This is a genomic window from Streptomyces sp. NPDC001922, from assembly GCF_042891165.1.
In the GTDB taxonomy this organism is placed as follows: Bacteria; Actinomycetota; Actinomycetes; order Streptomycetales; family Streptomycetaceae; genus Streptomyces.
Genome location: NZ_JBIASV010000009.1, coordinates 292,786 through 349,434, shown reverse-complemented (window position 1 = coordinate 349,434; position 56,649 = coordinate 292,786). Strand labels below are relative to the sequence as shown.

Below are 56,649 nucleotides of genomic sequence, written 5' to 3'. Positions count from 1 at the left end.
GATCCAGGTCAGCGGGTCGGTCTCCACGACGTTCGGCGGGGTGCCGCGGGTGTGCCGCGGGCCCTCGACGCACTGCACCACCGCGAACGGCGGGATCCGCACCTCCACCGCGCCGCCGGGCGCCCGGGCCGCCAGCGCGTCGGCGAGCAGCCGCGTCACGGCGGCGAGCGCCCGGCGGTCCGTCGGGATCTCCGTGCCGAGCGCGTCCGCCAGGTCGTCGCCGTGCACCACGAGTTCCACACACCGGGTGACCAGGTAGTCGCCCAGCAGCATCCCGCCGGAGGGGACGGCGAGCAGCCGGTCGTCCGGGGCCTCCGGGAGGAGCCGCTCCAGCCGGTCCGCGGCGGCCGCCAGCAGCTCCTCCGGCCGGCCGGCCGGGGCCGCGGCGCGGGTGCTGCGGTCGACGTGCCCGGCGAACCCCGCGGTCACGAACGGCCAGTCGGTGAGCGTCACTTCCCGGTCGGGCGGCGCGGGCAGTTCCAGCAGGGTCCCGACGCTGTCCACGGCGCGGGCGAGGTGGACGAGGAGGTGGCGCACGGTCCAGTCGCCGAGCCGGGTGGGGCGTGCGAGCTGTTCGTCGGTGAGCCCCGCCGCGGCGTCCCGCACCTGCCGCAGCTGCGCGGTGACGGCAGCTCTCACCTTCGCGGAGTCGTAGGTCCGGGTCCGGGGTCGGCGCGTACGGGGCGGCATGACGGCGAGCCTATGCGGTGCGCGGGCCGGACCGCCCCGGGACCCGTGGACACCCCTCCGGCCCGGGCCGATGATGGAAAGACGGGAATATCGGGAGAGAAAGGTGTGAATCATCATGGCTGAGCACCCGGACTGTGCCCTGGTGCGCCGGGGCTACGAAGCCTTCAGCAACGGCGACATGGACACGCTGTCCGCGCTGATGACATCGGACGTCACCCACCACGTGCCGGGTGACCACATGCTCTCGGGGCACCACAAGGGCCGCGAGGCCGTTCTGCAGATGTACCGCCGCATCGCCGAGGAGACCAACGGCACGTTCCGGGTCGAACTCGAGCACCTCTTCGCCGACGGGCGTGGGCACGTCATGTCCGTCCACCGGAGCTACGCGGACCGCAAGGACCGCGGCGTCGAAATGCCCGGCGGACTCATCTTCACCATCGTCGGCGGGAAGATCACCGACCTCGACGAGTGCGTCGAGGACCTCGACGTCGAGAACGACTTCTGGCGCTGAGCGGCGGGATCCGTCCGGCGGACGGGCGCGGACGGCGTCCGGCGGCCCGCCCGGAGCCTCCCCGCAGCAGGCGCAGCGGAACGCGCTCGGTCACCGTACGGAACGCGCGTGGCCCCCGCCCGGAGACGGGCGGGGGCCACGGCGCGGAATGCCGGACGTGCGGAATGCCGGACGTGCGGAATGCCGCGTGCGGGGTGCCGGACGTGCGGAACGTCAGACCAGGAGCCCCGGAATGGTCGCCTCGTGCGACTCCCGGAGTTCGGCCAGCGGGATGGTGAACTGGCCCTGGACGTCGAGCGCGTCCCCGTCCACCACACCGATGCGGGTGGCCGGGAGGCCGCGGGCGCCGCACATGTCGGTGAACCGGAGCTCCTCGCTGCGCGGGACGGCGACGACCGCGCGGCCCGCCGACTCCGAGAAGAGCAGGACGAACGGGTCCAGCTCCTCCGGGACGACGATCCGGGCGCCGTTGCCGCCGCGCAGACAGGACTCGACGAGCGCCTGCACCAGACCGCCGTCGGACAGGTCGTGCGCGGCGTCGATCATCCCGTCCCGGGAACCGGAGATCAGGATCTCGGCGAGCAGCTGCTCCCGGCCCAGGTCCACGGCCGGCGGGAGGCCGCCGAGGTGGTCGTGGATCACCTGGGACCAGGCCGAACCGCCCAGCTCCTCCTTGGTGTCACCGAGGAGGTACAGCAGCTGCCCCTCCTCCGCGAAACCGATCGGCGTGCGGCGGTTGACGTCGTCGATGACGCCGAGGACCGCGACCACCGGGGTCGGGTGGATGGCGCTCTCGCCGGTCTGGTTGTAGAGCGAGACGTTGCCGCCGGTCACCGGGGTGCCCAGCTCCAGGCAGCCGTCCGCCAGACCGCGGGTGGCCTCGGCGAACTGCCACATCACCGCCGGGTCCTCCGGCGAACCGAAGTTCAGGCAGTTGGAGATGGCGAGCGGCTTCGCGCCGGACGCGGCCACGTTCCGGTACGACTCGGCCAGCGCCAGCTGCGCTCCGGTGTACGGGTCGAGCTTGGCGTAGCGGCCGTTGCCGTCCGTGGCGACGGCGACACCGAGGCCGGTCTCCTCGTCGACACGGACCATGCCGGAGTCCTCCGGCTGCGCCAGCACCGTGTTGCCCTGCACGATGCGGTCGTACTGGTCGGTGACCCAGGACTTGGACGCCTGGTTCGGCGAGGCCACCAGCTTCAGGACCTGCTCGCGCAGCTCCGCGCCGTCTCCGGGCCGGGCCAGCGCGTTCGCGTGGTCCGCCTGGAGGGCGTCCTGCCACTCCGGGCGGGCGAACGGCCGCTGGTAGACCGGGCCTTCGTGGGCGACGGTCCGCGGCGGCACGTCCACGATCTGCTCGCCGTGCCAGAAGATCTCCAGCCGCTCGCCGTCCGTCACCTCACCGATGACGGTGGCGATGACGTCCCACTTCTCGCAGATCTCCAGGAAGCGGTCGACCTTGCCCGGCTCGACGATCGCGCACATGCGCTCCTGCGACTCGCTCATGAGGATTTCCTCGGGCGAGAGGGAGGAGTCGCGCAGCGGCACGGTGTCGAGTTCGACCCGCATGCCGCCGGAGCCGGCCGACGCCAGCTCGCTGGTGGCGCAGGACAGGCCCGCGCCGCCGAGGTCCTGGATGCCGGTGACCAGGTCCTCCTTGAAGATCTCCAGGGTGCACTCGATGAGCAGCTTCTCCTGGAACGGGTCGCCGACCTGGACGGCCGGGCGCTTGGCCGGGCCGGTGGAGTCGAAGGTCTCGGAGGCGAGCACGGAGACGCCGCCGATGCCGTCGCCGCCGGTGCGGGCGCCGTAGAGGATGACCTTGTTGCCCCGGCCGCTGGCCTTGGCGAGGTGGATGTCCTCGTGCTTCATCACGCCCACGCACAGGGCGTTGACCAGCGGGTTGCCCTGGTAGCAGGGGTCGAAGACGACCTCGCCGCCGATGTTCGGCAGCCCGAGGCAGTTGCCGTAGCCGCCGATGCCCGCGACGACGCCGGGCAGCACGCGCCGGGTGTCCGGGTGGTCGGCCGCACCGAACCGCAGCGGGTCCATCACGGCGACCGGGCGGGCGCCCATGGCGAGGATGTCGCGCACGATGCCGCCGACGCCGGTGGCCGCGCCCTGGTAGGGCTCGATGTACGAGGGGTGGTTGTGCGACTCGACCTTGAAGGTGACGGCGTAGCCCTGGCCGACGTCGACGACGCCCGCGTTCTCCCCGATGCCGACGAGCAGCGCGTCGTTCTCCGGGGCCTTCTCGCCGAACTGCTTCAGATGGACCTTGCTCGACTTGTACGAGCAGTGCTCGGACCACATCACCGAGTACATGGCGAGCTCGGCGCCGGTCGGGCGGCGGCCCAGGATCTCGCGGATGCGCTCGTACTCGTCCGGCTTGAGCCCCAGTTCGGCCCAGGGCTGGTCGGTGTCCGGGCTCTCGGCCGCGTGCTTGACGGTGTCGAGGGTCACGCTCGGTCGCTCCTTCGCGCGGAGTGGTGCATGCGTCGCGTGCCGGGGCGCCCGATGGCTCCCGCGGCGGTTCCGGCGGCCGGCCTCATGCGTTGACCAGCTTCTTGAGGATCGAGGTGAAGAACCCGAGGCCGTCGGTGCCACCGGTGCCGACCAACGGCTCGACGGCGTGCTCGGGGTGGGGCATCAGACCGACGACGTTGCCCGCCTCATTGGTGATGCCGGCGATGTCGCGGAGCGAGCCGTTGGGGTTGCCGTCGAGGTAGCGGAACGCCACCCGGCCCTCCGCCTCCAGCATGTCCAGGGTGCGCTCGTCGGCGACGTAGCGGCCGTCCATGTTCTTCAGCGGGACGTGGATCTCCTGGCCCGCGGTGTAGTCGGCGGTCCACGCCGTCTCCGCGTTCTCCACCCGGAGTTTCTGCTCGCGGCAGATGAAGTGGAGGTGGTCGTTGCCGAGCATCGCGCCGGGCAGCAGATGGGCCTCGGTGAGCACCTGGAATCCGTTGCAGATACCGAGGACCGGAAGTCCGGCCCGGGCCTGCTCGATGACGGTCTCCATCACCGGCGAGAAGCGGGAGATGGCGCCCGCCCGCAAATAGTCCCCGTAACTGAAGCCGCCGGGGAGGACGACGGCGTCGACCTGGTGCAGGTCGGTGTCGCGGTGCCAGAGGGCCACCGGTTCGGCGCCGGCCCGGGTCACCGCACGCCGGGTGTCCCGGTCGTCGAGGCTGCCGGGAAAGGTGACGACACCGATGCGGGCGGTCACGATTCCACCTTCACGGTGAAGTCCTCGATCACGGTGTTGGCCAGGAAGGTCCCGGCCATCTCGTGGATACGGGCGAGTGCGGCGTCGTCGACCGGCCCCTCGACCTCGAGTTCAAAACGCTTTCCCTGGCGGACGTCCGCGATTCCGTCGAAGCCGAGGCGGGGCAGTGCACGCTGCACCGCCTGGCCCTGGGGGTCGAGGATCTCCGGCTTGAGCATGACGTCGACTACGACGCGTGCCACTGGCACTCCCGATGGTGTGGTGCGTAAGGCGGTGACCTCAGCGTACCCCGTTCGAAAATCTACGCGAGTAGATATGCTGGCCCGGGTCACGTTCACGTATCGACCGCCGCAACCGCCGAGGAAAATCCGGGGAAAAACGTGCAGCCCCGATTGCCCGGAGACACGCGGACGGAATTAACTGGGCTTCGCAATACAATGCCTGCGGCTGTACAAATGAAAAAGAACCGACAACAGACATCTCGGCACTCCGCATCCGTGCACGTCATTGCGGTGGTGTCGGACGAAAGGACCGATATCCGTGGCTCAGCGCGTAGTGGTCACACTCTCCGACGACATCGACGGCGGGGAAGCGGCGGAGACGGTCAACTTCGGGCTCGACGGGAAGTCGTACGAGATCGACCTCACCGAGGCCAATGCGGAGAAACTGCGCGGCGCCCTCGCCCCCTACGTGGAGGCGGGCCGAAAGCGTGCCAAGTCCGGCAAGGCGTACCACCGCACCTCCGTCGCCCCCGACCCGTCGGCGGTCCGCGCGTGGGCCCGGTCCCACGGCATGGAGGTCCCGCCGCGCGGCCGCATCCCCAAGAAGGTCTACGAGGCGTTCAACGCCGCCCGTTGAACCGACTTGCATGACACCCGGGGTGATCAGCTAAAGTCTGGAGCACGCCGAGGGGCGAGGCCGAAGGGCCGGACCTCACGGAGTCACGCGGGTGTAGCTCAGTAGTAGAGCGCCCCCTTTCCAAGGGGGAGGCGCAGTGTGCGATCCCTGTCACCCGCTCTGATCACTTTCCGACCACTCCGGTGGATCGGGTACAGTAGTGGTCGCGCCGGACGGCAGCTCCTTTTCGAAGGGCTGAAGTTCGGAGGCATGCGGACGTGGCTCAGTTGGTAGAGCATCACCTTGCCAAGGTGAGGGTCGCGAGTTCGAATCTCGTCGTCCGCTCAGAAGAAGAAGGCCCCGGTCATCACGACCGGGGCCTTCTTCGTGTTGCTGCAGTGCCCTTCGCGTGGGGGCTGCACGTTCCGGCGGCCCGGCTTCCGCGTGTTCCCGGTGAGACATCGTGGCCCTCTTCGCCGCACATCCCATTCAGGGGATTCAGGTTTATTTCCACTGGTTTCGGACTTGTCCAGCCTTTACGTCTCGTTCGGTCCCCATGCCCGCCGGCCCGTCGGTTCGGGGCGCGCCCCGCGAATCCGGACCGGAGGGGACCGGACGCAGCCGTGCTTTCCTGTAGCGCGGGGTTCCCGAGGGAACCCCGCGCTGGAGACGGCACGAGCGGGGGGTCTCGTAGGGATGTCGAAGCTGACGAGGTGGTGGGACCGGCGCAGCGACGCTGCCCGGATCGAGCTCTACACCCGGTGGTCGTTCCACTTCTTCATGCTGATGGAGATGGTGGGGCTCGGCGGACAGCTGGCCGCCGGCGCGGGATCGTCGCCGGCACGGGGCTGGCTGATCCTGCTCATCGCGGTGCATGCGGTGGTGTGCGCGCTGCTGTCGTCGCGGGGGCTGGACTGGGCGCTCGACCGGCGGGAGCGCCCCGTCCGCCTGGCCGCGGTCGTGGGCACGGTGTCCGCGGCGGGGGGTGTGGCCGTGCTGGCGCTGTGCTCCAGCGGCGCGCTGCCGGAGATGGAGGCCGTCAGCATCGCCTTCTGCGCGCTGGTCGGCTTCGGGATGGCGCCGTTGTCGCTGGTCATGCGCAGGCGGCGGCACATGCTGTACCTGGTGGTGGGCACCGCGGCCGCGATGGCCGGGGCAGCGGCGGCCGTGGGCCTGCCAGGCCGGCAGGCGATCGGTTTCGCGATCGTGTCGCTCATGGCCGGCACCGTGCTGACCTTCACCTATGGCTTCTCCTCCTGGCTGCTGTGCGCGGTCTGGGAGCTGGCCAGCACCCGGGAGTTGCAGGCGCGGCTGGCGGTCGCCGAGGAGCGGCTGCGGTTCGGACGGGATCTGCACGATGTGATGGGGCGGAATCTGTCGGTGATCGCGCTCAAGAGCGAACTGGCGGTGCAGCTCGCACAGCGCGGCCGGCCCGAGGCCGTCGAGCAGATGCAGGACGTGCAGCGGATCGCGCGGGAGTCCCAGCGCGAGGTGCAGGAGGTCGTGCGGGGGTACCGGGAAGCCGACCTGGACGTGGAGCTGGCCGGGGCCCGTTCGGTGCTCCGGGCGGCGGGGATCACCTGCCGGGTCGAGGGGGACGACGGCTCGGCACTGGCACCCGGGGTCCAGTCGGCGCTGGGCTGGGTGGTCCGGGAGGCGGCGACGAACGTGCTCCGGCACAGCGACGCCGGGACGTGCAGCATCCGGCTGCGGGTCACGGAGGACGCGACGGCGGTGTTGGTGATCGAGAACGACGGCGTGCCGGTGAACGACGGCGTGGCGGTGAAGGACAGCGTGACCGTGAACGGCGGCGTGACCGTTCCGGGGCAGGCGCTGGTGGAGGCGTCCGGGGCGGGGGCGTCCACCGGGCCGGAGGCGGCGTCCGGGGTCCGGGCGCCGTCCCGTCCGGCGGGGCGCCCGGCCGGGCGCGGGGCGGGCGGCGCGGAGCGCACCGGCGGGCCCGGCGGGTCCGGGCTCTCCGGTCTGCGGGAGCGCCTGTCGTCCCTGGACGGTGCTCTCACCACACAGTCCCGGCCGGGTGGCGTCTTCCGTCTCACCGCCCGGATCCCGTCGGCCCGGGACGGCGGCGGCCCGCCGCGGGGCGCGGCGGACGGGACGGCCGGCTCGGACAGCTCGGACAGCTCGGATACCGCCAACGGCGCGGACGGCGCGGCGGCGCGCCACGGCAGCGCGGCGCCGGCCGACCGCCCGTCGGTGCGGGAGGGGTCGGCATGACGCCGGAGACGGGCGGCGGGCCGGCGCCGGTGCGGGTGCTGCTCGCCGATGACGAGCATCTGATCCGCGGTGCGCTGGCCGCGCTCCTCGCGCTGGAGGACGATCTCTCCGTCGTCGCCGAGGCGGCGTCCGGGCCGGAGGCGCTGGCGATGGCGCGGGCGCACCGGCCCGATGTGGCGGTCCTGGACCTGCAGATGCCGGGGGCGGACGGTGTGGCGGTCGCCACATCTCTGCGGACCGAACTGCCCGGCTGCCGGACCATGATCGTGACGAGTCATGGCGGGCCGGGACCGTTGAAGCGGGCTCTGGCGGCGGGAGTGCGGGGCTTCGTGCCGAAGACGGTGTCGGCACAGCGGCTCGCTGAGATCATTCGCACCGTGCACGGCGGAAACCGCTATGTGGACCCCGAGTTGGCGGCCGCGGCGATCAGCGCCGGGGACTCGCCGCTCACCTCCCGGGAGGCCGAGGTGCTGGAGCTGGCGGCCGACGGGGCGCCCGTCGCGGAGGTCGCGCGGCGGGCCGCGCTCTCCCCGGGGACGGTCCGGAACTACCTCTCCTCGGCAGCGGCGAAGCTGTCCGCGGAGAACCGTCATACGGCCGTGCGCATCGCACGCGAGCGAGGTTGGCTATAGTAGGTCTCGCTGCGGCGCCGAAAGGCACCGGAGTGACACCTGCGGACGTGGCTCAGTTGGTAGAGCATCACCTTGCCAAGGTGAGGGTCGCGAGTTCGAATCTCGTCGTCCGCTCAGAAGGAGAAGGCCCCGGTCATCACGACCGGGGCCTTTTTCGTGCGGTCCGCCGGGGTGCCGGAGGCTCTTCGGGCGGGCTTGCCCGATGGCGGAGGTGGCCGGTGTCCCCGCAGATGCGGGGACACCGGGCCGGCTGCCGTACGCAGCCCTGGGGCGTGTTTCGAAAGTAGCGTCGTCCGCCCGAAGGGCGGGGCCGGAGGTGTCCGGTGCGTGCGATCGCAAGGCGGAGGGAGGAGAGCGCAGCGGGCTGCGCCGACGACCGACAACGCGGCGAGCGTGCGTGCCGGACACCTCCGGCCAGGCGGGACTTTCGAAACACGCCCTAGGAGGCCCAGGGAACCCCGGTGAGGCGCTCGTACGCCTCCACGTACTTGGACCGGGTGCGGTCGACCACCTCGGTGGGCAGTTCCGGCGGCGGCTGCTCGCCGTGGCGGTCCCAGCCCGCGGCGGGCGAGGTCAGCCAGTCGCGGACGAACTGCTTGTCGAAGGACGGCTGGGCGCGGCCCGGCTCCCACTCGTCAGCGGGCCAGAAGCGCGAGGAGTCCGGCGTGAGCACCTCGTCCGCCAGCACCAGGTCGTCGCCGTCGAAGCCGAACTCGAACTTGGTGTCCGCCAGGATGATGCCGCGTTCGCGGGCGATGTCGCGGCCCCGGCTGTAGACGGCGAGGGTGAGCTGCCGCAGCTCGGCGGCGGTCTCCGGGCCGACCCGGCGGACGACCTCCTCGTACGCGACGTTTTCGTCGTGGTCGCCGACGGCCGCCTTGGTGGCCGGGGTGAAGACCGGCGCGGGGAGTTCGGAACCGTCGACCAGGCCCTCGGGGAGGGCGAGCCCGCACACCGTGCGGGTCTGCCGGTATTCGGCGAGGCCCGAGCCGGTGAGGTAGCCGCGGGCCACGCACTCGACGGGCACCATCCGCAGGGACTTGCAGACCAGGGTGCGGCCGGCCCAGTCCTCGGGCGCGCCCGCGGGGAGGTCGGTGCTGAGCACATGGTGCGGGACGAGGTCGGCGAGCTGGTCGAACCACCACAGCGACAGCTGGGTGAGGATCCGTCCCTTGTCCGGGATCTCGGTGGGCAGCACCCAGTCGTACGCGGACTGGCGGTCGCTCGCGACCATCACGAGGTCGCCCGCGGCATTCCGGTAGAGGTCGCGCACCTTGCCGGTGTGCAGATGCTCCAGACCCGGCACCTGTGCGGGCTCGGGCTTTTCGACGAATCCGGACACGCTGCCTCCGCGTAGGTTGATCCAGGAGTCCCGATTCTCCCGCATCCGCTCGGCCGCGACCTTTCAGGGGTGGATGCCCTCCCGGGGCGACGTTGGCGACGACGGGGCGGAGCCGGTGGGGGCCGGAACCGTGCGACCGGCTCCGCGCCGTCGTCACCCCGGTCGTCAGTCCCGCTTGCAGATGCGGTCGAGGAGATTGGCCGTGGCGCGCTGGATCCGGGTGTCGACATGGCCCGGCCGGTCCAGGGCCGGGGACCAGGCGAAGGTGCCGGAGGCGAAGACCAGGGCGCCGCTGGGGGCGCGGTAGAGCGAGGTCTCCTGGTGTCTCCCGGCGCCCTCGGCGTCCTCGTAGGGCGAGTGGGCGAGCAGGATCCGGTGGCTGTGCTCGGGCAGGGAGGTGCGCGGGAAGTAGCGGTCGGCCTCGCCCGCGACCATGCCGGACAGTTCCTCGCCCTCGCCGGCGCCGGTCGCGTCCCACAGCCAGTGGTCGGCGTTGCGGACCACCAGCGGGTACGGCTCGGGCACCCGCCCGGCGTACTGGATGCCCAGCAACTGCTGCTCGGGCTGGGAGAGGTCGCGCCAGAGGGCGGGCCGGCCGGGGCCCCGGCGCTTGCGGCAGCTGAGCAGGCGGTCGGGGGTGCCGGAGGCGGACGGGGCCAGCTCCACCTGCCAGTACATGGTGTTGGCGGAGAGGAAGACCAGGGAGGTGCCGCCGTCGCGGGCGCGTTCGGCGGTGCGGCGCATCGGCACCGACCAGTACTCGTCGTGGCCGGGGAAGACGAGCCCCCGGTAGCGCGTCGGATCGATCCGGCCGGCGTGCAGATCCCGGGTGTCGGCGTAGGCCACGTCGTAGCCGTAGCGCTCGGCCCAGCGGATGAAGTCGTAGGCGTGGCCGACGTGCAGGGGCAGGCCCGCGCCCGCGTAGGGCCGGTCGAACGAGACGGTGACGGCGGCGTCCTCCTCGCCGAGCAGCCGGCCCTCCTCGTCCCACGCGTGGTAGAGGCTGGCGCCGGTGTGACCGTCCTCCGGGTAGAGGTTGTACGCCTGCCAGGTCACGTCGGGCAGCAGGAGCAGCAGGTCGGCGGGGTGGAAGTCGCGGACGGTGAACGGGATGTGGCTGCGGTAGCCGTCGGCGGTGGTGAGCACGGCGACATAGGCGCCGGTGCTCCAGTACGTCGGGACCTGGAGGCGCCAGGACAGCCACCAGTGGTGGCAGGAGACGGTCCGGTCGGCGGTGAGCGGGGCGGGCTGGACGATCCCGGACAGCCGGGGGCTGGTGGTGATCTTCGAGGCGCCGTCGCCCCCGTAGTGGCCGATGCGGTAGATGTCCACGGAGAACTGCTGGGGCGGATCGACCGTGATGCGGAAGTCGATGGCCTCGCCCGGCGCGACCGCCGAGCTGGAGGCGAATCCTTTGATCTGGCGGCGGACGTCGTCGGCCGTGCGGGGGCCCGGGCGCGAGTCGGCGCGCCGCGGGGCGGGGATGCCGGGCTCGGTGGCGGCGACGGCGGGGTCGACGTACCAGGGCACGACGTGACCGGTGTCGTCGAAGTAGTTCTCGCTGCCGCGCAGCCAGGGCAGCGGGCCCTGGCCGAAGGGGTCCGAGACGGCGTGCGCGAGCGCCCCCGACTCCCAGCGGCGGATCTTGTCCGTGCTCACGAACGATCCCTCCCGGAGCTGCTGTCCCCTGATCGGCTCCAGCAGATCACACTCAGCACTTTGTTCGTAACTGTTCGTGGCTATTCAGTGTGTGCCGACTCGTGTCGACAGGTGTTCAAGTGGTGCAAATGGGATGACTCTTCGGATGAGAAGGACGACTCCGATGAGACGTCCATTCTCGGGGCTGTAACGGGGCTGAGCCCAGGGGTCGGCTCCGGTTCGTGCCGGGCGCACATGCCCCGCGGCACAGGCGTCGGTCGCCGACGGTCCGCATGGACTCCCCCTCCTCCGCCTTCTCCGTACTCCCGGCATTCCGCCGGGAGGTCCCCCCACGGCCGGCGCCGGGAGAGTGCTCCGCCCCGGCCCCTCGCCGGGGAGACGCTTCCGCTCCGGCCTTCGGCCGGAAGGTTCCTCCACGCCCTGCGCGGGGAGTTCCCCGCGCTGTCCGACCGTCCTGCCGCCGGCCGGCAGGTGCCCCCAACAGGCCCGCATCCCACCCGGGCCCGACCCGAGGAACAGACCTTAGACCAGACGCACGGGCTTTTCCGGTCGGACTCCCGCGGCGATCAGCCAACCACGGAGCGGCTCCGGATCGCCATCCTCGACGAGGGCCGACACCGGAACTCCCAGATCCGGTCCGCGTTTTCCGGCGAGCAGCAGGACCGGGCCGTCCAGCCAGTCGAGGCCGGGAGCGGCCCCCGCGGTGTCCACCGCGGCACAGCAGACCATCGCGACGATGTGGTCGGCGAGCAACTCCCGCCCCGTACGGGGACTCTGTATCGGGAAGAGCGGAGTGACCCCGTCCCCCCACAGCGCGGGCAGCTCCGGCCCCGCCCCGGCTCCCGGACCCGCACCGTCCGCACCACGCGCGGCGCCCGCCTGCCGGGCGGCCGTGCGGGCCGCCTGCCGGCCGGCCTCCTCCTCACGGGCCACCTCCGCGGCGAGACGCTCGGCCAGCCGCTCCCCCAGCTCGACCCCGCCCGGGGCGGCGAGCCGGTCCACCACCCGGGCGAGGGTCGGGCCGGCGGTGTCGGTGGACGTCAGGGCGGCGGAGGCGCGCGGCTCACCGGCCCCGGAACGGAGGCCGGTGCCGGGCCTCGCACCGGCGCCGGGCCGGGTTCCGGGGCGGGGCTGCGCTCCCGTGCCGGGCGGGGTGAGGTCGTCCAGGACGCGGTGCAGCCGGGCGGCCTCCGCCCGCCACTTGCGGTCGACGACCTCCTCCGGATAGGCCGACCAGTCGAGGGGGGACCAGTCCGGGCCCGGCACCGGGGGGCCACCGTGGAACAGCCGGGCGGCCAGCAGCGATGCCGCCTCGTCGACCGCGCCCGGCTCCTCCAGGAGATCGCAGGCGGGCCGCTCCCCGAGACGGGCGGCGAACCCTTCGGCGAGCCGGTCGCGGCGGGAGAGTTCGGTGAGCGCCGAGACCACGCCCGCGTCGAGCCGGGACGGCCAGCGGCCCATCCGCCAGGCCGGCAGCGCCACCCTGGTCAGCAGCCGGTCCCAGCCCGCGTAGGCGAGCCCGACCTGCTCCTGGGCGACGATCCGCAGCCCGTAGTCCACGGTCTGCGCCCGGGCGGACGCGGCGGCGGCCACGCCCCGCTCCATCTCGGCCGCCCGGTCGCGGCAGCGGCGCAGCAGCAGGCGCGCGGGCGGGCCGACGAAGCGCAGGGCCGGACGGCGCGCGGAGACGGCCACGGCCGCGTCCAGTCCGCGGACGAACCGGCGGGCGGCCGCTATGTCGGGATGCGCCGAGGGGCCCGTCCCGGCGACCACCGGCGCGAGCAGCGCCCGCAGTTCGGCCACCCGCATCCACCACAGGAACGGCGAGCCGATGACCAGGACCGGCGGCGTGGCGCCACTGCGGCCGGCCCGGCCCGCGAGGTGCGCACGGTCCTCCAGCCAGCTGTCGCAGTCGGGGGTGAGCGCCATGGCCGACGGCGCCGGTACGTCGAGCCGGTCCGCGAGGTCGCGGACGAGGCGGTAGAGGTCCGGTGCCGTCTCCTCGGCGATCGGCACGGTGGGGCTGACCGCGGGCCTGGCCCGTGCGACGACGGCGGCCACGGCCGCCGCGAGCAGCAGGGCGAGCGCGCCGAGGGCGGTGCAGGCCCAGCGGGCCGCGTCCCAGCCGGGGCCGCCGATCCGGTCCGTGGCGGCGGCGACGGCCAGCACGACCGCGACGGCGGCGGGCAGCAGGGCGACGGCCAGCGCCGTGCTGCGGACACGCAGCACCGCCAGCGCCCTGGAGCGCGCGAAGTGCGAGCCTGGCTCCGCACCGGACGGTTCGGACACGATCGAAGGTCACCCCCTGCTGGCTACTGCCTGTCGCGGCTTGCCCACTCCCCCACTGTGGCACCGGGCCCCGGCACCGCAATGCCGGTGAGCCACTTGCCGGACGCCCCCCCGGATGCCCCGGGGCGCGCCTGCGCGGAACCCTAGTTGGGGGGTGCGCATGCGTCAGCGGTATGACGAACCGGTCACTCGATGGAATGGCTTTGGGTAAAGCCGGTTCCGCTGCGCTCGGCCCTGGGGTTGGGTTCGGACGGCCTGCGGCGCCTGCGACAGCCTTCCGGCGGGCCCCGGCGGGCCCCGAGGCCTCCCCTCGCCGCCCATCGCCTCCGGCGGGCCGTGGCGGGCTCCGGCGGGAACGGGAGCGGTTCGCCGGGGGTCCGGAACGGCTGTCGCTCGCCGGCCGCCTGGAATCACTCCGAAGCGGGATGGAGCGGGCACCGTACGGCCGGGCAGCGCAGCCGCGAGCAGGGCTTGCGGCGGCGCGTACGGATGCGGACGAGGGCGCCGCTACGAATGCGGATGAGGGCGCCGCGCGAGCCCTGACGCGCGCGGACGGGAAGCCCTTGATACGGGCATGGACGGGGAGCCCTGAGGCGGGCGCGGGCGGCGATTCCGCGAGCGGGTGGGGACGCGGATGCCGGTACGGGCGCGGATGCCGGTACGGACCCCGGCCCCGCTGCGGCCCGGCGCCGTACCGGCGCCGAAGCGCGGTACGCCGCCGTGCCGACGGTGCGGGACCCGCCCGTGGCGGGTCCGCTCAGCTCTCGGCCGATGCCGCCTTGGCCGCGATGTCGGTGCGGTGGTGCGCCCCGTCCAGCCGGATCCGCGCCACGCCCCGGTACGCGCGGTCCCGGGCGGCGGAGAGGTCCGGGCCGGTCGCCGTGACCGACAGCACCCGGCCGCCCGCGCTCAGCACCTCGCCGGACTCGCCGAGCTTGGTCCCCGCGTGCAGCACGTAGGCGTGCTCGTCCTGGTCCGCGACGTCTGCCAGGCCCTCGATCGGATCGCCCGTGCGGGGCGTTCCCGGGTAGTTGTGCGAGGCGATGACGACGGTGACCGCCGCGCCGTCGCTCCACCGCAGCGGCGGGAAGGCGGCCAGCGTGCCGGTCGCCGCGGCGTGCAGCAGCCCGGCCAGCGGCGTCTTCAGCCGGGCCAGCACGACCTGGGTCTCCGGGTCGCCGAAGCGGGCGTTGAACTCGATGACGCGCACGCCGCGGGAGGTGATCGCCAGCCCCGCGTAGAGCAGGCCGGAGAACGGGGTGCCCCGGCGGCGGAGCTCGTCCACGGTGGGCTGGAGCACGGTCGCCAGGACCTCGTCGACCAGCTTCGGGTCCGCCCAGGGCAGCGGGGAGTAGGCCCCCATGCCGCCGGTGTTGGGCCCCTCGTCGGCGTCGAGGGCGCGCTTGAAGTCCTGGGCGGGCTGGAGCGGCAGGACGGTCTCGCCGTCGGTGACGGCGAAGAGGGAGACCTCGGGGCCGTCCAGGAACTCCTCGATGACCACGCGGCCGGTGGCGCCCGCGGGGCCGCCGGGGGTGCCGACGCAGGCCAGCGCGTGGGCGCGGGCGGTCGGCAGGTCCTCGGTGACCACGACGCCCTTGCCGGCGGCCAGGCCGTCGTCCTTGACGACGTACGGCGGGCCGAAGGCGTCCAGCGCCTCGTCGACCTCGCGCTCGTCGGTGCAGAGGTAGGCGCGGGCGGTCGGGACGTTCGCCGCGGCCATGACGTCCTTGGCGAAGGCCTTGGAGCCCTCCAGCTGCGCCGCCTCGGCGGACGGGCCGAAGACCGGGATGCCGCGGTCGCGGACGGCGTCCGCCACCCCGGCGACCAGCGGGGCCTCGGGGCCGACGACCACCAGGTCCGCCGCGAGCCGCTGGGCCAGGTCGGCCACGGCCCGGCCGTCCAGGGCGTCCACCCGGTGCAGCTCGGCGACCTCGGCGATCCCTGCGTTGCCGGGGGCGCAGTGCAGCGCGGTGACGTCGGGGTCGAGGGAGAGAGAGCGGCACAGGGCGTGTTCGCGGGCGCCGCCGCCGATGACGAGGACCTTCACGCGCTTCAGAGTAGTCGGCCGCACCCCGGGCACGGCGTGCCGCCCCTCCGGCGGGGTCGTGGTGGGTACGCGCGGAGGGGTCGGGGAGGGGCCTGGGACGGGCTTTCCCTGCGGTGCCGTCCCGGTCGGGGGAGGACCGGGGACCGGTCGGCAGGGTGCCCCGGCAGGCAGGTAACCGGTCGGGACGCAGGAGCCGGTGCGGAACGCAGGAGCCGGTGCGGCAGGCGGGCGGGGGCGGTGCGGCAGGGCGGGCCGACGGCCGGCTGGGACATCGGCTGGGGAGCGGGTGTGGGGAGCCGAGCCGGGGAGCGCGGGTGGGCAGCAAGCAGCGTGGATCGGCGGCCCTCGCCCTGCCGGCCACTGGCGCCTCACTCCTTCGAGTGAGCAGTACCGGGCCCTCTACCTGATCACGCACCCCTTCCGAGCGGAATTCCCGCGTTCGTGCCCGCGCAGCCAGCCTTTCGGCGGTAGGAAGGGGGCCGCGCGAGGCCCGTTGCCGCGGTCCGCGCGCACCGCGGGGAACCGCGGCACCGCACCCGCGGCGAACAGCGCCGCGCCGACCGCACGTCCGTACGCACGGCACGGCACCCCTGCCGCGCAGCGCACAGCACCGCATCGCCATCGCAGAGGGAGCGCACGGTGAGCAAGCCGGAGATGCAGCCCGAGAAGCTTCCGCGCGAGGGCGGCGAGGCGCGCGAGGAGGGCGGGCGGAGCCCCGGCGATCTCCACGGCCGTCCCCTCCCCTCCGGTGACTGGGGCGAGCCCGCGGACCGGCTGGAGGACCTGTACCGGTGGGTGGAGGGCAGAGCGCTGGACACCGTCGACTGGTATCTCGCGGGGCGGCTCTGGAAGCGGCAGGGCGCCAGGGCCCTGCGCCTGGCCGCGGCCGTCACGGCCACCGTCGGGGTCACGCTCCCGCTGCTGGACCTGACGGAGGTGCTGGGCGACGGGGCGGGGTGGGGCTGTCTCGCCCTGGCGACCGCCGTGGTGTGCCTGGGCGCTGACCGGTTCTTCGGGCTGACGTCCGGCTGGATGCGCGATGTCGCCACGGCCCAGGCGGTGCAACGCCGGCTGGAGGCGCTGCAGTTCGACTGGGCGTCGGAGAGTGTGCGCGAGGTGCTGGGGCCGACCGAGGGCACCGCGAGCGAGGCCGCGGAACGCTGCCTGACGGTGCTGCGCCGCTTCTCGGAGGGGGTCTCGGACCTCGTGCGGTCCGAGACGGCGGACTGGATGGTGGAGTTCCGGGCCGGCGCCGCTCCGCTGCGCACCCAGTCGCTGGTGCCGTGGGGGCCGCGGCCGGAACAGCTCGGACAGCCGGCCGGCCGCTTCTCGCTGCCGCCCGGCGCCCGTCCGAACATGCCGCGCCAGCGGCCGCCGGAGGGCCCGCGTCTCTAGGACGCGGGCCGGGCGGGGCCGTGGCCGTGGGATTTGAGGGCCTGGAGTGAGGGACTCGGGGTGTGAAGGACGGGCTCGAACGATTCCCTGCCGGGCCGATGACCGCCCCGGCACGAACCTCGGCGGGTCAGCGGGTCAGCGGGTCAGCTGAAGACGATCATTGAGCCCTGGCCCAGACTCCGGGTCGCCGCCGCGTGCAGGCCCAGCCAGACGTGCCGCTCGCGGGCGTACGGGCTGTCGTCGTAAGGGGCCGTCGCGGCCGGCTCCTCGAGCTCGGTGGGGCGGCCCGGTGCGGCCGGTGCGGCGGGCGGGTTGGCCGGGTCGATGCCGATCGCCGGTGCCACCGCCTCCAGTTCGCGGAGCAGACCGTTGCTCGACCCCAGGGGGCCGCCGCCGGCGAGCAGTTCCTCGTTGGTCAGCGGCTGCGGGAAGTCCACCGGCACATAGGCACCCGCGTGGTCGTAGTGCCAGACCAGGTGCGACTGCTGAGCCGTGGACTCGAACATCTCCAGCAACTGCTCGTAGTCGCCGCCCAGTTCGTCCACCGGTGTCACCGGCAGCCGGCAGACCTGCAACAGGTAGGCGCGGCGCAGGAAGTGGAGCGCGTCGTAGTCGAAGCCGGCGACCGGGGCGACGGTCCCGGACAGGCCCGGCATGTAGCCGAAGACGGGGACGGGAGGCAGGCCGGCGTCGTTCAGGGCCTTGTCGAAGGTCGCGAGCTCTTCGGCGAACGGATTGTCGGGGCTCTGGCACAGTACGTCGACGAGGGGGACCAGCCACAGGTCACACGCCACGGGGGCTCGCTCTCTTCCGGGGGCGGACTTCTACTCGTTGGTCGGTCGGCACAGCTGCTCGTTGGTCGGTCGGGACAGCGTAGTGCCCCGGGCACCCTGCGTCAGCCCACGTCCCACACCCAGGCGTCCCCGACACGGCGCCCTTCCACACCCAGCAGCCGCTGCACGGTGATGCGCAGCGCCTCGTCGTTCGGCTGCGAGGCGAGGACGAGCGCACCCGCGCGCCAGAACCGCAGGTCCTCGCGGGCGGCTCGCTGCTGGTCGGGGCCGATCTGCGGGATGCGGCCGGTGTAGCGGACATCGCGCAGCAGGTCGTTGGTGGGGCGCGGCACGGCGCCGTAGATCCCGACCCGGTCGGGGCCGGCCGGGCCGTTGAAGTAGCCGCCGGGCAGCGGGAAGCCGAAGTCGGCGTCGATCTGCCACTTCAGCGCGCTCGCCTCGCCCGGCGACGGCAGCGGCACGGGGACGAGCGACTGTCCGGGCCGGACGTAACTGCGCCAGGTGCCGTCCGCGACGACCTGCGGGACGGCCGGCCGGTCGACGGCCTCCAGGGGCCGGGGGACGATCGGCAGCAGGCCGGCGGTGAGGGCGACGCCCGCGGCGACCCGCATGACGAGCGCCCGCTTGCGGCGTTCCCGCTCCGTCCCCTCCCCGGCCGCGGCGGCCCGCGCGGACTCCGCGACCGCCGTCCACGCCAGGGCCAGCAGCATGCCGATGGCCGGGGCGCACACCATCGCGTAGCGCGACTCGATGACCGACTCGAAGAGCGGCAGCTTGTCGAGGACCCACCAGGGGCCGGGAGTCGCCGTGTCGGTGAACGCCAGCGGGATGCTCACCCCGAGGGACAGCACGGCGGCCACGACCACCGTCCAGGTCAGGGCACGCACCGCCACCCGGTCCCAGAGCAGCAGGACGGTGCCGAGCAGCAGGGAGGCCAGCGGCCAGCCGTAGAAGGCGTTCTGCTCGGTCGGGTTCATCGACAGGGCGGCGGCGCGCTGCACGTCGCCGGCGAGCGCGCGGGCGGAGAACTCGAAGAGCGCGAGCGGCGGGTTGCCGGTGGGGCCGTGCAGGATGCTGCGGTAGCTCTGGTCGCCGGCGAACTGCCAGTACAGCGGGTACGCGACGAGGGGCAGGCAGACGACGGTGGCGATGCCGACACCGCGCAGCAGCGGTCCCAGCGCGGCGCGGGCGAACGTGCGGCGCATGCAGGCGTGCGCGACCGCGAAGACCAGCATGCCGGTGGCGGCGAGCAGCAGCGATTCCTCACCGAGGAAGATCTGCCAGGCGAGCAGCAGCCCGAGCACGATCCCGTCGCGCAGCGGGCGGGGAGGGAGCCGGGGCTCGCTGCTCTGCGCCGCGCGCTTTTCGGGGCCCTTTTCGGGGCCTGTTGCGGGCTCGGCGCTCTCCGGCTCGGCGTTCTCCGGCTCGGCGCTCTCCGGCTCGGCGCTCTCCGCTCCGTGCCCGGTGGCCGAAGCGGTCATCGGCGAAGCGGGCATGGGCGAAGCAGTGATGGGCGGAGCAGTGATGGGCGGAGTGCCGCAGAGCCGGAGCAGCCGGTCGATGATCAGCGGAATCGCGAACAGCACCACGAGGTTGGGGTGCGCGTTGGCGTGCGAGATCATCGGCGGCGCGAAGGCGCTGAACGCACCGCCGAGGACCGCCGCCGCGCGGTCGCGGGTGAGGTACTTGCGGATGAGCCAGTACCAGGCGGTGGCCGTGCCCGCGAGTCCGCCCGTCAGGACGAGTGCCCAGGTGACGGTCGGGCCGAACAGCGCGGTGACCGGGGCCAGGGGCACGGACAGCCCGAGCATCACGGTGTTGGCCATGAGGTTCACACCGGACGGGAAGTTCTGCTGAACCGTGAAGAGTGGGTTGTCCAGGTTCAGTACGTTGTGTGCCGTGACGGCGAAGAACCACTCCCACTGGTTCTGGTCGCGCATGCTGTCGACCAGGTAGCGCCGGTCGAGGTCGGCCCACAGGTGGACGTAGAGCAGGAGCGACGCCAGCAGATAGCCGACCGGGACGGCGAGCGCGGCAGGGCGCCGGCGCACGGCGGAGCGCAGCCGCGCGGTGAGGCGCCCTCGCGCGGTGGGGCGCTCGGTGGGGCGCGCCCGCCCGGTGGGGCGAATCCGCGGCCACGGGAGCCGCGGGCCCGGCTGCACGCCCTGCCCCGACTGCACGTCCTGCCCCGGCTCCACGTCCTGCCCCGGCTCCCGGATGCCGGTGCCGCGCCGGGTGCCGACGCCGTCCGGCTCCGGGGCCGTCGTCGGCCGGTTGTCCGTCACCGCGTCCTCGATTCGCTGTCGCGCCGGCCGGCGTCGTGCCCGTCGCTGTCACGCGGACCGGCGTCGGGGCCGTCCGCCCCCTGCTCCCCATCGCCGTACCCGTCACCGCGCTCGTCGACGACGCGCGGCGCGGCCCCCTGGAGCCGGACCCGTACGACCTCGGCCAGCACCTTGGCGTAGTCCAGCGGGCCGACCTTGGAGCCGGGCCGGTGCGACCAGCGCACCGGCACCTCGGCTATCGGCCAGCCGCTGGCGTGGAAGATCCGCAGGATCTCGACGTCGAAGCCCCAGCCGTCCGTACGGGCGCGGGCGAAGGCCGTGCGTGCCTTGTCGCCGTCGAAGAGCTTGAAGCCGCACTGGGTGTCCCGGATGCCGGGTACCGCCATCGCCTGGATCAGCCGGTTCCCCGCCTTGCCCAGCAGTTCGCGCAGCGGGTGCTGACGGGTCCCGATGCGCGCTCCGGGGCGGGCGCGGGAGCCGATCGCGGCGGCGTAGCCCTGGTCCAGCCGCTCGTGCAGCAGGGCGAGTTCGCCGATGGGGGTCGCGGCGTCCGCGTCGCAGAACAGGACGCGGCGGCCGCGGGAGGCGGCGATCCCGATCCGTACCGCGTGGCCCTTGCCGCGGTTGACGGGGGCGCGCAGCAGCCGGATGCGGGGCTCCTCGGCGGCTGCCGCGGCGGCGACGGCCGCGGTCGCGTCCGCGGAGCCGTCGTCGACGACGATGACCTCCCAGCGGACGCCGGCCGCCCGCAGATAGCGGCAGACGTCGTCGACGCCGGGGAGCAGCCGGTGTTCCTCGTTGTAGGCCGGGATGACCACCGAGATGTCGAGGACGGGGACCGCTTCGGCGGGGTGCCGGGACCGGGGTCCGGGCAGCGCGGCCCGGTGTACGGCGTCCATAGCTGTTCCCCCCTGCTCCCCGTGCCGTGGTCGACCGTGTGTACGGTACCGGCCCGTACCCTGCCGGGCGGGTCAAGGGGCGTACGTGCGGGGGCCGTCACGTCCGTCACACCCGTCGCGCCACCGGTCTCCGCACGCCTGCCCGCGCACCCGCGGGCCCACCCGTCCGCGTGACGGCCGTTCCAACCGTCCGCCTGACCATCGGCCCCCGTGGCCGGGCGGCCGCACACCCGTCGGAGGGGTCAACCGGTCTCCGCGAACCACCCGGCACCTGCCGTCGCCGGCCTCCGCGAACACCCGGCCCCGGATCAGCCCGCCCGCGCGGACACCCGGCCCCTCATCGGCCCGCCCCCGCGGACCGCCCGGCGCCTGCCGTCAGCCGGTCCCCCCGGGCCGCTCGCCGCCCGCCGTCAGGTGGTCGAGGAGCCGGAGCGAGTGTTCGTTGTACTCGGCGATGATGCGCTGCGCGGTGGCGGCGTCCCGGCTGCCGACGGCGTCGACGAGTTCGCCGTGCCGGGACCACAGCCGGCCCTTGAGGCTCCGCTGCCGGCGCAGGTGGGGCACGACGAAGGCCCATCCCTGCACCCGCACCCGGTGCAGCAGGTCCGAGATGTACGGATTCCCTACGAGCCCGCCCAATTCGCCCCAGAACCTGAGGTCGTAGCCGATGAGGATGTCCAGGTCCCCGGCCCGCGAGGCCCGCTCGGCCTCCTCGGCACGGCGGCGGACGGAGGCCAGCCCGTCGCTGCCGGCCGCCTCCAGCACCCGCTCGGTGGCGAACCGGAAGATGCCGTCGATGACCAGGGCGCGGGCCTCGACCATGTTGCGGAAGTCGTCGGGGGTGAACCGGTGCACCTGGAAGCCGCGGTGGTGCTCCAGATCGACGAGCCCCTGCACGGAGAGGTCGACGAGCGCCTCGCGCACCGGGGTGGCGGAGACCCCGTACTGTTCGGCGATCTCCCGGACCGTGATGTGCCGGCCCGCGGGCAGCCGCCCGGCGAGCACCTCGTCGCGCAGCGCCTCGGCGATCTGCTGGCGCAGGGTGTTGCGCGTGACGGGGCCGGTGCCGGGCATGGTCGGGGATCTCCTTAGGGAACGCGACCGCACACCTGCGCGAACGGCCGTCGCATCACGATAGGCGACGGCCGGACGGGCTCCGGCCCGCGTGCGGGGCGTCCGGGCCCGCGCTGCCGCGTGCCGGCCGCCTTGCGGGGGCCGTCAGGTGAAGGACGCCACATGGAACGCGCGGCAGGACGCCGCACGGGGCTCCCGTATGAACCACGCCACACGGGAGCCGTCGTACGGAGACCGCCGCCGACGCCGGCCGGCGCGCTCCGCGGACCGAAGTCGTACGGACCCGAAGCCGAGCCGGACCGCAGTCGTTTCGGACCGGAGCCGTGCCGGCCGCTGTCAGACGGTGTGCGCGTCCGCCGCCGTCAGCGCCTCGTCCAGGGCCGCGAGCCCTTCCTTGGCCTCGGCCTCGGTGATGGTGCACGGCGGGACGACATGGGTCCGGTTCATGTTCACGAACGGCCACAGACCGCGCTGCTTGCACGCCGCCGCGAAGTCGCCCATCGGCGCGTTGGCCGGGCCCGCGGCGTTGTACGGCACCAGCGGTTCGCGGGTGTCCCGGTCCTTGACCAGCTCCAGGGCCCAGAAGGCGCCCATGCCGCGGACCTCGCCCACGCTCGGGTGGCGGGCGGCGAGTTCCTCCAGGCCGGGGCCGAGGACGTTCTCACCGATCGAGGCGGCGTTCTCCACGATGCCCTCCTCCGCCATCGCGTTGATCGTCGCGACGGCCGAGGCGCAGGCCAGCGGGTGGCCGGAGTAGGTGAGCCCGCCCGGGTACGGCCGCTGGTCGAAGGTGGCGGCGATCTCCGCGGAGATCGCGACCCCGCCGAGCGGGACGTAGCCGGAGTTGACGCCCTTGGCGAAGGTCATCAGGTCGGGGGTGACGTCGAAGTGGTCGGCGGCGAACCAGCGGCCGGTGCGGCCGAAGCCCGCCATCACCTCGTCGAGGATGAAGACGATGCCGTGCCGGTCGCAGAGGTCGCGGACCCCGGCGAGGTAGCCGGGCGGCGGGACGAGGATGCCCGCGGTGCCGACGACCGTCTCCAGGATGATCGCGGCGATCGACTGCGGCCCCTCGAAGGCGATGAGCTCCTCCAGGTGCTGCAGCGCGCGCTCGGTCTCCTGCTCCTCGGTCTCCGCGTGGAAGTGGGAGCGGTAGAGGAACGGGCCCCAGAAGTGCACGACGCCCGCGGACGCCGTGTCGGACGGCCAGCGGCGCGGGTCACCGGTGAGGTTGATCGCGGTGGAGGTGGCCCCGTGGTACGAGCGGTAGGCGGACAGCACCTTGTGCCGGCCGGTGTGCAGCCGCGCCATGCGCACGGCGTTCTCCACGGCCTCGGCACCGCCGTTGGTGAAGAAGATCTTGTCGAGGTCGCCGGGGGTGCGCTCGGCTATCAGGCGTGCCGCCTCGGCGCGGACGTCGACGGCGAAGCCCGGCGCGATGGTGCACAGCTTGGCGGCCTGCTCCTGGATGGCGGCGACGACCTTGGGGTGCTGGTGACCGATGTTGGTGTTCACCAGCTGGGAGGAGAAGTCGAGGTAGCGGTTGCCGTCGTAGTCCCAGAAGTACGAGCCCTCGGCTCCGGCGATCGGCAAGGGGTCGATGAGCCCCTGTGCGGACCAGGAGTGGAAGACATGGGCACGGTCGACGGCCTTGACAGCCTTTCCGACCTGGGAATCTGCGGGAGGGGTCATGGGCACAGACTAGGAGCGGCACCGGCCGCCGGACACCGCCAATCTGTATGGCCTCGGCCACGTCGCCCGGCACCCTGTCGGGTCGCGGGGCCGGCGCCGGTCCGTCCGGCCCCGGCCCGGCGCGGAAACGGAGGACGCCGCGGCCGGTCCGGACCCCGGTACGGACGGGACCCCGGCGCCCCGGTCCCCCTATCCTCGTCCCGCAGGGCACCAGGGAACGGGGGATGCTGAGATGGACGCGTTGAGGGCCGACGACCCGCAGTGGATCGGTGAGTACCGGCTGCTCGGCCGACTGGGCGAGGGCGGCATGGGGCGGGTGTACCTGGCGCGTTCCGAACGCGGGCGCACGGTCGCGGTCAAACTCGTCCAGAGCGAACTGGCCCACCAGCCCGACTTCCGGCGCCGGTTCGCGGCCGAAGTGGAGGCCGCGCGGCGGGTCGGCGGCGCCTGGACGGCCCCCGTGCTGGACGCCGACACCGACGCGGCGACGCCCTGGGTGGCCACCGGCTACATCGGCGGGCCCTCCCTGCACGCGGTCGTCGCGGACGAGTTCGGGCCGCTGCCCGAGCACGCGGTGCTGACCCTCGGCAACGGCCTCGCCCACGCCCTGCGGGACATCCACGGCGCCGGTCTGGTGCACCGCGACCTGAAGCCGTCCAACGTGCTCATCACGATCGACGGGCCCCGCGTCATCGACTTCGGCATCGCCCGCGCCGTGGAGACGCTCGCCGGAAACGGACTGACGATGACCGGCGCGGTCGTCGGCTCGCCCGGCTTCATGTCGCCCGAGCAGGTCCGCGGTGAGCGGGTCACGACCGCGAGCGATCTGTTCTGCCTCGGATCCGTGCTGGCCTTCGCGGCGACCGGGCGCCAGCCCTTCGGCACCGCCAACAGCGGGATGCACGCGCTGATGTACCGAATAGCCCAGGAGGAGCCCGATCTGACGGGCCTTCCGGACGCGCTCCGGGAGCTGGTGACCGGCTGCCTCGCCAAGGACCCCGCGGCGCGGGTCACCGTCGACCAGGTGCTGGCGCACACGGCAGGCGGCGCGGGCACCGAACCGTGGCTGCCCGGCGGACTGCTGGCCCGGCTCGGCCGCGAGGCGCTGCAACTGCTGGAGCTGGAGGCGGAACGGCCGTCGGCCCCGGCGCCCGGCCCCTCCCCCGCGCCGCAGGCCGTGGTCTCCCAGCCGCTGCCCGAGGCCGTCCCGGTGCAGAACGCGGTCGCGACGCCGCCCCCGGCGGTGCCGCTGCACGCGACGCCCGTGCAGTCGACACCGCCGCCCCCGGTCCCGCCGGTGTCCACCCCGCCGCCCGCCCACCCGGCGTACGGCCCCGCGGCACCCCCGTACGGCCCCGCTCCCGCGCCGTACTCCGGTCACGGGACGGCCCCGGTGTGGCGCTCGCCGCGCACCCTGGGCACCTGGCTGGCGGTCATGCTGGGGCTGTCGACGGTGTTCCTGCTGATCGACCTCAAGCTCAACTGGGCCGTCTACGACGCGTACGAGGCCTACTCCGCCGGTACAGGTTCACGGGCGGCGATCCACGACGGCCAGGGCACGGTCGACTCGGTCGGGGCGGCGGCCGCGGTGGTGTCCCTGACCGTCGTGGTGCTCTGGCTGGTCTGGTTCCGGCGCCTGTACCTCAATGCCGAGGTGTTCTCGCCGGGCAGCCAGCGGCTGAGCCGCGGCTGGACCATCGGCGGCTGGTTCACCCCGGTCGTCCAGCTGTGGTTCCCCAAGCAGATCGCGAACGACATCTGGCGGGCGAGCGTCGAACCGAGCGTGCCCGGACCGTACGGGCCGGGGACCCGCCGGCCGTCCCTCGCGCTGCTCGGCTGGTGGTGGGCGCTGTTCCTCACCATGTACGCCACCGGGTGGCTGAACGAGCTGGTGGCCGTCGCCGCGGAGACCACCGACGACTACGCCGGGGTCACGGCCTGGGCCATCCTCACCGATGTCGTCACCCTCCCGGCGGCCGTGCTCGCGCTCTCGGTGGTCCTGCGGCTCACCTCGCTCCAGGTGAAGCGCAACACGGCGCGGCAGCAGCAGGGCAATCCGGGGTTCGGCCCCGCGTACGGCCGGAGGTACTGACACCTCAGCCGGGGGCTCACCGAACCCGGAAACCGATTGACAGCATGCTGCCTCCTTGACAGCATGCTGCATATCGGGGTGCTCCGGCGGACGGCCGACGGCATCCCCGGCGGCCGAGGAGCCGCATCCGGCGCTCCCGGGCCGCCCGACACGTACGGAGGAGCCATGCCCCGCAGAACCGTGCACGTGGCCGTCTACGACACCCTCGCCGACTGGGAGCTCGGGCACGCCACGGCCCACCTCCGCAACACCGCGTGCCACCGGGCCCCGCGCGACGGGGTCGACGTCGTCGCCGTCTCGGCGACCGGCGGCCCCGTCACGACCATGGGCGGGCTGCAGCTCGTCCCCGGCCTCGGCCTGGACGCGCTGCGCCCCGAGGACAGCGCGCTGCTGATCCTGCCGGGCGCGGAACTCTGGGACGGCGGCGCGGAGAACGCACCGTTCGCGCGGGCCGCCCGCACCTTCCTGGACGCCGGAGTGCCGGTCGCCGCCATCTGCGGCGCGACGGCCGGACTGGCCCGCGAGGGGCTGCTGGACGACCGCGACCACACCAGCGGCGCGGCCGGCTACCTCGCCGGACAGCCCGGCTACCGGGGCGCGGAGCGCTACCGGGAGACGGACGCGGTCCGCGACCGCGGGCTGATCACCGCCGGTCCCACCGAGCCGGTCGCCTTCGCCCGGGAGATCTTCGCCGAGCTGGACCTGATGGAGCCGGAGGTGCTGGACGCCTGGTACCGCCTGTTCCGCCACTCGGACGCCGGCGCCTTCCCCGTCCTGATGGCGGCGGCTGGATGACGGGGCCCGGCGGGGGCGCGTCATCCGGCGGGGGCGGCGAGACGCACGTTCCCGGCGAGGCCGAGCTGCTGTCCCGGACCGCGCTGGGCGTCTTCCGCCTCAACGGCCAGTTCCTCACGGTGTCGGAGCGGCTGGCCGGACCGGCCGGGCTGACCGCCGCCTGGTGGCAGGTGCTCGGCGCCGTGCTCGGGGAGCCCCTGCCGGTGTCCGGCATCGCCCGCGCCATGGGCATCACCCGGCAGAGTGTGCAGCGCATCGCCGATCTGCTGGTCGGCAAGGGCCTCGCCGAGTACGTCCCCAACCCGGCACACCGCCGCGCCAAGCTGCTCCGGCCGACCGAGGAGGGCCGCGCGTCCGTGGAGCGCATCCGCCCGGACCACGCGCGGCTCGCCGCCCGGCTGACGGACGAACTGGGACCGGACGGCTTCGCGGAGACCGTGCGGGTGCTGGAACGGCTCTCCCGCACGATGGACACCGTCGAAGCCGAGCACGCCATGGAAGCCGGGCGCAGCGACGAGACCGGGCCCACCGTCCACGGGCCCGGAGACGCAGGCGGGGCCGGGGACTCCAACGGGACCTGAGCCCTGCACGGGCCCACCGGGCCCACCGGGCCCATCAGGACCTACGGGACCTACGGGACCTACGGGACCCACGGGAAGAGGACGACGCACGGGAGGGGGACGGGGCCGGAGGGGTGGGGGGTTCCGGAAGCTTCCGTGTATTTGTGGCCCCCAGGGCCGTAAATATACGTTCCGGAACCCCCCACCCCGCAGGCCCCGGCCCCCGGCACCACGGCCCCAGCGGGCCCCAGCGGCCCCCGGCCCCACGGCCCCAGCAGACTCCAGCGGACCCCCGGAAACCCCAGCGGGCCCCGGGAAACCCCGCACACCCGGGAAACCCGCGGTCCACGAGGAAACCCGCGCGCCCGGAGAGACCACCGGGACGGGCGACTCCCTGGGGGAACCCTCGGCATTGCCCCGCTCCACCGACCGCCGCGGCCTCTATCCTCTGCGTAGTGGGGAACCAGGGGGAGGGGGACGGGACATGGACGAACTGAGGTCCGATGACCCGCAGCGGATCGGTGCGTACCGGCTGCTCGGAAGACTCGGCGCGGGGGGCATGGGGCTGGTGTATCTGGCCCGTTCGGACCGCGGCCGTACGGTCGCGGTGAAGCTGGTCCGGCAGGAGCTGGCCGAGCAGGAGGAGTTCCGCCGGCGCTTCCGGCAGGAGGTGCAGGCCGCGCGGCGGGTCGGCGGGGCATGGACGGCGCCGGTGCTCGACGCCGACACCGAGGCGCCCACGCCCTGGGTGGCGACCGGCTACATCGCCGGGCCCTCGCTGCAGAGCGTCATCGCCGGGCACGGGCCGCTGCCCGAGCGGTCCGTACGGTTCCTGACCGCCGGGCTGGCCCGCGCGCTGATGGACATCCACGGCGCCGGGCTGATCCACCGCGATCTGAAGCCGTCGAACGTGCTGGTCACCATCGACGGGCCGCGCGTGATCGACTTCGGTATCGCCCGGGCCCTGGAGAGCGTGACCGACGTCGGGCTCACCCGCACCGGCTCGCTGGTCGGCTCGCCCGGCTTCATGTCGCCCGAGCAGGTCCGCGGCGAACGCATCACCGCGGCGTGCGACGTGTTCTGCCTCGGCTCGGTGCTGGCCTACGCGGCGTCCGGCAAGCTGCCGTTCGGCTCCGCGTCCAGCGGGGTCGCGCTGATGTTCCGGATCGCCGAGGAGGCGCCGAACCTGGACGCGCTGCCGGAGGGGCTGCGCGAGCTGGCCGCCGACTGTCTCGCCAAGGACCCGGCGCAACGGCCGACCCCGGCCCAGGTGCTGGAGCGCACGGACGCCGAAGCGGCCGCCGGGGAGCCCTGGCTGCCGGGCGGTCTCGTCGCCGAGCTGGGGCGGCACGCCGTCCAGCTGCTGGACGCGGAGAACCCGGAGCCGCCACCCGCGGCTGCCGCACCGCCCGCTGCCGCACCGCCCGCCGCGGGACAGCCCGCTCCCGGTCAGCACGCTCCCGGTCAGCACGCTCCCGGTCAGCCCGGCGGCGGACCCGCTCCCGGGCCGTCGGCGCCGGCCCCGGGCGGGGTGCACGCCCTGCCGACGATGATCTCCGCACCCGCCACACCGGCCCCGGGCCACGGCACCCCGCCGTACGGGCCGCCCGCCGGCGCGGGGGCGTACGGCTACCCGCAGCCCGGTCACGGCCCCGCGGCGGCCGGCGGCTACGGCTACCCGCCCTCGGGGTACCCGGCGTCGGGCTATGCCGCGCCACAGCACCCCGGCCCGTACGCCACCACCGTCGGGTACGCACCCGAACCGGAGCCGCGGCGGCGCCGGACGACCGTCCTGATGGTGGCGGTCGCGCTGGTCGTGGCGGTGGCCGGCGGCACCACCGTCTACACCGTGATGCAGCAGGGCGGCACGGGCGGCAGCGCCCGGCAGGACTCCGTGAACGCCCAGCGGTCCGGTGAGCCCGCGACCTCCGGCAAGGAGCCCGGAACGTCGTCGGAGAGCGCGTCCGGCGGCATCCCGCGGCAGTACCTGGGCACCTGGGAGGCGCGTCTGGGGGCGGGGGGCTCGGACGTGCGCCGGTTCACGCTGCGCCAGGGCGACCCCGGGGACGCGGTCTTCACCATGACCGCGGATGGGACGAACTACCACTGCACGTTCGCCGCGACGCTGCGGTCCGTCGGCCCGCCGGTCCAGCTGGAGCCGTCCACGGTGACCGCCGGAACTGCGCAGTCCTGCAAGGCGGGGCCGGTGACGACGCTGGAGCTGACCGATTCGGGCCACCTGCGGCGCACCTTCTCCGACGGCAGCTCCGCGGTGCTCACCTACTCCAAGGTGAACTGATACTCCGACGCTCACCTGATCCACGGTGGGCCAATGCTCCACGGTGGGCCGATGATCCGCGGTGGGCCGACGCGGCGGGCCGAGCGGCCTCAGGGCTGCTGACAGAAACGGCGCTGCCGCTGCCGGCCTCAAGGGCCGGGCAGCGGCAACGCCGTCCGTGGTGCGGTGGCCCGCCCTCAGAGGAACGAGTTGATCTCGATGGTCTCGGTGCGGCCGGGGCCGACGCCGATCGCGGAGATCGGGGCGCCGGACATCTCCTCCAGCGCCTTGACGTACCCCTGCGCGTTCTTCGGCAGGTCGGCGAAGGTCTTGGCCTTCGTGATGTCCTCGGACCAGCCCGGCAGCATCTCGTACACCGGCTTCGCGTGGTGGAAGTCGGTCTGGCTGTAGGGCAGTTCCTCAACCCGCTTGCCGTCGATCTCGTACGCCACGCACACCGGGATCTGCTCCCAGCCGGTGAGCACGTCGAGCTTGGTCAGGAAGAAGTCGGTCAGGCCGTTGACGCGGGTCGCGTAGCGTGCGATAACCGCATCGAACCAGCCACAGCGCCGGTCGCGACCGGTGGTGACACCACGCTCACCGCCGATGGTGCGCAGCGCCTCGCCGTCCTCGTCGAACAGCTCGGTCGGGAACGGGCCGGCACCGACGCGCGTCGTGTACGCCTTGAGGATGCCGATCACGCGGCTGATCTTCGTCGGGCCGACGCCGGCACCGGTGCAGGCGCCGCCCGCGGTCGGGTTCGATGACGTGACGAAGGGGTACGTGCCGTGATCGACATCGAGCAGCGTGCCCTGCCCGCCCTCGAAGAGGACGACCTTGCCCTCGTCGATGGCGTTGTTCAGGATCAGCGTGGTGTCGGCCACGTAGCCGCGGATCTGGTCCGCGTAGCCGAGCAGCTCCTCCACGACCTGGCCGGGCTCGATCGCCCGGCGGTTGTAGAGCTTGGCCAGGATCTGGTTCTTGAAGTCGAGGGCCGCGTCGACCTTCTGCTCCAGGATCGACTCGTCGAACAGGTCCTGGACGCGGATCCCGACGCGGTTGATCTTGTCCGCGTAGGCGGGACCGATGCCCCGGCCTGTCGTACCGATCTTCCGCTTGCCGAGGAACCGTTCCGTCACCTTGTCGACGGTCGTGTGATACGGCGTGATCAAGTGCGCGTTGCCGCTGATCAGCAGCTTGGAGGTGTCGACGCCGCGCTCGTTCAGCCCGCTCAGCTCGGAGAGCAGGACCGCCGGGTCGACGACGACACCGTTACCGATGACGGGCGTGCAGCCGGGCGAGAGAATCCCGGAGGGGAGGAGGTGGAGCGCGTACTTCTGGTCGCCGACGACGACCGTGTGGCCGGCATTGTTGCCGCCCTGGTAGCGCACCACATAATCCACGGAGCCACCGAGCAGATCAGTGGCCTTTCCCTTGCCCTCGTCACCCCACTGAGCACCGAGCAGCACAAGTGCGGGCACAGGCGTACACCCCTTCCGGGCGGGGCATGTCCAACGTGCACGGCGGCGATCGCACGGCGTATTTCGCCGCGCCCCGCCACCAGAGCCGTCGAACCGGTGCCCCGGATAGACGAAGCCCCTGGCGCAACAGCGACAGGGGCTCTTGCACCGAGAGATTACCTGAGGAAGGACCGAGGTGTCGGCTCCAGCTTCCACCGGACACCCCCTGCTCGTCGTCATCGACCCGGTCGCACGGCGGACCGACGGCGAGGCGGTGCGGATCGCGAAAGATGTGCTGTGTGCGGGCGCGACCGCGAAAATCTGCCTCCCGGACGGTCCCGAGGAGGTCGCGCGGGCGCTGTCCCGCCGGGGCAGTAGGCGGCCGGTGGTGGTCGGCGACGACGCGGCGCTGCTGCGCATCGTCGGGATGCTGCACCGGGAGCGGATCCTGGGTGACGCGGCGCTGGCCCTGGTCCCGGTCGGGGCGTCGCCCTCGGCGGTGGCCCTGGCGGGCGCCCTGGGCGTGCCGACGGGCCCGGTCGCCGCGGCCCGCGCGGTGCTGGACGGGGTGGACCGCGAGCTGGACCTCCTGGTGGACGACAGCGACGGCGTGGTCCTCGGCGGCCTGACCGTCCCGGACCCGTCCCTCTCCCCCGGCCGGACCACCCCGCGGCCGTGGTGGGAGCCGGGCCTGCGGACCTGCCGCTCCCTGGTACGCACCCTGGCGGGCCAGCGCACGGACGCCGCGGGGGCGCGTGGTGCGGATGGTGCGGACGGGAGTGGCGGGACCGACGGGACTGACGGGACTGACAGGGCTCACGGCGCGGACGGGTCCCCTGGGGTGGACGGGCCTTCTGGGGTGGACGGGCCTTCTGGAACAACCGGGTCTCATGGAACGGGCAGGTCTCGCGGAACCGGCGGGTCTCGCGGGACGGACGGGACGGACGGGCCCGGCGGAACCGGCTGGATACTCGGCACGGGCCGGCCGTCCGGGACTGACACGCCAGGGGCATCGCTGTTGGCGGGCGTGCCGCCGCAGCCGTCCCCGGCGGGCTTCCCGGCAGGTTTCCCGGCGGATGCGGCCACGGGCCACGGACTCGGCGAGGGCGGCACCCACCGGCTGCGGGTCGAGGCCGACGGCGTGGTGCTGGTCGACCTGGACCAGCCCGTCGCGGGCGTCTCGGTGACGACCGGCGGCGCCCGGGGCGGTGAAGCCGACGGCCTGGTGCAGGTCGTCATCCACTCCGGCACCGCGGACGGCCCGAAGCCGCTGACCGCCCGGGCCCACACGGTCACCATCTCCGGCCCCGACTTCCGCTACCGCGCGGACGCCCTGCTCCGCGGCCCGGTCCGCACCCGCACCTGGACGATCCTCCCGAGCGCGTGGCGGCTGACGCTGCCGCGGGGGTGAGGCGGGGGCGAACGGGGGTCCTGGCGGGGCCTGGCCGGCGTGGTCCGGGGTGATGCGGTCCTGGTAAGCGGGCCGCTGAGCTCCGGGCCCTACGGCATCGACGGCGTGGATGCCGTGGCTGCCGTGGATGGTGCGGGCGCAGGCGTATGGGTGGATGCGGGCGTCGTGTGGATGGACGCAGGCGTGGGCGGAAGGGTCAACGGGCCGGACTCCGTCAGCACCTCGGCCCATACGGTCTTGCCCACGACCGCGCGCGGCATCACACCCCAGCGGGCGGCCAGGGCATCCACCAGGAGAAGCCCACGGCCGGATTCATCGTCGGGGCCGGGAGCCGGAGCCATCGAGCCGGCGGCCCCGCGCCACTGCGGACCGGCGTCCGAGACCTCGATACTGATCAGTTCGGCAGCCGCATCCCAGGCAAGACGCAGCCGGAAGTCCCGGCCGGGTACGCGCCCGTGCCGAACGGCGTTGGTCGTCAACTCCCCGACCAGCAGGGCGACCGTGCACGAAGGGTCCGACGCGGGCGGGTGCCCCCACTCCGCCAGACGCCGCACAGCGAGCCGCCGGGCGAGCCGCGCGCCTCGGGGCGACGAGGTGAACTGCATCGCGAACTCCCGACGCTCCGTCCCGGGGGCTGCCGCCTCGGCACCCTCGGCCTTCCTCTCCCCGTCCTCGGCCTCCTTCTCTTCCGCCTCCTTCTCCTTGCCCTCCACGCCGCGTGGCCTCGCGGGGCTCTCCGTCTCCCGCTCCCGCTCCCGCTCCGGGTCATTGCCCGCCAGTGCCTTGGTCTTGAGCACGGTGCCGTCCATCCCAGTGGTTCGATCCTGCGCACGAACCGCAGCGTGTGCGGATCGTGACGTTCCGTGCTCAAGAGTCGTCCGCCGGGCCTAGGCTCGGAAGGGGATGAAGCCTTACCTTTCTGGCCGTAAGGAACGGAAGTGAACCCATGGCCAAGGGCATTGAGCCGGCTGAATCGATGGCGGCACTCTTCGGGGCGCGCGTCCGCAGGCTTCGGACGGCGGCCGGGCTGACCCAGGCGGAACTGGGCGAGAAGACCCACGTGGTGAGCACCCGGATCACCCAGATCGAGCGCTGCTCAGGGGCCAGACCGACCCGCGAGATGGCCCAGGCCCTGGACCGAGCGCTCGGGGCGGACAACCTGCTCGTCGACTTATGGCCGCACGTTCACCGAGAGGCGTTCCCGGACTGGTCGAGAGCGTTCATGGCCCATTCGGCCAGGGCGGTGGCGATCCGGCAGTACGCGGCGCACGTCGTTCCTGGGCTCTTGCAGACCGAGGGCTATGCGCGGGCGGTTCTGAGCGTCGGCCGATCTCTCAGGAGTCGGGAGCAGTTGGAGGAACGCATTGCAGCCCGACTGGAGCGACAACAGCGGCTGACGTCCTCGGATTGCCCAGACTTGTGGTTCGTCCTGGACGAGGCAGTACTACGGCGACCAGTAGGCGGGGGAGTCGTCATGTGCGACCAGTTGGCCCGGCTTCTGGAAGCAGGCACCAACCCTCAGATCACCCTTCAGGTACTGCCCTTCGATCAGGGAGAGCACGACGCGATGGGTGGCTCCCTGACCCTTCTCCACCTGCCTGACTCCACCGACGTCGCCTATACCGAGGGCGCACATTATGGCCAACTCGTCGAGGAACCAACCGAGGTCAAGCTCTTCACAGTGACCTACGATCGGCTGCGGGCCATGGCCCTACCCCCGCTCATGTCACTCGACATGATCCGATCCGTGATGGAGGGCGTCCACCGTGGAGCGAGTGTCCCGTCCCGATCTGACCAGCGCCGCCTGGCGCAAGAGCAGCCACAGCAACCAAGAGGGGGGCGACTGCGTCGAGGTCGCCGACGGATTCCCCGGCCTCGTCCCCGTCCGTGACAGCAACGACCCCAGCGGTCCGGCGCTGGTCTTCCCGGCCGACTCCTGGGCTGCGTTCATAGCTGACGTCAAGGCCGACCAGTACACCTGAGTCGTCCCGGACCGGAGGGCATCGACCATGCAGCGCGTGTCCCATCCCGACTTGTCCGGAGCCGACTGGCGCAAGAGCAGCCACAGCAACCAGGCGGGCGGGAACTGCGTCGAGGTCACCATCGGATTCCCCGGCCTCGTCCCCGTCCGCGACAGCAAGGCCCCCGAAGGCCCAGTCCTGGTCTTCACCGTCGAGAGCTGGACCGGGTTCATCTCCGACGTGAAGGCTGACCAGCGCACCTGAGCAGTCCCGAAACCGGAGGGCATCGACCATGAACCGAATGTCCCGCCCCGACCTGACCCATGCCAGCTGGCGGAAGAGCAGCTACAGCAACCAAGAAGGCGGGAACTGCGTCGAGGTCGCCGACGGATTCCCCGGCCTCGTGCCCGTCCGTGACAGCAAAGACCCGGAAGGCATGCCGCTCGTCTTTTCCGAGACGGCATGGGTCTCTTTCACCAGCGAGTTGAAGGCCGCCACCTGGCACAAGAGCACATACAGCAATCAAGAAGGGGGCGACTGCGTCGAAGTCGCCGACGGACTGCCCGGCCTCGTCTCCATCCGCGACAGCAAGGACCCCAACGGCTCAGTGCTCGTCTTCACTGCGGCTTCCTGGGCCACGTTCATCGATGAATTGAAGATTGCAGCCGAGGCCTGAGTCCATCGGCCACCGATCGTTGTGGACCTGCCTGGTACGCCGGGACCCCGTCCACGGGGTCCCGGCAGCCCCGTCCCCCCGGAATTCCAGCAAAGGAATGGGGCAAGGTCGCCTCATCGAGTGGTGAGGTCCCGCCGCACTTCCCTCGGCAAACTGTTGCGGGCAACCACGTCACCGCAGCTTCCGTCCCGTCTACGCCCCACCCCCGCTCCCGTCAGCGACCCCACGGAGACGTGATGACCGCCCAGCACACGCGCGACGCTTCCGTCACCGACCGCGGCCTTCTTTCCAGCAAGGCGTACGGCTCCGGTCAGCACCTGGCTGCTCGCCAGTCCCTCTACGCATGGCAGACGCCGCGCCACGACCTTCCGGGCATGGTCGTGGACGAGTTGGTCGGGGTAGGTGGTCGGGTCGCTGATGTGGGATGCGGCAACGGAAAGTTCGTACAGCGACTTCGCGAGGAACGCCACGACCTGACGGTGATTCCCATGGATGTCTCCCAAGGCATCCTCGGCGATATTCCCGGAGCCGTCGTCGCAGACGCTCAGCAACTGCCCTTCGACGATGGGTCACTTGGTGCTGTGCTCGCGCTGCACATGCTCTACCACGTGGAGGACCGGACCCGAGCTGTGCGCGAACTGGCCCGTGTCCTGGGACCCGGCGGCATCGCGATCGTCTCCACCAACAGCCGGACGGACAAGCAGGAGCTGGAGTGTCTCTGGCGCCGGGCCGCAGGTGACGTCCTGGGCGTCCCGGAGGGGCCGGCCCGAGTGCAGTTGTCAGCGCGCTTCGCCCTGGAGGACGCTCCGGCGATGCTCGGCACGTTCTTCACCGAAGTCCGCACGATCCCCCTCCCCGGGGTGATCGCGGTAACCGACGCTGAACCGGTCGTCGCCCACTTGGCCTCGTATGCAGCCTGGGCGGATCAGATGGGCGTCCCGTTCCGGGAAACCCTCGACCGCGCACGCGAACGAATTAGCGAGACGATCCGCACCGAAGGTGCTTTCCGCATCAATTGCCTTGGTGGTTTGCTCGTCTGCCGCGGCCCTCACCCGGCGAGTGCGTAGACGCCCCAGTCCGCACGGACCAAGTGGGGATCAGCAGCGCCTTATCGAGGCCGACACCGTTCGAGCCGACGCACGCCTCCGGCAAGTGCGGTCCCCCAACCGACCACCCCCCGTCCGCCGCGCACCGGTCGTCGTTGGGTTCCCCAGGGCCAGGACCCGGCCTCGCCGACCCCCCGTCCGCCGGGTCCCGGTGGGCCGCGTGACTCCCCAAAGGACCTGGGGAAAGAACCCCAACCCTCCCTCCCCTCCCGCCACATCACCCGGACGGGTGACCGGCTTGCGGGTGGGGGAAGCAGGCGGTTACGTTCGCCGCGACAAGCGAAAATGAATACGGCCCCCGGCCGGGACTGGCATCCCGAACGAGGGCCTCACCGATCAGGAAGAAAAGACCTTCCCGATGGCTGGACCGCAGTCTAACGCGCGCCTGCGCGCTGACGCCGGGTCACCGACCTCCGGCGTGATCCATCTCCGCACCCGTCTCACCGCCGACTTCACCGTGATCGCCAACGCCTTGGCGCAGCGCCGTGGAAGCGCGGTCACCGTCGGCGTCGCGGCGTACATCCTCTCCCTGCCGGACGGCGCCCCCGTGAGCATCGCGGCCCTGTGCCGCCACTTCACCGAGGGCGAGATCCTCATCTCGCGGGCGCTCCGTGAGCTGGAGGCGGCCGGTTATCTGGAGCGGCGCCGCGAGCGCGGGCCCGGCGGGGTGATCCGCACGCGGACGTTCTTCAACGATGTGCCGGGAGGCACAGACGTGAGCGATGGGGCGGGGCGCGGTGCCTTACCCCGGTCCGGCCCCGCACTGTCGAAACCGCCCGCGCGGTCCGGCCCCGCACAGCCGACACCGCCCACACGGTCCGCACCGCCACCCGCTGCGCGCACCCCGGCGACGCGCTCCACGCGCTTCACGCAGTCCACCCGATCCGCGAAGCCCACGCCTTCCGCGCCCGGGCCCGTCCCCACGGTCCCGCCGGAGCGTGTGGATGCGCCGGACCCCTCGCTCTCACCTCCGGCCCCGGAACGGGAACCGGTCGCGGAGAGAGAGCCCGTCCGGGAGAGAGAACCCGTCCGGGAACGTGAACCAACCCCGGAGAGCGAACCGGCCCCCGAGCAGGACCCCGCGCCGCAAACAGACCCACGGGCCGTGGTCATCCTCGCCTCGCTGCGCATCCGCGACCCCCGGCTGATCCTGTCCCGGCGGGAGGTCGACCGGCTCGCCCCGGCCGTGAGCCTGTGGCTGGCGCGAGGGGTCGGGCAGAAGGAGATCACCGATCTCCTCACAACCAGGCTCCCGGACCGTTTCCGGGCGCGGCCGGCCCGCATCCTGGCCTACCGGCTCGACGAGCCACCCGTGGCCGCGCCACCACCGAGCACCGTCGTACCGGACGCCCCCGCCAAACCCGCCGTCCTGCCCTGGCAGACCTGCGACGGCGGCTGCGAACGCGCCTTCCGGGCCGCGGAACCGGGCTGTTGCCGCGACTGTCGTTCCGAGTCCGTGAGCCCCCGAGCCGCCTTCCGCGGTCCTCTGCCAACAGCTTGCTGAGCGCGAACCAGGAGTTCCTTGGGCAGGGGAGACCGCCGGGACCTGCAAGAAGATTCGACGCTGCCGCTCGCCGCGACAGCCCTGGTATGGAGAGAGGTAGTGTGAGTATGGTGACTTGTATGGCGACCAAGAAGGTGACGATCACCATCCCGGAGGATCTCCTCGACGAGATCCGGTCGGAGACATCCGAGCGGGGGATCTCGGCCTACGTTGCCGAGGCGCTGCGCCTCAAGCGAGACCGCGACCGGCTCCGGGAACTGGTCGACTGGCTGCAGGAAGAGCATGGAGCGGTCACCGAGAGCGAGCTTGCCGCGGGACGCGAGGAGCTGGACGCTCTCGACGCGGAACACCGGCGTCGCGCCGCCGGGAAGGGCCGCCCGGGTGAAGCCGCGTGAAGGAACGACGCGGCCAGCGGACCACACCACTCCGCGTCTTCGTCCTCGACTGCGAGGCCCTGTCGCTCGCTGTTCGCGGCGATCGCATGATGATCACCCGGCTCGTTCTCGCAGACCGACGCGAGGCCGAAGTGGTGACCTCCCCGATGACCCTCGTCGAGGCGTACGACGGCAGGACCACCGAACAGCGCTGGGACTGGGTGCTTTCCCGCGTCAGCGTCGCGACGGTCGGAAAGGACGAAGCCCGACAGGCGCGCCGCCTCCTGGCCGATACCGGATTGCACGGCCACAAGCACGCGATCGACGCGGTGCTCGCCGTCATCGCACGGCAGCAGCAGGGACAGGTGACGGTCTTCACCTCAGATGTGGACGACCTGGAGAGGTTGGTCCCGGACAGGATCGTCGTCGCCAAGGTCTGAATCCCTGAAACGGGACACGCGACGCAGCGCCGCCGTCCGCCTGAGCATCGCCGCCCTCCGCCCCCGCAGGCTCACTGCCAGGCCGTGGCCCCGCCGCGCGCCTCCTGGCGTTCGCGCCAGCGGTCCATGATTCCGGTCAGTTCGCTCTGCAGGAACTCGAAGAACTCGGCCGTCTCGGCGACCCTCGCCCCGGCCGGGCTGTCGGGGCCCAGGGAGGCGGCGCCCTCGCGGAGGGTCTTCTCCCAGCGGGTCACGACCTGGTTGCGGTGGGTGAAGGTTTCGTACCAGAGCTCGTTGTGCAGGCGGTAGCGGTCGCGGCGTGAGCCGGGCTCGCGCTCCCGGCCGACCATGTTGACCTGGGTCAGATAGCTGATCGCGCCGGACACCGCGGCGGGGCTGATCTGCAGCCGCTCGGCGAGTTCGGCCGAGGTGAGTGAGCCGGAGTCGGAGGCGAGCAGGGCCGCGAAGACGCGCGCGGCCATCCGCTGCATCCCGGCGCCGGTCAGCTCGGCGGCGAACCGTTCGACGAACCGGGAGACCGCGTCCTCGTCACGCCGGTCCGTCGGCCCGGGGGCCGCCGTTCCGGTCCGTTCCGGACGGCTCTGTGCCCCGTCCGCCCTGCTCACGCTGTCGGTCACGCCTCATCCTCTCCCCTGCTCAACGCCGCCTCCCGAGTTTATACGCTTCCTTAACTTCACAAGTTTCTGAAAGTAGCGTACTTTCAGAAGCATGACCAAGGCCCTCTCACCGGAGCCGGCGATCCACACGGCCGGCCTGTACAAGTCCTTCGGCCGGACGCTCGCGCTCGACGGTCTCGACCTCGACGTGGCGACCGGCGAGGTCCACGGCTTCCTCGGCCCGAACGGCGCCGGGAAGTCCACCACCATCCGCGTCCTCCTCGGTCTGCTGCGGGCCGACCGCGGCACCGTCCGGCTGCTCGGCGGGGATCCCTGGCACGACGCCGTGGAGCTGCACCGCCGGATCGCGTACGTCCCCGGCGACGTCACCCTGTGGCCGAACCTCTCCGGCGGCGAGGCCATCGACCTCTACGGGCGGCTGCGCGGCCGGCTCGACCCGCACCGCCGTGCCCGGCTCCTGGAGCACTTCGAACTCGACCCGACCAAGAAGGGCCGCGCCTACTCCAAGGGCAATCGGCAGAAGGTCGCCCTGGTCGCCGCGTTCGCCTCCGACGTCGATCTGCTGATCCTCGACGAACCCACCTCGGGGCTGGACCCGCTGATGGAGGAGGTGTTCCAGAGCTGCGTCGCGGAGGAACGGGAGCGCGGCCGGACCGTCCTCCTCTCCAGCCACGTGCTGAGCGAGGTGGAGGCGCTGTGCGACCGGGTCAGCATCATCCGCCGCGGCCGGACGGTCGAGAGCGGATCGCTCGCCGACCTGCGGCATCTGACCCGGACATCGGTCAGCGCCGAACTCGCCGGACCGCCCAACGGGCTCTCCCGGCTCCCCGGCGTCCACGACCTCGACGTCCAGGGGAGGCGGGTGCGGCTCCAGGTCGACACCGACCGGCTCGACGGGGTGCTGCGGCAGCTGAGCGAGTCCGGGGTGCGCAGCCTGACCAGCACGCCGCCCACGCTGGAGGAGCTGTTCCTCCGGCACTACCAGGACGGGGGCCCGGGCGGGGGCGACCCCACCTCCGGCGCCGCTGCCTCAGGTTCCGCTGCCTCAGGTGCCACTTCCCCCGGTGACGCCGCCCCCGGTGAGGCCGCCCCCGGTGACGCAGGATCCGGTGACGCGCGGACGGCGGGCGTCCGGTGACCGCCGTCGCCCACGCCCCGTCCGCCCGGGCGTTCCCGGGTCGCCGCGGCGGCCTCGCCGGGACGGGCACGCTGCTGCGGCTCGCCCTGCGCCGGGACCGCGTCATGATGCCCGTCTGGGTGCTCGCCCAGACCGCCGTCGTCGCCGGGACCGGCTCCTCGCTGGAGAAGCTCTACGACACGGCGGCCAAGCGGGCCGACGTGGCGCAGTCGATGACCACCAACAGTTCGCTGCGCGGCCTGTACGGGCCGGTGTTCCAGGACACCGTGGGCGGGCTGATCGCCTGGCGGTCCCTCGGCTTCGGCACGGTGCTGGCCGCGCTGATGAGTCTGATCATCGTGGTCCGGCACACCCGCGAGGAGGAGGACACCGGCCGTCAGGAACTGCTGTCCTCGGCCGTGGTGGGGCGCCGCGCCCCGCTGACCGCGGCCCTGCTCGCCGCGGCGGTGGCCAACGCGCTGCTGGCACTGCTGGTCGCCGCCACGGCCTCCGGGTACGGCGCCCCGGCGGCCGGCTCCCTGGCGCTCGGCCTGACCCTGGGCGCGGTGGGCATGGCGTTCGCCGGTGTCGCGGCGGTCGCGGCGCAGCTCACCGAGAGCGCCCGGCCCGCGAAGGGGCTGGCCGGGGCCGTGCTGGGGCTGGCGTTCGTGCTGCGCACGGCGGGGGACGTGGTGTCCGACGACGGCTCCTCGCCGCTCGGCTGGGCGTCGCCGCTCGGCTGGGCGGAGAACGTCCGGCCGGCCGCCGGCGAACGCTGGTGGATCCTGCTGCTGCTCGCCGCGCTCACCGCCGCGACGACGGCCACGGCCTTCGCGCTGGCCGGCCGCCGGGACCTCGGCGCGGGCTTCTTGCCGTCCCGCCCCGGCCCGCCGGCCGGCCGGATCGGCGGGACGTACGGTCTGGCGCTGCGGCTCCAGCGCGGCTCGCTCCTCGGCTGGGCGGCCGGATTCGCCGTCGCGGGCCTGGTGTTCGGGGCGATCACGGACGGCGCCGCCGAGCTGATGGACGACAACGAACAGACCCGCGCGATCATCGATCGGATGGGCGGCCACCAGGGCCTCACGGACTCCTCGCTCGCCGCGATGACCGGCATCCTCGGCATGGTGGCCGCCCTGTTCGCCGTGGGCAGCGTGCTGCGGCTGCGGTCCGAGGAGACCGCGGGGCGCGCGGAGCCGGTCCTCGCCACCGCGGCGGGCCGGCTGCGCTGGGCGGGCAGCCATCTGGCCGTCGCGTTCCTGGGCACGGTCGCGGTGCTGTTCTCCTGCGGGGTCGCGATGGGCGTCGGCTACGGGGCGACGGCGGGCGGCCTGGGCGACGAACTCCCCCGGGTGCTGGGGGCGTCGCTGGCCCAGGTGCCGGCGGTGTGGCTGGCCGCCGGGTGCGCGATGCTGCTGTTCGGGGCCCTGCCGAGGGCGACCCCGGTGGCGTGGGGGGTGGCGGGCGCCTGGCTCGGCATCGGCTGGCTCGGGCCGTCCGTCGAGCTGCCGCAGTGGGCGATGAACCTGTCGCCCTTCAGCCACCTGCCGAAACTGCCCGGGGCGGAGGCGCACGCGGCTCCGTTCCTCTGGCTGACGCTGCTGGCGGCGGCGCTCGCCGGGGCCGGGCTGCTGGCGTTCCGGCGCCGGGACATCGGCTGACCATCGCTTGCCCGTTGGCGACCGGCTGCACGGCCGGTCGCCGGCCGGTCGTCGGCCGGTGCAGCCGGTCGTCGGCCGGCGGTCCGCGCAGGCGGACGCGGGCCGGCCGGCAGCCGCCGGGGCGGACGACGCCGGCCGGCGCCCGGACGCGCCGCGCGCTGCGGGCGAGCTCAGGCGGGCAGTTTCGTGTCGACGACGAAGCTGATCTCGACGACCTGGCCGGGGAAGGCCAGTTCGGTGACGCCGAGAACCGTGCTGGCCGGGCGGTGGCCGCCGAAGTACGCCAGGTTGCCCTCCGCCGTCGCCGCGGCGTTCTGCCGCAGGTTCACCACGTACAGCACCTGCGAGACGATCTGCTTCCGGCTGACTCCGTAGTGGTCCAGCACCTTGTCCATGTTGGCGTAGGTCCGCTGGAGCTGGCCGGCGAAGTCGTCCGCGTGGAGGAACGCGCCCGCCCCGTCGAGCGAGACCTGTCCGGAGACGTGGATCAGCTCGCCGGACCTGATCGCCTGCGAGTAGCCGAAGTCGTCCTCGGCCGGCACGTCGTGGTTGAAGACATCGATGACGGTCATGGTGCTCGCCTTCCCGATCTGCTCTCTTGTGGTTACTCAGAAACCGTAGGAGAGTGAGGCCTGAACTGGAAGAACGCACTTTTCGGTGACTGAGGAACCTGATGGTGACCAAGCACATGCTCGAGGGCCTGCCCGAGGACGCCGACCTGCGGCGCGCGGACTCCCTGGCGCGGGAGATCTTCTCGGACGTCGCCAACAAGTGGGCGCTCCTGATCATCGAGGCGCTCGGCGAGCGCACCCTGCGCTTCAGCGCCCTGCGGAACGAGGTCGAGGGCATCAGCCACAAGATGCTCACCCAGAACCTCCGCATGCTGGAGCGCAACGGCCTGGTCGACCGGAAGGTGCACCCCACCGTGCCGCCGCGGGTCGAGTACACCCTCACCGAGCCGGGCCGGGCCCTGCGCGCCACGGTCGACGCCATCTGCGGCTGGACCCACCGGTACCTCGGTCACATCGAGGACGCGCGCCGTCACTTCGACGCCTGACGGGCGCGCAGCGCCCGACGCCTGACGGGCGCGCAGCGCCACACCCTCGTTGCGCGCTTCGCTGCTGCTCGACGTGAACGAAGCCGCCCGTCAGACCTCGACGACCAGTTCCTCCAGCCCGCGGATCACATACCCCGGCTTCCAGCGCGGTTCGGAGACCAGGCGCAGCCCCGGTGCCCGCTCCAGCAGGGCGCCGAAGGACGCGGCGAGTTCGATGCGGGCCAGCGGGGCTCCCAGGCAGTAGTGGATGCCGGCGCCGAAGGTCAGATGCGGGTTGTCGGAGCGGGTGAGATCCAGGCGGTCCGGGTCGGGGAACCGCTCCGGATCCCGGTTGGCGGAGCCGAACAGCAGCGCCACCTCCGCGCCGCGCGGAATGGTCCGCCCCGCGATCTCGATGTCGTCCAGCACCCAGCGCTCGAACATCTGCAACGGGGTGTCGTACCGCATCAGTTCCTCGACCGCGGTGGGCAGCAGCGCGGGGTCGCCGCGCAGCGCGGCCAGCTGGTCCGGGTTGCGGAAGAGGGCCAGCCAGCCGTTGGCGGTGGTGTTGACGGTGGCCTCGTGGCCGGCGTTCAGCAGCAGCACACAGGTCGAGATCATCTCCTGCTCGCTGAGCCGGTCGTCCTCGTCGTGGGCCGCGATCAGGGCGCTGATCAGGTCGTCACCGGGGGCGGCACGGCGCTCGGCGATCAGGTCGCGCAGATAGGCCGAGAACTCCACCGAGGCCCGGACGGCCCGGCGCGCCGCCTCCTCCGTCGGATTGAGCTCGAACATCCCGACGATGGCGGCCGACCAGGGCCGCAGCAGCCCGCGGTCCGCGCGCGGAATGCCCAGCATCTCCGCGATCACCGCGACCGGCAGCGGCTCGGCGACCAGCTCGATCAGGTCGCCGCCGCCCCGTGCGCACAGCTCGTCGGCCAGCTCGGCGGCCATCCGCTCCACCGCCGGGGTCAGCCGCTGCACGGTGCGCGCGGTGAACGCCTTGGAGATCAGCCGGCGGATGCGCGTGTGGTCCGGCGGCTCCAGATCCAGCAGGCCGTTGCCGTTGAGCACATGGAACGGCTCGTGCTCGGGCGGCGGCGGGGTGCGGCCGAACTCCTCGTGGCTGAACCGGTGCAGATACGTGCGGCCCAGCCGGCGGTCGCGGAGCAGCGCGCTGACGTCGGCGTGCCGGGGGATCAGCCACTGCCCGGTCGGCTCGAACCAGTGCACCCGGCCCGACTCCCGCAGTCCCGCGTAGGCGGGATACGGGTCGGCGACGAAGGCGGGGGACCACGGGTCGAAGGTGACAGCCGCTGCATTCATGGCCAGACCGTACCCAGGAGTACGGATCCCCGCTCCCGATCGGCCGGGGCCGGTACGGGGCGGGGACGATGCGGGTGCTGCGGCCAGGACCGGCCTCCGGTCCCCGACAGGCCGCACCGCTGCCCCGTACCGGCCCCGCCCCCGCGGCTATCCGCCCGGCGTCACCAGCCCGATCTCGTAGGCGAAGACCGCCGCCTGCGTGCGGTCGCGCAGCCCGAGCTTCACGAGGATGCGGCTCACATGGGTCTTGACCGTGGCCTCGGTGACCACCAGGCGGCCCGCGATCTCCCCGTTCGACAGGCCCTGCGCGATCTGGGCGAGCACCTCGGTCTCGCGCTCGGTCAGCGCCTCGATCCGGTCCATCCGCGGGGCGCGCGGTGCGCCGAGCCGGGTGAACTCGGCCAGCAGCCGCTTGGTGACCGTCGGGGCGAGCAGCGCCTCGCCCGCCGCCACGATCCGTACCGCGTCGGCGAGCTGCCGGGCGGAGGCGTCCTTGAGCAGGAAGCCGGAGGCGCCCGCCCGGAGCGCTTCGTAGACGTACTCGTCCAGGTCGAAGGTGGTGAGGATGAGCACCCGGGCGCCCGCGTCGTCCCGCCGGGCCTCGGCGATCCGGCGGGTGGCCTCCAGGCCGTTCATGCCGGGCATCCGGATGTCCATCAGCACCACGTCGGGCCGGAGGGTCTCCACCTGACTGACGGCCTCGCGGCCGTCGAGGGCCTCGCCGACCACCTCCATGTCGGGCTGCGCGTTCAGCAGCACCGAGAAACCCTCGCGGACCATCATCTGGTCGTCGGCGATCAGCACCCGGATGGTCATGCGGTGGCCTCCTCGGCCGGCTGGTCGAGCGGGAGGAAGGCCGAGACCTCGAAGCCCCCGTCGGTGGTGGGTCCGGCGGTCAGTTCGCCGCCGAGCATCGCGGCGCGTTCGCGCATACCCATCACCCCGTGGCCCATGCCCGGGGACGGCTGCACCTTCGCGGTCGGCGGGGTGTTGACGATCCGCAGGCCGAGGCCGGTGAGGACGTAGCTGACCTCCACCCTGACCTGCGAGCCGGGCGCGTGGCGCAGGGCGTTGCTCAGCCCTTCCTGGATGATGCGGAAGGCCGACAGCTCGACGCCCTGGGGCAGCGTCCGCTGCGCTCCGAAGCGGGCGACCTCGACGGAGAGGCCCACGGACCGGACGCCGTCGACGAGTTCGTCGAGCCGGGAGAGGTCGGGCTGCGGCGCGTCGGGCAGCTGCTGGTCGTCGGTGCTCTCGAAGCGCAGGACGCCCAGCACCCGGCGCAGTTCGGCGAGCGCCTCGACCGCGCTGCTGCGAATGGTGCCGAAGCTCTTCGTCAGCTCCTCGGGCGGATCGCTGACCCGGTACGGGGCGGCCTCGGCCTGGATCGCGATCACCGACATGTGGTGGGCGACGACGTCGTGCAGCTCGCGGGCGATCCGCGCGCGCTCCTCCAGCAGCGAGTGCTGACCGCGGACGTCGGCGACCAGGGTCTCCTGTTCGGCTACCTCGCCGCGGGCGAGCCGCCAGCCGCGCAGGGCGACGGCGGTGGCGAGGAGAACGGCGGAGAAGAAGGCCAGCGGGACGGCCACGACGCCGCCGTACGGGTCATGGGCGAGCACGTCCATCACGAGGGAGACCACCAGCGTGATCACCCACATCTCGACGGCCACCCGGGGCCGCGTGCGCAGCGCCACCAGGACCATCACGGCGACCAGCGCCGAGATGCCGGGGCCACCCCACGATCCGGTCACCGGGGACGCGACGGTGGCCGCGAGGGAGGCCCAGAAGGCGCCGACCGGCCGGAGCAGGACCAGCAGCAGCGGCACGGTCTGCGTCAGCCCCATGACAACGCCGACGAGGGTGCCGAAGGACGACGTGGTGTCCCGGGACGTCGCCTCCCCCATCGTGATGAGCAGCGCGAGAGCGGCGACCGTCGCGTGGGGGAGCCAGCGGCCACCGATCCGCTCGATCCGCGGCCAGCGGACGAAGCGCTCGGCGCGCAGCGGCGGCAGCGGCCGGAGGGCCCAGGCGTCCTCGAACAGGTCGTGACGCACCGTCTGCCAGGCGGTCCGGGCTATGCGGGACTCGGTCCACGCGGTTGTCGTCTCATTCACAGGCAGCACGCTACGCAGTACGGGGCCGGGCGTCGTCACCGACAAAGCTGACATCTGCTCGTCCGTCTCAAGGATGACGAGGCATCCACGGAGCGTGAACACGCCGGGAGCGGGGTGCGTCCCGGCCCCGGAGGCTCCGCGGAGGACGAGGTCTCCGCGGAGACCGGGGCTTCCGGCGGGGGCCACCCCGCGAAGGGCCCCGGTGCCGACTGCAACAGCTCCGGTTCCGGGGACGCGGGGAGGGGTGGCGGCGGTTCCCGGGATGCCGCCGCGCATCCGGCGTCAGGCGCCCCGGGACGGCCTCCGCGGCCGTACCCCGGCTCTCCGGCACCACCGCGGGGGTACGGACCGGGGGGGGTGCCGTCCGCCCTGCTCAGCGGCTGTGTTCGGGGCCGGGGTCGGGGTCGACGCGGGATTGGTGGCCGGGATCGGAGCCGGGATCGGAGCCGGGTTGGTGGCCGGGCTCGGGCTCGGGCTCGGGCTCGCGGCCGGCGAGCCGGGCGATCTCATCGGTGACGACGGCAGCTGCGGGAGCGGCCGGGTCGATGAGCGGGAAGTGGCCCACCCCGTCGAGCAGCACGAGCCGGACCGGCTGTCCGGCCCGCTCGGCCGCCGCCACGAAGGCGCGGGCGACGTCCGGGGGCACATCGGCATCGGTGGCGCCCTGGACGACCGTGGTGCGGACCCCGGTGGGCAGCAGGGCGGCGGTGTCGGCGTACGGCAGCCGCGCCGGCCACTCCTCGGGACCGCCCAGCAGCTGCACCGCCGCGTCCGAGCACACCCCGAGGCGCCGGGCGGTGGCGAAGTCCGCGATGGGGGCCAGGGCGACGACCCCGCGGAACGGCGGCGGCCCGGCGCGGTGCCACCGGGACCCGGCGGGCAGCCGGTGCCGGGCCGCCGCCCACAGCGCGAGGTGCCCGCCCGCGGAGTGCCCGGTGAGCACGGTGCACGCCGGATCGACGCGCGCCCACGCGGGGTCGCCCTGCGGTACGCCCCGCACGGCGGTCCTCCCCTCGGCGGCCTGCACCTCCCCGATCAGCGCCGGGAGGCGGTCGACGGCCAGCGCGACATCGTCGAAGGTCTCGGGCCAGCGGCCCGCGCGCGGCACCGCGCCCGGCCCGTTCCCCTCCCACACCGGGAGGCCGCCCGCCACCGAAGCGCCCTCCCCCGGTGCCCCGCCCGTCCGGAGGCCCGGATGCCCCGGCCCGCGGCGGTACTCCACCGAGGCGACGGCGAAGCCGTACCCGGCGAGCCGGGCGGCCAGCGGCGAGACGTGGTGCCGGTCGTACGGAGCGCGCCAGGCCCCGCCGTGCAGCAGGACCACCAGCGGCGCGGGCCCCGTACCGCCCCGCGGGGCGTAGAGGTCGACGACCTGGTCCGGATGCGGCCCGTACGGCAGGGAGACATCGGCCGGTACCGGCGCGTGGCCGAACGCGGAGGCCTCCTCGGCCTCCGCGTCCCCTCCCCCGGCTGCGGCCACCGGTCAGGCCCGCCGCTCGTCCGCGAGCACGTCACCCAGGATCCGCGCGGCCCGCTCCACGTCCGCGAAGGAGGTGTAGAGCGGGGTGAAGCCGAAGCGCAGCACGTCCGGACGACGGAAGTCGCCGACCACCCCACGCCGCGTCAGTTCCCGCATCACCGCACCCGCGCCGGGACAGCGCAGCGCGATCTGGCTGCCGCGCTCCGGGTGGGCGGCCGGGGTGACCGACTCGACCGTGCCCGGCGGCACATGGTGCGCCACGCACTCCAGGAAGAAGTCCGTCAGCGCGAGGCTCTTCTCCCGCACCGCCTCGACGGAGACGCCGTCCCAGACGGTCAGCGCCTCCTCCAGCGCCAGCATCGACAGGATGTCCGGCGTGCCGACCCGGCCCCGCACGGAGCCGTCCGCCGGGGTGTAGGCGGACTCCATGCCGAACGGGTCGGCGTGCGAGTTCCACCCGGGCAACGGGGAGTCGAACCCGGGCTGCAGATCCCGTCGCACATACAGATAGGCGGGCGCGCCCGGACCGCCGTTGAGGTACTTGTACGTGCAGCCGACGGCGAAGTCGGCCCGGTGCGCGTCGAGTTCCACCGGCAGGGCTCCCGCGCTGTGGCACAGGTCCCACACCACCAGCGCCCCGGCCGCGTGCGCCGCGGCCGTGATACCGGGGAGGTCGTGCAGCCGCCCGCTGCGGTAGTCGACGTGGTTGATCAGCGCCACGGCCGTGCGCGGTCCGAACGCGGCGGCCATGTCCCCGGGTGCGACCGCCCGGATGCGGCAGCCGGTGAGCCGGGCGGCGGACTCGGCGACGTACCCGTCGGTGGGGAAGGTGGCGGCGTCGACGAGCACTTCGTCACGCCGCACCGCCCCCGCGCCCGACTCCCCGGCACCGGCACCGGCACCGGCACCGGCACCGGCAGCATGACCGGCCGTGCCGGCATCCGCTCCGGCTCCGGTGCCGGCCGCCTGCGCCGCCCGGACCGCCGCCACCACGGCCTTGAACACATTGACGCTGGTCGAGTCGCCGACGACCACCTGGCCCGGCGCCGCCCCGATCAGCGGCGCGATGCGGTCACCGATCCGTTCGGGGGCGGTCCACCAGCCGCTCTCCTCCCAGGAACGGATCCGCAGTTCGCCCCACTCCCGCTCGATGACCTCGGCCATCCGCCCGGGGACGCTGCGCGGCAGCGCGCCGAGCGAGTTGCCGTCGAGGTAGGTCACCCCGTCGTCGAGGGCGAAGAGGTCGCGCACCGCGGCGAGCGGGTCGGCCGCGTCCCGGCGAGCCGCCTCCGCGGCGAGGTCGCCGGGAGCAGTGGTGTCCGTGGGGTCCATGGCGTCCGTGGTCTCCGTGGTGCCGCCCATACCGTTCCGTTCGTCCGTGGCCGCGGCCCGTCCGGGCGCCACGGCCTCCGATGAGGAATCGTTCAGCTCACCCAGCACATCGGCATCCCGTCCGCGCGCCGAGCCCGCCGTCCGTGCGGATACCGAAGGGGACCCGGGCCGGCCGACCGCGCCGGCCGTCGCGCCGGACCCGGCCGTCGCGCCGGACATGGCCGTCGTGTCAGACATGGCTGCGCGCCGTCCACAGCTCGGGGAAGACGTTCTTGGCCGCGCGCTTCTCCAGCCACGCCACGCCGGCCGAACCACCGGTTCCGGTCTTGGCGCCCATCGCCCGCCGGGTCGCGACCAGGTGGTCGTTGCGCCACCGCCACACCAGCTCGGCGACCTCGGTCAGCGCCTCCCCGAGCCGGACCAGCTCGCTGTCCTGCGGACCGGAGTAGATGTCCTGCCAGGCCCGCTCGACCGCCGGGTCGGGCTCGTAGCGCAGGGACGGGTCCCGCTCCAGCACGGACGCCGGTACGGCATGGCCGCGGCGGGCGAGCAGCCGCACCACCTCGTCGTACAGGCTGGGCTCCTGCAGGGCCTTGGCCAGTTCGTCGTGGACGCGCGGCGCGCCCCGGTGCGGGACGAGCATCGACGCCGACTTCTCGCCGAGCAGGAACTCCATCCGCCGGTACATCGCGGACTGGAAGCCGGAGCCCTCGCCGAGCGCGCTGCGGTAGGAGTTGAACTGCGCCGGGGTGAGGTGGGCCAGCGGCTTCCACGAGGCGTTGAGCGACTCCAGCTCGTACGTCGACCGCTTCAGGGCCGCCAGGGCGACGGGCAGGTCGTCCTGGCGGAGCGCCTCCGCGGCGGTCTGCCACTCATGGACGATCACCGTGAACCACAGCTCCATGACCTGGGTGGTGACCAGGAAGACCATCTCGCCGGGGTCGTCGGAGAGCGGGTGCTGGAGGTGGGTGAGGACGTCCGCCTGGACGTAGTCCTCGTACGGCGTGGTGCCGGCGAAGTCGAGATTCGGGGTGTCGGGGCCGGCCTCCGGACCGGCTTCCGACGCAGGGGGCAGGTGTGACATTGCTGTCTCCTCGTGCGTACTGCCGGGTAGCGGTCCGCCCCTTCCTCTCGGCATCGGAGCCCCGGTCCCCTCTTCGGGCCGGGTCCGCCGCAACGGCGAATCCGGCCCTCAGCGCATCATCGGTGCTGTACAGCCACTACGGCAAGAACCCTCCCGCCGATGGCCGCACCGGCAGCCGCGACCCGCCACCCTCGGAACCAGCCGTTCCGCGGCGTCGGGGCGCGGGCCCCTGCGCCGCGCGCGCCTCATGTATCCCCCGCAACGCACGTGACGCATGCGTCGTCGTACGGCGCATGCGTCACTCGGCGAAAGGTGAGCCGCGTCCCCGGCGGGGGACACGGCTCGGAAGAGGGGTGCCTCAGGTGAGGATGTCGGCGGCGGTCGGGGACGAGTCGCGCAGGAAGGTGGTGCAGCGCTCGTACTCCTCCTGCTCACCGATGGCCTGGGCGGCGCGGGCCAGCGCGTGCAGCGCGCGGAGGAAGCCGCGGTTCGGCTCGTGCTCGAACGGCACCGGTCCGTGGCCCTTCCAGCCGGCCCGGCGCAGCGAGTCGAGCCCGCGGTGGTAGCCGGTGCGGGCGTAGGCGTAGGACTCGACGGTCCGGCCGCCCTCGAAGGCGTCGTCGGCGAGCTGGGCCCAGGCGAGGGAGGAAGCGGGGTACTTCGCCGCGACCTCGGCCGGGGCCGCGCCGGAGGCGAGCAGCTCGCGGGGCTCGGGGTCGTCGGGCAGATGGGTCGGGGGCGGACCCCCGAGAAGGTTCTCGTGTGTGGACATGGTCCCCAGTCTGCCTGCCCCGGGCCCGGAAGGGGTGATCAGGACCGGCCTGATACGGAAGTACCGGGATCCAGCGGCGGCGCGGTCACCGCACAGTACGTACGGCACTCGGCCCGGCAGCGCGGCTGCGCCTCGGCCACCCCCGCCGCCTCCTCCGCACCGGCCGCCCCTTCCGCACCGCCCGGCGCCTTCGCGGCGGCGGGACCGGAGGGCGCCAGCACGTCGGACCGTACGGCCAGCACGGCGATCAGCGCGCCCAGCAGCAGGATGCCCGCGCACATGGGCATGGCCCGGCGGAAGGTCTCCGCGAACTCCTCCGGTTCCCGGTAGGCCTCCGGTCCCATTCCGGCGAGCAGCGGGAGCGCCGCCACCGCGAGCAGCCCGGCGGCCCGGGCCACCGCGTTGTTGACGCCGCTGGCCAGGCCCGCGTGCTCGACCTCGACGGAGGCGAGCACGGTCGCGGTGAGCGGGGCCACCAGCAGCACCATGCCCGAGCCCATGACCAGCAGGGCGGGCAGCACGTCCGCCCAGTACGAGGCCCCGGCGTCCACCCGGAGCATCAGCAGCAGACCGGCGGCGCAGAGCAGCGGGCCCACGGTCAGCGGGATGCGGGGGCCGATCCGCTGGCCCAGTTCGCCGGAGCGGGCGGACAGCAGCAGCATCATTCCGGTGGTGGGCAGCAGGGCCGTCCCCGCGGCCAGCGCGGAGTAGCCGAGCACCACCTGGAGCTGGAGCACGGAGAGGAAGAAGAAGCCGCCGAAGGCCGCGTACACGCAGAAGGTCACGGCGTTGACGGCGGTGAACTGCCGGGAGGCGAAGATCCGCGGCGGCAGCATCGGGTCCCGGCGCCGCCGCTCCAGGTGGACGAAGGCGGCCCCGAGCAGCACCCCGCCGACGCCCGCGATCACCACCGTCGGGGAGGCGCCCTTCTCGGGGGCCTCGATCAGGGCGTAGGTGGCCGCGCCGAGGGACACGGCGCCGAGCGCGGCACCGGCGACGTCGAAGCGCCCGCGCGCCCCCGGATCGCGGGTCTCGGGCACGTGCCGCACCGCCACGGTGACGCAGACGGCGGCCAGCGGGACGTTGATCAGGAACACCCAGCGCCAGCCGGGCCCGTCGACCAGCCAGCCGCCGAGGAACGGCCCGACCGCCGCCGCCACCCCGCCGAGCCCGGACCAGGCACCCACCGCGCGGGCCCGTTCCGCCGGGTGGAAGGTGGCCTGGATGAGCGCCAGCGAGCCGGGGGTGAGCAGCGCGCCACCGATCCCCTGGAGGGCCCGGGCAGCGATCAGGACCGGTGCGTTGGGGGCCATGCCGCAGGCCAGCGAGGCGAGGGCGAACCACACCACACCGATCACGAAGACCCGGCGCCGCCCGAACCGGTCGCCCAGCGCCCCGCCCAGCAGGATCAGCGAGGCGAGGGTGAGCGTGTAGGCGTTGACGGTCCACTGCAGCACGGCCAGGTCGGCGTCGAGATCGGCGCCGATCCGGGGCAGGGCGACATTGACGACGGTTCCGTCGAGCAGGGCCATGCCCGATCCGAGCACGGTGGTGAGCAGGACCCAGCGGCCCGGCCCCTGCGACAGCCGGATCGTGCCGGGAGCGCTGCCGACGGGCGGCGGAGGCGTCCCGTCCGACGGCGTCCGCCCGGTGGCCGACCGCCGCAAGAAATCACTCATACCGGGATCATCCTCGCGCGACCTGCCGGTGGCCAGTCCGGCGGCACCACGATCCGGCCACCGGGAACACCCGGCCCCGGGAACCCGTCACAGCCACCCACGGCCACGGGACGACGGCCCCCGTGGCCGGAAACGCGTCCGGGCCGGACCCCTCGAGGGGCCCGGCCCGGTTCCGCACGGGTGGCCGTGTCCGCGACCGGCCCCGCAGGCCCGGCCGGAGCGGTCACGCCCGGCGCACTACTTCAGCTTGGTGCCGGTGGAGCGCAGGTTGGCGCACGCCTGGGTGACCCGCTCGGCCATGCCCTTCTCGGCGGACTTGCCCCAGCTGCGCGGGTCGTAGGTCTTCTTGTTGCCGACCTCGCCGTCGATCTTCAGCACACCGTCGTAGTTGCGGAACATGTGGTCCGCGACCGGGCGGGTGAAGGCGTACTGGGTGTCGGTGTCGAGGTTCATCTTCACCACGCCGTTCTCCAGCGCGGTGCGGATCTCGTCCTCGGTGGAGCCGGAGCCGCCGTGGAAGACGAAGTCGAACGGGTTCTCCTTGCCGTACTTGGCGGCGATGCCGTCCTGGAGCTCGCGCAGCAGGTCGGGGCGGAGCACGACGTTGCCCGGCTTGTAGACGCCGTGCACATTGCCGAACGAGGCGGCCAGCAGGTAGCGGCCCTTCTCGCCCAGACCGAGGGCCTCGGCGGTGCGCTCGACGTCGGAGACGGTGGTGTACAGCTCGTCGTTGATCTCGTGCGTGACGCCGTCCTCCTCGCCACCGGTCGGGGTGATCTCGACCTCGAGGATGATCTTGGCCTTGGCGGCCTCGGCGAGCAGCTCCTGCGCGATGGTCAGGTTCTCGTCGAGCTTCTCGGCGGAGCCGTCCCACATGTGGGACTGGAAGAGCGGGTTCTGGCCGGCAGCGACCCGCTCCTGCGAGACGGCGAGCAGCGGCCGGACGTAACCGTCGAGCTTGTCCTTCGGGCAGTGGTCGGTGTGCAGGGCGATGTTCACCGGGTACTTCTTGGCGACGATGTGCGCGAACTCGGCCAGGGCGACCGCGCCGGAGACCATGTCCTTGCTGTACTGACCGCCCAGGAACTCCGCACCACCCGTGGAGATCTGGACGATGCCGTCGCTCTCCGCCTCGGCGAAGCCGCGGAGGGCCGCGTGCAGCGTCTGCGACGAGGTCACGTTGATGGCCGGGTAGGCGAACTTGCCTGCCTTCGCCCGGTCGAGCATCTCGTTGTAGACCTCGGGGGTTGCGATGGGCATCTGTCCGCTCCTTGTGATCTGCGGGTGTGCAGCCGGGGGTCCGGGGTCTGCTCCCCGGGAATTTTCCGTGGCCCTGACCTAGGGGGCGACGTCATCGTCGCCCCCATCTTCCCAGACGAGCCCGATTGGTCCACCCGGCCCAGAATGCGGACACCGAAGAGGGGCGGAGTGTTTCACGTGAAACACTCCGCCCCTCACCGAATGCGCAGGTCAGAGCCCCAGATCGGGCAGCTCGTAGGCCGGGACGTACGGAATTCCGGCCTCCCCGATGGCGGGCGCGGCGCCGCGGTCCACGATCGTCGCGACCGCCACGACCTCGGCGCCCGCCTCCCGGGCGGCCTGCACCGCGGTGAGCGGGGAGCCGCCGGTGGTGGAGGTGTCCTCGACCACCAGGACCCGGCGTCCCTTGATGTCCGGGCCCTCGATGCGGCGCTGCATGCCGTGCGTCTTCTGCGCCTTCCGGACCACGAACGCGTCGAGCTTGCGGCCGCGGGCGGCGGCGGCGTGCAGCATCGAGGTGGCGACCGGGTCGGCACCGAGCGTGAGCCCGCCCACCGCGTCGAAGTCGAGGTCGGCGGTGGAGTCCAGCATGACCTGCCCCACCAGGGGAGCGGCCTCCGCGTCGAGGGTGATCCGGCGCAGGTCGATGTAGTAATCGGCCTCCAGCCCGGAGGAGAGGGTCACCTTGCCGCGGATCACGGCCTTGTCCTTGATCTGCTGCAGCAGGGCGTCACGCACGTCGGAGGAAGAGCTCATACGGACGAGACTAGCCGGGCCGGCGGTCAGAGCCGACGCCACCTCCAGGTGGTGGCCATCTCCAGCGGCTGGACCGGGGTGACCAGGCGCGGCGCCGTGTTGAGGCCGTTCGGCGGCCCGGACTGCGGCTCGACACAGATCGCCTCGGGCTGCTCGTCGTAGATCACGACCCACTCACCGCGGCTGGTGACCGTCAGCTCCAGCTCCTCCGGCCAGGTGAGGGTGACCTCCACCCCGTCCGGCATCCCGAAACAGTCGTCCCAGGGACCGGGCAGCGGATCGATCCGGCGGCCCGTCGGCAGATGGTTCGTGCCGCGCTCCTCCTGCCAGGCGGGCGCGAAGTCGATCACAGCGTCCGCTCCACCGGTACCGAGGTTCCGCAGGAACCAGGGGTGCCAGCCCACCTGGGCGGGGAACGAGTCGTCGATCGTCTCGACCCCCATGGTCAGAGTCAGCGAGTCCTCGGTGAGCTCGACCAGCTGGGTGACCCGGCCCGGGTACGGCCACGGGTCGGCGAGGTCGTAGGTGAAGACCGCGGACGCCTTCTCGGTGCGGGCGATGCTCCATTCGGCGTCCCGGCCGGTGCCGTGGATGGCGTGCGGCGGGGAGTTCAGCGGCAGCTGGTGCACGGTGCCGCCGTTGCGGAACCGGCCGTTCTCCGTCCGCCCGCAGAACGGGACCATGGGGAACGCCCCGTGGTCGGGGCCCTGCCGCAGCAGCTCCGTGCCGCCGATCCGCAGCGATCCGATCCGGCAGCCGAGCGCCGGCAGCACGGTCAACTCGGCATCGCCGGCGCCGAGTCGTACGCCGCCGTCGGGGGTGTCATGGGTACTCACCCCTCGAACCCTAGCCGCGACCCGATCACCGTGCGCCCGGCGCTACCGCCGGCGGCGCAGGATCCGGCCGACGACCACGGCCGAGGCGACCAGCGCCGCCGCGGCGGGCGCCGCCCAGCGCAAGGTGGCCGTGGTGGAGGCGGCTTCGGGCGCGGGCACGGGGGCGTACCGGCCGCGCGGCGGCGCGTGGTCGACCTCCTCGGCGCTGCGGCCGATCATCGTGCGACGGGCGTGCGCGGCCTCCGCCGGCGGTTCCTCGCCGTCCTCGATGGCCGCGTCGATCTCGGCGTCGTCCTCACGGGCGTCGGTCTCGAACCCGGAAGCCGGCGCATCGCCCTCCTCCGGCTCGGCGTCCGGCCGGGTCCGGGCACCGTTCTCCGGGGAGGGGATGCCGGGGATGACCCGCTGGTTGTCGTCGCCCTCGCCCGAACCGAGCGACGACTCCAGCGCCGCGGCGAGTTCGACAGCGAAACGGTCCAGCAGCCGCCGCCCCGCGGCCCCGGCCGCGTCGTCGTCCGCCTCGGCCAGCCGGCCCTCGCTGCGCACGGTCCCGCTCCAGGCGAGCGTCGTCCCGCCGTCCCCGGCGATCAGCCGCACGGTCAGCGCACAGCGCACGGACCCGCTGCCCCGCGCCTCCGTGCCCTCGCCCTCGACGGCGAGGTCGCCACCGTCCTGCGGGACGACGCGCAGCCTTCCGCGGTAGGTGATGGTCGAGTTGGCGACGCGCAGCCGCAGCCGGCCGACGACCGCGCCCGGCTCCCGCGCCGCGTCGGCGTCCTCCTGGAACCCGGGAATGCACCCGGCGACCCTCGTCGGATCGACGAGGACCTGCCGCACGGTGCCGGCGGAAAACGGAACGAACACCTCATGCTCCATGAAGACCGAGCCTACCCAGCCATCCCCCTCCAGCACCCGCTCCGGCCCGACAACACCATCTCCAGCCCTCCCAACCGACTTGAAGCAGTCACTCCGAAAGACCGGCCACCAGGGGACGGGATGGCAGCGATGGCCGCCGAGAAAACGGGACGAGATCCCGAATGCGTGCCACCAACGGAAGAGGACCGGGACCCGCGGGACAGGCCCGCCCACCACAGAGACGAGATCCCGAATGCAGGCCACCGACGGTAGAGGCCGGGGCGTGTGGACGGGCCACCGGCGGGAGGGGGCGGGGTCGCAGGGGTGGGGGGTTGCGGGAGCTGCCGTGTATTTTTGGGGCCCCCGGGCCCGGAAATATAACTTGCGGGGCCCCCCCCCCCCCCGCGCCCGCCCCCCCCCGCCCCCCCCCCCCCCC

The 56,649-nt window shown here is 73.1% G+C and carries 48 protein-coding genes, 3 tRNA genes and 2 pseudogenes (1 of these 53 only partly in view); 24 read left to right on the top strand and 29 right to left on the bottom strand.

The window, feature by feature from the left end; genetic code table 11:
• On the bottom strand, positions 1 to 690 hold the 5' portion of the coding sequence (locus tag ACFYYR_RS19175; protein WP_388854341.1) for a sterol carrier family protein. Its footprint begins 108 nt before the window's first position; 690 of the gene's 798 nt are visible here — the first part of the coding sequence; its start codon is at positions 688 to 690; its stop codon lies beyond the left edge, outside the window.
• A gap of 115 nt (positions 691 to 805) precedes the next feature.
• Here ACFYYR_RS19175 and ACFYYR_RS19170 point away from each other — a divergent pair, with 115 nt between their 5' ends.
• Complete coding sequence (locus ACFYYR_RS19170) at positions 806 to 1,201, top strand: nuclear transport factor 2 family protein (RefSeq protein ID WP_388854338.1); 396 nt, start codon at positions 806 to 808, stop codon at positions 1,199 to 1,201.
• A 213-nt stretch (positions 1,202 to 1,414) separates the two neighbouring features.
• On the opposite strand, the gene purL is transcribed toward ACFYYR_RS19170, so the two are convergent.
• The 3 genes from purL to purS form a co-directional block, all read right to left on the bottom strand.
• Positions 1,415 to 3,664 (bottom strand): phosphoribosylformylglycinamidine synthase subunit PurL, encoded by a 2,250-nt coding sequence (purL, locus tag ACFYYR_RS19165; protein WP_388854335.1) that lies wholly within the window; start codon positions 3,662 to 3,664, stop codon positions 1,415 to 1,417.
• Positions 3,665 to 3,749: 85 nt separating this feature from the next.
• On the bottom strand, positions 3,750 to 4,430 hold the full coding sequence (purQ, locus tag ACFYYR_RS19160; protein WP_388854332.1) for a phosphoribosylformylglycinamidine synthase subunit PurQ: 681 nt from the start codon (positions 4,428 to 4,430) through the stop codon (positions 3,750 to 3,752).
• Positions 4,427 to 4,672 (bottom strand): phosphoribosylformylglycinamidine synthase subunit PurS, encoded by a 246-nt coding sequence (gene purS, locus ACFYYR_RS19155; protein ID WP_351514237.1) that lies wholly within the window; start codon positions 4,670 to 4,672, stop codon positions 4,427 to 4,429. Before purS ends, purQ begins: the two co-directional genes overlap by 4 nt.
• A 298-nt stretch (positions 4,673 to 4,970) precedes the next feature.
• Here purS and ACFYYR_RS19150 point away from each other — a divergent pair, with 298 nt between their 5' ends.
• From ACFYYR_RS19150 to ACFYYR_RS19125, 6 genes are all read left to right on the top strand, one after another.
• Entirely contained in the window at positions 4,971 to 5,288 is a 318-nt protein-coding gene (locus ACFYYR_RS19150) for an Lsr2 family protein (RefSeq protein WP_351514235.1), read from the top strand.
• Positions 5,289 to 5,375: 87 nt separating this feature from the next.
• Positions 5,376 to 5,447: transfer RNA gene (locus ACFYYR_RS19145), tRNA-Gly, on the top strand.
• Positions 5,448 to 5,539: 92 nt separating this feature from the next.
• Positions 5,540 to 5,612: transfer RNA gene (locus tag ACFYYR_RS19140), tRNA-Gly, on the top strand.
• A gap of 351 nt (positions 5,613 to 5,963) precedes the next feature.
• The gene (locus ACFYYR_RS19135; protein WP_388854328.1) at positions 5,964 to 7,502 is read left to right on the top strand and encodes a histidine kinase; all 1,539 of its coding nucleotides are present in this window, start codon (positions 5,964 to 5,966) and stop codon (positions 7,500 to 7,502) included.
• A complete protein-coding gene (locus ACFYYR_RS19130; protein WP_388854326.1) occupies positions 7,499 to 8,134 on the top strand; it encodes a response regulator in 636 nt (211 codons plus the stop codon). Before ACFYYR_RS19135 ends, ACFYYR_RS19130 begins: the two co-directional genes overlap by 4 nt.
• 41 nt (positions 8,135 to 8,175) lie before the next feature.
• A tRNA-Gly gene (locus ACFYYR_RS19125) sits at positions 8,176 to 8,248 on the top strand.
• Between the two features lie 325 nt (positions 8,249 to 8,573).
• Here the strand turns inward: ACFYYR_RS19125 and ACFYYR_RS19120 are convergent.
• The 4 genes from ACFYYR_RS19120 to purD all read right to left on the bottom strand — a co-directional run bounded on the left by ACFYYR_RS19120 (position 8,574) and on the right by purD (position 15,471).
• Complete coding sequence (locus ACFYYR_RS19120) at positions 8,574 to 9,476, bottom strand: phosphoribosylaminoimidazolesuccinocarboxamide synthase (RefSeq protein WP_388854323.1); 903 nt, start codon at positions 9,474 to 9,476, stop codon at positions 8,574 to 8,576.
• 165 nt (positions 9,477 to 9,641) lie between these two features.
• Complete coding sequence (locus tag ACFYYR_RS19115; RefSeq protein ID WP_388854320.1) at positions 9,642 to 11,135, bottom strand: N,N-dimethylformamidase beta subunit family domain-containing protein; 1,494 nt, start codon at positions 11,133 to 11,135, stop codon at positions 9,642 to 9,644.
• Between the two features lie 522 nt (positions 11,136 to 11,657).
• Positions 11,658 to 13,424: a hypothetical protein gene (locus ACFYYR_RS19110; RefSeq protein ID WP_388854317.1), complete on the bottom strand. Its 1,767-nt coding sequence runs from the start codon at positions 13,422 to 13,424 to the stop codon at positions 11,658 to 11,660.
• A 757-nt stretch (positions 13,425 to 14,181) separates the two neighbouring features.
• Entirely contained in the window at positions 14,182 to 15,471 is a 1,290-nt protein-coding gene (gene purD, locus ACFYYR_RS19105; protein WP_388854314.1) for a phosphoribosylamine--glycine ligase, read from the bottom strand.
• 639 nt (positions 15,472 to 16,110) lie between these two features.
• On the opposite strand from purD, the gene ACFYYR_RS19100 reads away from it, so the two are divergent.
• Complete coding sequence (locus ACFYYR_RS19100; RefSeq protein WP_388854311.1) at positions 16,111 to 16,866, top strand: SLATT domain-containing protein; 756 nt, start codon at positions 16,111 to 16,113, stop codon at positions 16,864 to 16,866.
• 143 nt (positions 16,867 to 17,009) lie between these two features.
• Here ACFYYR_RS19100 and ACFYYR_RS19095 read toward each other — a convergent pair whose 3' ends face one another.
• From ACFYYR_RS19095 to ACFYYR_RS19075, 5 genes are all read right to left on the bottom strand, one after another.
• Positions 17,010 to 17,660 (bottom strand): hypothetical protein, encoded by a 651-nt coding sequence (locus ACFYYR_RS19095; protein ID WP_388854308.1) that lies wholly within the window; start codon positions 17,658 to 17,660, stop codon positions 17,010 to 17,012.
• A 101-nt stretch (positions 17,661 to 17,761) separates the two neighbouring features.
• Positions 17,762 to 19,945 carry a glycosyltransferase family 2 protein gene (locus tag ACFYYR_RS19090; RefSeq protein WP_388854305.1) on the bottom strand — a complete coding sequence of 728 codons (2,184 nt, stop codon included), beginning with the start codon at positions 19,943 to 19,945 and terminating at the stop codon, positions 17,762 to 17,764.
• On the bottom strand, positions 19,942 to 20,844 hold the full coding sequence (locus ACFYYR_RS19085; protein ID WP_388854302.1) for a dolichyl-phosphate beta-glucosyltransferase: 903 nt from the start codon (positions 20,842 to 20,844) through the stop codon (positions 19,942 to 19,944). Before ACFYYR_RS19085 ends, ACFYYR_RS19090 begins: the two co-directional genes overlap by 4 nt.
• Before the next feature lie 375 nt (positions 20,845 to 21,219).
• Positions 21,220 to 21,918: a GntR family transcriptional regulator gene (locus ACFYYR_RS19080; protein ID WP_388854299.1), complete on the bottom strand. Its 699-nt coding sequence runs from the start codon at positions 21,916 to 21,918 to the stop codon at positions 21,220 to 21,222.
• Between the two features lie 336 nt (positions 21,919 to 22,254).
• Positions 22,255 to 23,610 carry an aspartate aminotransferase family protein gene (locus ACFYYR_RS19075; RefSeq protein ID WP_388854296.1) on the bottom strand — a complete coding sequence of 452 codons (1,356 nt, stop codon included), beginning with the start codon at positions 23,608 to 23,610 and terminating at the stop codon, positions 22,255 to 22,257.
• A 232-nt stretch (positions 23,611 to 23,842) separates the two neighbouring features.
• On the opposite strand from ACFYYR_RS19075, the gene ACFYYR_RS19070 reads away from it, so the two are divergent.
• From ACFYYR_RS19070 to ACFYYR_RS19055, 4 genes are all read left to right on the top strand, one after another.
• Positions 23,843 to 25,702 (top strand): DUF4328 domain-containing protein, encoded by a 1,860-nt coding sequence (locus ACFYYR_RS19070; protein WP_388854293.1) that lies wholly within the window; start codon positions 23,843 to 23,845, stop codon positions 25,700 to 25,702.
• Positions 25,703 to 25,867: 165 nt separating this feature from the next.
• Positions 25,868 to 26,497 (top strand): DJ-1/PfpI family protein, encoded by a 630-nt coding sequence (locus tag ACFYYR_RS19065; RefSeq protein ID WP_388854290.1) that lies wholly within the window; start codon positions 25,868 to 25,870, stop codon positions 26,495 to 26,497.
• Positions 26,494 to 27,078: a MarR family winged helix-turn-helix transcriptional regulator gene (locus tag ACFYYR_RS19060; RefSeq protein WP_388854287.1), complete on the top strand. Its 585-nt coding sequence runs from the start codon at positions 26,494 to 26,496 to the stop codon at positions 27,076 to 27,078. The genes ACFYYR_RS19065 and ACFYYR_RS19060 overlap by 4 nt, the downstream gene beginning before the upstream one ends.
• Before the next feature lie 463 nt (positions 27,079 to 27,541).
• Positions 27,542 to 29,356, top strand: coding sequence for a serine/threonine-protein kinase (locus ACFYYR_RS19055; RefSeq protein WP_388854284.1), 1,815 nt, complete (start codon positions 27,542 to 27,544; stop codon positions 29,354 to 29,356).
• Between the two features lie 176 nt (positions 29,357 to 29,532).
• On the opposite strand, the gene ACFYYR_RS19050 is transcribed toward ACFYYR_RS19055, so the two are convergent.
• The gene (locus ACFYYR_RS19050; protein WP_388854281.1) at positions 29,533 to 30,816 is read right to left on the bottom strand and encodes an adenylosuccinate synthase; all 1,284 of its coding nucleotides are present in this window, start codon (positions 30,814 to 30,816) and stop codon (positions 29,533 to 29,535) included.
• Between the two features lie 175 nt (positions 30,817 to 30,991).
• On the opposite strand from ACFYYR_RS19050, the gene ACFYYR_RS19045 reads away from it, so the two are divergent.
• Entirely contained in the window at positions 30,992 to 32,206 is a 1,215-nt protein-coding gene (locus ACFYYR_RS19045; protein ID WP_388854278.1) for a diacylglycerol kinase, read from the top strand.
• Positions 32,207 to 32,412: 206 nt separating this feature from the next.
• Here the strand turns inward: ACFYYR_RS19045 and ACFYYR_RS19040 are convergent.
• Positions 32,413 to 32,811, bottom strand: a pseudogene (locus ACFYYR_RS19040) (ATP-binding protein); the annotation flags it as partial.
• Positions 32,812 to 33,182: 371 nt separating this feature from the next.
• Between ACFYYR_RS19040 and ACFYYR_RS19035 the strand changes: the two are divergent.
• From ACFYYR_RS19035 to ACFYYR_RS19000, 8 genes and pseudogenes are all read left to right on the top strand, one after another.
• Positions 33,183 to 34,097: a Scr1 family TA system antitoxin-like transcriptional regulator gene (locus tag ACFYYR_RS19035; protein WP_388854516.1), complete on the top strand. Its 915-nt coding sequence runs from the start codon at positions 33,183 to 33,185 to the stop codon at positions 34,095 to 34,097.
• Positions 34,066 to 34,188, top strand: a pseudogene (locus tag ACFYYR_RS19030) (DUF397 domain-containing protein); the annotation flags it as partial. The gene ACFYYR_RS19035 and the pseudogene ACFYYR_RS19030, both read left to right, overlap by 32 nt.
• 27 nt (positions 34,189 to 34,215) lie before the next feature.
• On the top strand, positions 34,216 to 34,431 hold the full coding sequence (locus ACFYYR_RS19025; RefSeq protein WP_388854275.1) for a DUF397 domain-containing protein: 216 nt from the start codon (positions 34,216 to 34,218) through the stop codon (positions 34,429 to 34,431).
• 37 nt (positions 34,432 to 34,468) lie between these two features.
• The gene (locus ACFYYR_RS19020; protein ID WP_388854272.1) at positions 34,469 to 34,843 is read left to right on the top strand and encodes a DUF397 domain-containing protein; all 375 of its coding nucleotides are present in this window, start codon (positions 34,469 to 34,471) and stop codon (positions 34,841 to 34,843) included.
• Positions 34,844 to 35,079: 236 nt separating this feature from the next.
• Positions 35,080 to 35,910, top strand: a complete 831-nt coding sequence (locus ACFYYR_RS19015; protein ID WP_388854268.1) for a class I SAM-dependent methyltransferase — start codon at positions 35,080 to 35,082, stop codon at positions 35,908 to 35,910.
• A gap of 397 nt (positions 35,911 to 36,307) precedes the next feature.
• Positions 36,308 to 37,453 carry a hypothetical protein gene (locus ACFYYR_RS19010; RefSeq protein ID WP_388854265.1) on the top strand — a complete coding sequence of 382 codons (1,146 nt, stop codon included), beginning with the start codon at positions 36,308 to 36,310 and terminating at the stop codon, positions 37,451 to 37,453.
• A 119-nt stretch (positions 37,454 to 37,572) separates the two neighbouring features.
• Positions 37,573 to 37,848, top strand: a complete 276-nt coding sequence (locus ACFYYR_RS19005; RefSeq protein ID WP_388854262.1) for a CopG family transcriptional regulator — start codon at positions 37,573 to 37,575, stop codon at positions 37,846 to 37,848.
• Complete coding sequence (locus ACFYYR_RS19000; RefSeq protein WP_388854259.1) at positions 37,845 to 38,267, top strand: hypothetical protein; 423 nt, start codon at positions 37,845 to 37,847, stop codon at positions 38,265 to 38,267. Before ACFYYR_RS19005 ends, ACFYYR_RS19000 begins: the two co-directional genes overlap by 4 nt.
• A 71-nt stretch (positions 38,268 to 38,338) precedes the next feature.
• Here ACFYYR_RS19000 and ACFYYR_RS18995 read toward each other — a convergent pair whose 3' ends face one another.
• Complete coding sequence (locus tag ACFYYR_RS18995) at positions 38,339 to 38,905, bottom strand: GbsR/MarR family transcriptional regulator (protein WP_388854256.1); 567 nt, start codon at positions 38,903 to 38,905, stop codon at positions 38,339 to 38,341.
• Between the two features lie 91 nt (positions 38,906 to 38,996).
• Here ACFYYR_RS18995 and ACFYYR_RS18990 point away from each other — a divergent pair, with 91 nt between their 5' ends.
• Together ACFYYR_RS18990 and ACFYYR_RS18985 are read left to right on the top strand one after the other, a co-directional pair.
• Complete coding sequence (locus ACFYYR_RS18990; RefSeq protein ID WP_388854253.1) at positions 38,997 to 40,043, top strand: ATP-binding cassette domain-containing protein; 1,047 nt, start codon at positions 38,997 to 38,999, stop codon at positions 40,041 to 40,043.
• Positions 40,040 to 41,680, top strand: a complete 1,641-nt coding sequence (locus ACFYYR_RS18985) for an ABC transporter permease (protein WP_388854250.1) — start codon at positions 40,040 to 40,042, stop codon at positions 41,678 to 41,680. Before ACFYYR_RS18990 ends, ACFYYR_RS18985 begins: the two co-directional genes overlap by 4 nt.
• 170 nt (positions 41,681 to 41,850) lie before the next feature.
• On the opposite strand, the gene ACFYYR_RS18980 is transcribed toward ACFYYR_RS18985, so the two are convergent.
• The gene (locus ACFYYR_RS18980) at positions 41,851 to 42,252 is read right to left on the bottom strand and encodes a RidA family protein (protein ID WP_388854247.1); all 402 of its coding nucleotides are present in this window, start codon (positions 42,250 to 42,252) and stop codon (positions 41,851 to 41,853) included.
• A gap of 101 nt (positions 42,253 to 42,353) precedes the next feature.
• On the opposite strand from ACFYYR_RS18980, the gene ACFYYR_RS18975 reads away from it, so the two are divergent.
• Complete coding sequence (locus ACFYYR_RS18975; RefSeq protein ID WP_388854244.1) at positions 42,354 to 42,737, top strand: winged helix-turn-helix transcriptional regulator; 384 nt, start codon at positions 42,354 to 42,356, stop codon at positions 42,735 to 42,737.
• A 90-nt stretch (positions 42,738 to 42,827) separates the two neighbouring features.
• Here the strand turns inward: ACFYYR_RS18975 and ACFYYR_RS18970 are convergent, their stop codons facing one another.
• The 12 genes from ACFYYR_RS18970 to ACFYYR_RS18915 form a co-directional block, all read right to left on the bottom strand.
• Positions 42,828 to 44,042 carry a cytochrome P450 gene (locus ACFYYR_RS18970; protein ID WP_388854241.1) on the bottom strand — a complete coding sequence of 405 codons (1,215 nt, stop codon included), beginning with the start codon at positions 44,040 to 44,042 and terminating at the stop codon, positions 42,828 to 42,830.
• A gap of 147 nt (positions 44,043 to 44,189) precedes the next feature.
• Positions 44,190 to 44,858: a response regulator gene (locus tag ACFYYR_RS18965; RefSeq protein WP_388854238.1), complete on the bottom strand. Its 669-nt coding sequence runs from the start codon at positions 44,856 to 44,858 to the stop codon at positions 44,190 to 44,192.
• Positions 44,855 to 46,159, bottom strand: coding sequence for a sensor histidine kinase (locus ACFYYR_RS18960; protein ID WP_388854235.1), 1,305 nt, complete (start codon positions 46,157 to 46,159; stop codon positions 44,855 to 44,857). The genes ACFYYR_RS18965 and ACFYYR_RS18960 overlap by 4 nt, the downstream gene beginning before the upstream one ends.
• Before the next feature lie 373 nt (positions 46,160 to 46,532).
• On the bottom strand, positions 46,533 to 47,639 hold the full coding sequence (locus ACFYYR_RS18955; protein WP_388854232.1) for an alpha/beta hydrolase: 1,107 nt from the start codon (positions 47,637 to 47,639) through the stop codon (positions 46,533 to 46,535).
• A gap of 3 nt (positions 47,640 to 47,642) precedes the next feature.
• Entirely contained in the window at positions 47,643 to 48,971 is a 1,329-nt protein-coding gene (locus tag ACFYYR_RS18950) for a kynureninase (RefSeq protein WP_388854513.1), read from the bottom strand.
• 229 nt (positions 48,972 to 49,200) lie between these two features.
• Positions 49,201 to 50,055 (bottom strand): tryptophan 2,3-dioxygenase family protein, encoded by an 855-nt coding sequence (locus ACFYYR_RS18945; RefSeq protein ID WP_388854229.1) that lies wholly within the window; start codon positions 50,053 to 50,055, stop codon positions 49,201 to 49,203.
• 358 nt (positions 50,056 to 50,413) lie between these two features.
• Positions 50,414 to 50,827 carry a DUF3151 domain-containing protein gene (locus tag ACFYYR_RS18940; RefSeq protein ID WP_388854226.1) on the bottom strand — a complete coding sequence of 138 codons (414 nt, stop codon included), beginning with the start codon at positions 50,825 to 50,827 and terminating at the stop codon, positions 50,414 to 50,416.
• Positions 50,828 to 50,865: 38 nt separating this feature from the next.
• Complete coding sequence (locus ACFYYR_RS18935; protein ID WP_388854223.1) at positions 50,866 to 52,506, bottom strand: MFS transporter; 1,641 nt, start codon at positions 52,504 to 52,506, stop codon at positions 50,866 to 50,868.
• Positions 52,507 to 52,743: 237 nt separating this feature from the next.
• On the bottom strand, positions 52,744 to 53,784 hold the full coding sequence (fbaA, locus tag ACFYYR_RS18930; RefSeq protein ID WP_388854510.1) for a class II fructose-bisphosphate aldolase: 1,041 nt from the start codon (positions 53,782 to 53,784) through the stop codon (positions 52,744 to 52,746).
• Between the two features lie 192 nt (positions 53,785 to 53,976).
• A complete protein-coding gene (gene pyrE / locus ACFYYR_RS18925; RefSeq protein ID WP_388854220.1) occupies positions 53,977 to 54,522 on the bottom strand; it encodes an orotate phosphoribosyltransferase in 546 nt (181 codons plus the stop codon).
• 26 nt (positions 54,523 to 54,548) lie between these two features.
• Complete coding sequence (locus tag ACFYYR_RS18920) at positions 54,549 to 55,358, bottom strand: aldose 1-epimerase (protein WP_388854217.1); 810 nt, start codon at positions 55,356 to 55,358, stop codon at positions 54,549 to 54,551.
• A 42-nt stretch (positions 55,359 to 55,400) separates the two neighbouring features.
• Complete coding sequence (locus tag ACFYYR_RS18915) at positions 55,401 to 56,222, bottom strand: SRPBCC domain-containing protein (RefSeq protein WP_388854214.1); 822 nt, start codon at positions 56,220 to 56,222, stop codon at positions 55,401 to 55,403.
• Positions 56,223 to 56,649 lie beyond the last annotated feature (427 nt).

Excerpts from the sequence above, each read along its gene's own strand:
- ACFYYR_RS19170 (WP_388854338.1), top strand. The coding sequence starts at position 806 with ATGGCTGAGCACCCGGACTGTGCCCTGGTGCGCCGGGGCTACGAAGCC.
- ACFYYR_RS19135 (WP_388854328.1), top strand. The coding sequence starts at position 5,964 with ATGTCGAAGCTGACGAGGTGGTGGGACCGGCGCAGCGACGCTGCCCGG.
- ACFYYR_RS19130 (WP_388854326.1), top strand. The coding sequence starts at position 7,499 with ATGACGCCGGAGACGGGCGGCGGGCCGGCGCCGGTGCGGGTGCTGCTC.
- ACFYYR_RS19085 (WP_388854302.1), bottom strand. The coding sequence starts at position 20,844 with ATGGACGCCGTACACCGGGCCGCGCTGCCCGGACCCCGGTCCCGGCAC.
- ACFYYR_RS19080 (WP_388854299.1), bottom strand. The coding sequence starts at position 21,918 with ATGCCCGGCACCGGCCCCGTCACGCGCAACACCCTGCGCCAGCAGATC.
- ACFYYR_RS19075 (WP_388854296.1), bottom strand. The coding sequence starts at position 23,610 with ATGACCCCTCCCGCAGATTCCCAGGTCGGAAAGGCTGTCAAGGCCGTC.
- ACFYYR_RS19070 (WP_388854293.1), top strand. The coding sequence starts at position 23,843 with ATGGACGCGTTGAGGGCCGACGACCCGCAGTGGATCGGTGAGTACCGG.
- ACFYYR_RS19065 (WP_388854290.1), top strand. The coding sequence starts at position 25,868 with ATGCCCCGCAGAACCGTGCACGTGGCCGTCTACGACACCCTCGCCGAC.
- ACFYYR_RS19060 (WP_388854287.1), top strand. The coding sequence starts at position 26,494 with ATGACGGGGCCCGGCGGGGGCGCGTCATCCGGCGGGGGCGGCGAGACG.
- ACFYYR_RS19055 (WP_388854284.1), top strand. The coding sequence starts at position 27,542 with ATGGACGAACTGAGGTCCGATGACCCGCAGCGGATCGGTGCGTACCGG.
- ACFYYR_RS19035 (WP_388854516.1), top strand. The coding sequence starts at position 33,183 with ATGGCGGCACTCTTCGGGGCGCGCGTCCGCAGGCTTCGGACGGCGGCC.
- ACFYYR_RS19025 (WP_388854275.1), top strand. The coding sequence starts at position 34,216 with ATGCAGCGCGTGTCCCATCCCGACTTGTCCGGAGCCGACTGGCGCAAG.
- ACFYYR_RS19020 (WP_388854272.1), top strand. The coding sequence starts at position 34,469 with ATGTCCCGCCCCGACCTGACCCATGCCAGCTGGCGGAAGAGCAGCTAC.
- ACFYYR_RS19015 (WP_388854268.1), top strand. The coding sequence starts at position 35,080 with ATGACCGCCCAGCACACGCGCGACGCTTCCGTCACCGACCGCGGCCTT.
- ACFYYR_RS19010 (WP_388854265.1), top strand. The coding sequence starts at position 36,308 with ATGGCTGGACCGCAGTCTAACGCGCGCCTGCGCGCTGACGCCGGGTCA.
- ACFYYR_RS19005 (WP_388854262.1), top strand. The coding sequence starts at position 37,573 with ATGGCGACCAAGAAGGTGACGATCACCATCCCGGAGGATCTCCTCGAC.
- ACFYYR_RS18990 (WP_388854253.1), top strand. The coding sequence starts at position 38,997 with ATGACCAAGGCCCTCTCACCGGAGCCGGCGATCCACACGGCCGGCCTG.
- ACFYYR_RS18980 (WP_388854247.1), bottom strand. The coding sequence starts at position 42,252 with ATGACCGTCATCGATGTCTTCAACCACGACGTGCCGGCCGAGGACGAC.
- ACFYYR_RS18975 (WP_388854244.1), top strand. The coding sequence starts at position 42,354 with ATGGTGACCAAGCACATGCTCGAGGGCCTGCCCGAGGACGCCGACCTG.
- ACFYYR_RS18970 (WP_388854241.1), bottom strand. The coding sequence starts at position 44,042 with ATGAATGCAGCGGCTGTCACCTTCGACCCGTGGTCCCCCGCCTTCGTC.
- ACFYYR_RS18965 (WP_388854238.1), bottom strand. The coding sequence starts at position 44,858 with ATGACCATCCGGGTGCTGATCGCCGACGACCAGATGATGGTCCGCGAG.
- ACFYYR_RS18950 (WP_388854513.1), bottom strand. The coding sequence starts at position 48,971 with ATGGACCCCACGGACACCACTGCTCCCGGCGACCTCGCCGCGGAGGCG.
- ACFYYR_RS18945 (WP_388854229.1), bottom strand. The coding sequence starts at position 50,055 with ATGTCACACCTGCCCCCTGCGTCGGAAGCCGGTCCGGAGGCCGGCCCC.
- ACFYYR_RS18940 (WP_388854226.1), bottom strand. The coding sequence starts at position 50,827 with ATGTCCACACACGAGAACCTTCTCGGGGGTCCGCCCCCGACCCATCTG.
- ACFYYR_RS18935 (WP_388854223.1), bottom strand. The coding sequence starts at position 52,506 with ATGAGTGATTTCTTGCGGCGGTCGGCCACCGGGCGGACGCCGTCGGAC.
- pyrE (WP_388854220.1), bottom strand. The coding sequence starts at position 54,522 with ATGAGCTCTTCCTCCGACGTGCGTGACGCCCTGCTGCAGCAGATCAAG.